Origin of the sequence: Candidatus Sodalis pierantonius str. SOPE, assembly GCF_000517405.1 — a bacterium.
GTDB classification, from domain to species: domain Bacteria; phylum Pseudomonadota; class Gammaproteobacteria; order Enterobacterales; family Enterobacteriaceae; genus Sodalis_C; species Sodalis_C pierantonii.
The window spans coordinates 4,144,653-4,202,323 of sequence record NZ_CP006568.1; the positions used below are offsets into that span (position 1 = coordinate 4,144,653).

The following is a 57,671-nucleotide window of genomic DNA, read 5'->3' on the forward strand; positions in this document are numbered from 1 at the left end:
CGTGTTGCTCAATCGACATCACCTTTAGCGACTTCACAGGATTTTATTCAGAGACGCTTAAGGTGGCGGCAAACTCACGCTGCCCCCCTATTTTGCCGGGATGGGTTATTGGCATCGCTAATGTCTATCCAGACGAGTTGAAAAGACAAAACGGGAAGCGTTAGGGGTTATTCAACCGCCGGCGCCGGCCTGATTTGCCACGACGCCGACAGCTATAGGCGGTCACCGGCACCGATCAGCTATGTTTATGTTTACCCAGCTGCGCGATGCGCTTCTGATCCTCTTCCTCATCGGCATCCGCATCGTGGGCCATATGGCACAACGCCATTACTAGAATGGAAAGGGTGCTTTGTTGAATAAATCCGAAATTTGTGTGACGACTTCCTCCCTATCAGGGCGATTGTTACATGATGCGGACGCTGTTTGGCATTCCTAACAGCGTGATCCGGTTAAGCGCTTTGACCATTGCCATAGCCTCACCTACCTGCGCGTCATAGTCATGCAGACTCAGATGACCACCCAGAAGTGTTTTAAACCGGAACATGGTCGTTTCAGCCAGTGAACGCCGGTGATAACCTACTTTCTTTTTCCAGGTATCGTTATTGCCGCTCAGATGCTGATTTGCCACCGCATGGTTACGCTCATGGTATCGAGCTGGCCAATATTGCGCACCACTTCGCGGTGGGATAAGCGGCTTTATTTTTTTCCTCAGCAGAGCATCATGACAGTAACGCGTATCGTAAGCACTGTCAGCCGACGCTTCCCTGATTTTCCGGTGGGTTTGGTTAATCAGCCCGGGCAGCGCCTGCGCATCTGTCGTACCGCTTAGCGATAAATCGGCACAGATAATTTCATGTGTCGCGCTATCTACTGCCAGATGAAGCTTGCGCCATACTCTGCGCCTCTCAGCCCCATGCTGCCTGACTTTCCATTCGCCTTCGCCGAAGACTTTCAGGTCGGTGCCATCGATGACCAGGTGTGAGATTTCGCCGCGGGTTGGCGTTTTTATGCTGATGTCGACGGTTTTTGCTCGCCGGCTGACCAGAGAGTAATCTGGGCAGCGCAGCGACAGCCCCATCAGTTTAAAAATCGAGTCAACGAAACCCTGTAACGCCCGGAGCGAAAGGTTAAACACGCGCTTTATCATCAGAACCGTGGTAATGGCCATATCGGTGTAGTGAAGCGGCCGGCCACGATGTTCAGGTGGTGTACTCTCAGTCCATGCAGCAATGGCTGACTCATCAAGCCATACTGTCAGGTTCCCCCGCTGCCTGAGCGCATTGTTGTATGCGGGCCAGTTGGTGATTTTAAACTTTTGCTTTGCCATGGGGACCTGATGTTGAAACGAATGTAGTGATCAGAGCCGCCAGTCACCTAAAAGTTCGATTTATTCAACAAAGCCGTACACCACCTGAACATCGTGGCCGGCCGCTTCACTACACCGATATGGCCATTACCACGGTTCTGATGATAAAGCGCGTGTTTAACCTTTCGCTCCGGGCGTTACAGGGTTTCGTTGACTCGATTTTTAAACTGATGGGGCTGTCGCTGCGCTGCCCAGATTACTCTCTGGTCAGCCGGCGAGCAAAAACCGTCGACATCAGCATAAAAACGCCAACCCGCGGCGAAATCTCACACCTGCTCATCGATGGCACCGGCCTGAAAATCTTCGGCGAAGGCGAATGGAAAGTCAGGCAGCATGGGGCTGAGAGGCGCAGAGTATGGCGCAAGCTTCATCTGGCAGTAGATAGCGCGACACATGAAATTATCTGTGCCGATTTATCGCTAAGCGGTACGACAGATGCGCAGGCGCTGCCCGGGCTGATTAACCAAACCCACCGGAAAATCAGGGAAGCGTCGGCTGACAGTGCTTACGATACGCGTTACTGTCATGATGCTCTGCTGAGGAAAAAAATAAAGCCGCTTATCCCACCGCGAAGTGGTGCGCAATATTGGCCAGCTCGATACCATGAGCGTAACCATGCGGTGGCAAATCAGCATCTGAGCGGCAATATGCGACCCTGTACACGATTCTGTGTAAATGCCTTTTCTCAGAAGTGACCGTCCAGGCGGTCACCGAACTCGATAATAAAGCGGCTCATTGCCATGCGCCAGTCCCTCAAAGGCATTGTCCATTTCTATGAGGCCGCCTGTATCGCCAGCCACACCACCTTTTTCACTGCGTCGTCGGTCGGGAACACCTTGCGCTTTTTGATGGCATGCCGGATCACGCTGTTTAACGACTCGATGGCGTTGGTCGTGTAGATCACCTTGCGGATGTCCGTTGGGTAGGCAAAGAACGTGGCCAGATTGGCCCAGTTTGCCTGCCAGCTTCGACTTATTTGCGGGTAGCGGATGTCCCAGGCACTGGAGAACGCTTCCAGCGCCTGAAAGCCGGCTTCTTCCGTAGGGGCCTGATAGATAGCTTTCAGGTCGCGGGTGACGGCCTTGTAGTCCTTCCAGGAGACGAACCGCAGGCTGTTGCGCACCATATGTACGATACACAGCTGGAGCCGCGCCTCCGGATACACCGCGTTAATAGCGTCAGGGAAACCTTTCAGCCCGTCTACGCAGGCGATAAGGATATCGTTCAGGCCGCGGTTTTTCAGCTCTGTCAGCACGTTCAGCCAGAACTTTGCGCCTTCATTTTCGGTCAGCCACATACCTAGCAACTCTTTCTGGCCTTCGATGTTGATGCCCAGCGCCAGGAACACAGATTTGTTGATGATGCGGCTGTCCTGCCGGACTTTTAGAACGATACAGTCAAGATAAACAATGGAATAGACTGCATCTAGAGGCCGGTTTTGCCATTCGACAACCTGCTCCATGACCGCATCGGTGACCTTTGAGACCAGCGCCGGCGAGACAGCGGCGTCATACAGCTCTTTGAACGCGGCGGCGATCTCGCGGGTGGTCATCCCTTTGGCGTACAACGATAAAATCTGGTTATCCATCCCGGTAATCCGGGTCTGGTTCTTCTTCACCAGTTGCGATTCAAAGGAACCGTCACGATCGCGCGGAGTACGCAGCGCCAGCGGGCCATCGCCAGTGGTAACGGTTTTTGTGGAATAGCCGTTGCGGGCGTTGGTCCCCGGTTTAGGCTGATTTTTATCGTAGCCGAGGTGATGGGTCATTTCAGCATTGAGAGCTGCTTCGACGCTGATTTTTTTCAGCAGCCGATCGAAGTGACTGAGATCTTCAGGGGTTTTGAGATTTTTGGCCAGTTCGTTAGCCAGAGCCTGCAACTGTTTTTCGTCCATAAATTAACCTGTTTTTGATGTTGGCTTGAACATATCAAAATCAGGCAAATACACAAATTTCTAAACAGGCTCATGATGTTAGCCAATTTACTAAAGAAACCGTCTTGAGCTGCGCGGCCGATACATCAATATTCAGTGAGTTTTTTGCATTCACAAAGGAGAATTCTACCACAACTCGCTACATCAGCGAGAGGATCTTAAACGACGTTATCCAATATCAAAGTACGCACGCAAAACGCCATCATATCGAATTGTCTGGACCTGCCTCTTCTGCTTTGGAAAGCCGATTTTTGACCACCGCGCGTGTTGATGAGGCCATTGATAAAGACCGGGCAACGCTTGCGAAATCACTTAACGCCGATGAAGACGCCGATCCACCTGCGCAACGCGCAAATATCTTATCAAAGGGCGCCGGGGATATATTAGCGCAGGACCAGCGCGCTGATGAGGGCGCCTCGGCTGCGCCGCCGCAGACGAGCTCATTCTTCACCGAGGTCGTATCTCTGCCAGTGAAGGGCTTTGTTGGGCTTTGTTGAATAAATCGAACTTTTAGGTGACTGGCGGCTATGATCACTACATTCGTTTCAACATCAGGTCCCCATGGCAAAGCAAAAGTTTAAAATTACCAACTGGCCCGCATATAACAATGCGCTCAGGCAGCGGGGGGACCTGACAGTATGGCTTGATGAGTCAGCCATTGCTGCATGGACTGAGAGTACACCACCTGAACATCGTGGCCGGCCGCTTCACTACACCGATATGGCCATTACCACGGTTCTGATGATAAAGCGCGTGTTTAACCTTTCGCTCCGGGCGTTACAGGGTTTCGTTGACTCGATTTTTAAACTGATGGGGCTGTCGCTGCGCTGCCCAGATTACTCTCTGGTCAGCCGGCGAGCAAAAACCGTCGACATCAGCATAAAAACGCCAACCCGCGGCGAAATCTCACACCTGGTCATCGATGGCACCGGCCTGAAAATCTTCGGCGAAGGCGAATGGAAAGTCAGGCAGCATGGGGCTGAGAGGCGCAGAGTATGGCGCAAGCTTCATCTGGCAGTAGATAGCGCGACACATGAAATTATCTGTGCCGATTTATCGCTAAGCGGTACGACAGATGCGCAGGCGCTGCCCGGGCTGATTAACCAAACCCACCGGAAAATCAGGGAAGCGTCGGCTGACAGTGCTTACGATACGCGTTACTGTCATGATGCTCTGCTGAGGAAAAAAATAAAGCCGCTTATCCCACCGCGAAGTGGTGCGCAATATTGGCCAGCTCGATACCATGAGCGTAACCATGCGGTGGCAAATCAGCATCTGAGCGGCAATAACGATACCTGGAAAAAGAAAGTAGGTTATCACCGGCGTTCACTGGCTGAAACGGCCATGTTCCGGTTTAAAATACTTCTGGGTGGTCATCTGAGTCTGCATGACTATGACGCGCAGGTAGGTGAGGCTATGGCAATGGTCAAAGCGCTTAACCGGATCACGTTGTTAGGAATGCCAAACAGCGTCCGCATCATGTAACAATCGCCCTGATAGGGAGGAAGTCGTCAAAAATTTCGGATTTATTCAACAAAGCGGCTTTGTTGAATAAATCGAACTTTTAGGTGACTGGCGGCTCTGATCACTACATTCGTTTCAACATCAGGTCCCCATGGCAAAGCAAAAGTTTAAAATCACCAACTGGCCCGCATACAACAATGCGCTTAGGCAGCGGGGGGACCTGACAGTATGGCTTGATGAGTCAGCCATTGCTGCATGGACTGAGAGTACACCACCTGAACATCGTGGCCGGCCGCTTCACTACACCGATATGGCCATTACCACGGTTCTGATGATAAAGCGCGTGTTTAACCTTTCGCTCCGGGCGTTACAGGGTTTCGTTGACGCGATTTTTAAACTGATGGGGCTGTCGCTGCGCTGCCCAGATTACTCTCTGGTCAGCCGGCGAGCAAAAACCGTCGACATCAGCATAAAAACGCCAACCCGCGGCGAGATCTCACACCTGGTCATCGATGGCACCGGCCTGAAAATCTTCGGCGAAGGCGAATGGAAAGTCAGGCAGCATGAGGCTGAGAGGCGCAGAGTATGGCGCAAGCTTCATCTGGCAGTAGATAGCGCGACACATGAAATTATCTGTGCCGATTTATCGCTAAGCGGTACGACAGATGCGCAGGCGCTGCCCGGGCTGATTAACCAAACCCAGCGGAAAATCAGGGAAGCGTCGGCTGACAGTGCTTACGATACGCGTTACTGTCATGATGCTCTGCTGAGGAAAAAAATAAAGCCGCTTATCCCACCGCGAAGTGGTGCGCAATATTGGCCAGCTCGATACCATGAGAGTAACCATGCGGTGGCAAATCAGCATCTGAGCGGCAATAACGATACCTGGAAAAAGAAAGTAGGTTATCACCGGCGTTCACTGGCTGAAACGGCCATGTTCCGGTTTAAAACACTTCTGGGTGGTCATCTGAGTCTGCATGACTATGACGCGCAGGTAGGTGAGGCTATGGCAATGGTCAAAGCGCTTAACCGGAGCCTGTTTAGAAATTTGTGTATTTGCCTGATTTTGATATGTTCAATCCAACATCAAAAACAGGTTAATTTATGGACGAAAAACAGTTGCAGGCTCTGGCTAACGAACTGGCCAAAAATCTCAAAACCCCTGAAGATCTCAGTCACTTCGATCGGCTGCTGAAAAAAATCAGCGTCGAAGCAGCTCTCAATGGCCGAAATGACCCATCACCTCGGCTACGATAAAAATCAGCCTAAACCGGGGACCAACGCCCGCAACGGCTATTCCACAAAAACCGTTACCACTGGCGATGGCTCGCTGGCGCTGCGTACTCCGCGCGATCGTGACGGTTCCTTTGAACCGCAACTGGTGAAGAAGAACCAGACCCGGATTACCGGGATGGATAACCAGATTTTATCGTTGTACGCCAAAGGGATGACCACTCGCGAGATCGCCGCCGCGTTCAAAGAGCTGTATGACGCCGATGTCTCGCCGGCGCTGGTCTCAAAGGTCACCGATGCGGTCATGGAGCAGGTTGTTGAATGGCAAAACCGGCCTCTGGATGCAGTCTATCCCATTGTTTATCTTGACTGTATCGTTCTAAAAGTCCGGCAAGACAGCCGCATCATCAACAAATCTGTGTTCCTGGCGCTGGGCATCAACATCGAAGGCCAGAAAGAGTTGCTAGGTATGTGGCTGGCCGAAAATGAAGGCGCAAAATTCTGGCTGAACGTGCTGACAGAGCTGAAAAACCGCGGCCTGAACGATATCCTTATCGCCTGCGGAGACGGGCTGAAAGGTTTCCCTGACGCTATTAACGCGGTGTATCCGGAGGCGCGGCTCCAGCTGTGTATCGTGCATATGGTGCGCAACAGCCTGCGGTTCGTCTCCTGGAAGGACTACAAGGCCGTCACCCGCGACCTGAAAGCTATCTATCAGGCCTCTACGGAAGAAGCCGGCTTGCAGGTGCTGGAAGCGTTCTCCAGTGCCTGGGACATCCGCTACCCGCAAATAAGTCGAAGCTGGCAGGCAAACTGGGCCAATCTGGCCACGTTCTTTGCCTACCCAACGGACATCCGCAAGGTGATCTACACGACCAACGCCATCGAGTCGTTAAACAGCGTGATCCGGCATGCCATCAAAAAGCGCAAGGTGTTCCCGACCAACGACGCAGTGAAAAAGGTGGTGTGGCTGGCGATACAGGCGGCCTCACAGAAATGGACAATGCCTTTGAGGAACTGGCGCATGGCAATGAGCCGCTTTATTATCGAGTTCGGTGACCGCCTGGACGGTCACTTCTGAGAAAAGGCATTTACACAGAATCGTGTACAGGGTCCTTAACCGGATCACGCTGTTAGGAATGCCAAACAGCGTCCGCATCATGTAACAATCGCCCTGATAGGGAGGAAGTCGTCACAAATTTCGGATTTATTCAACAAAGCGGCCTCGATCACCAAGCGTTTACGCACGGCGGCGGGCAGGACGCTTGCGCGCCAGGCGGCATCCTGTTTTTCAAAGCGTTCGGTGCAGGGCATGGAAACAACGCGCACCCGTTTCCCCTCTTCGCCAAGCTGTGCGGCGGCATATACGGCCAACTCAATTTCCGAGCCACTCGAAATAATGATAAGTTCAGGCGTTCCCTCACAATCGCGCAATATATAGCCGCCTCGGGCGATACTCTCCAACTGCCGCGCGCTGCGGGGCTGCTATTGCAAAGGTTGCCGCATAAAGATTAACGCGCTAGGGCCGTCTGTTCGCTCAATGGCCTGCTGCCAGGAGACGGCGGCTTCGACCCGGTCGCAGGCGCGCCAGGTTTCCATATTTGGCGTCAGGCGTAAGACGGCAAGCTGCTCGACGGGTTGGTGCGTGGGGCCGTCTTCGCCCAGGCCAATGGAATCATGGGTGTAAATGAAGATGCTGCGGATCTTCATTAACGCGGCCATGCGCACCGCATTGCGGGCGTATTCCATAAACATCAGGAAGGTGCCGCCATAGGGAATAAACCCGCCGTGCAACGCCACCCCGTTCATAATAGCGGACATGCCGAATTCCCGAACGCCGTAGGAAATATAATTGCCTGATGCGTTCGCGGGCGTGATATCACGGGCTTTAGCGTGGCGGGTCAAATTCGAGGGCGAAAGGTCCGCCGAGCCGCTCCGGCAACCACTGAATAAAGTGGTTAAGCGTCTGTTGGCTGGCCTGGCGCGTCGCCAGCGCTGCCGGTTCATCCTGCAGCCCGCGAATATAGTCCTGGCTGTTTTGCCGCCAGTCGTCGGGTAACGCTTTCAGGCTGCGCCGCAGCAGTTCGGCCGCTTCCCTCGGATAGGCCGACCGATATTCGGCAAAAAGTGTCTCCCAGCCGGCCTGGGCGGCGGCACCTTTGGCGCGCGCGTCCCATTGGGCATAGATTTCTGACGGAATGTCGAAGGGGGCATGGGGCCATCCCAACGCTTCCCTGACCAGCGCCACTTCCTCTTGCCCTAACGGGGAGCCATGGCTGTCATGGCTATCCGCTTTATTGGGCAAACCGTAACCGATGGTGGTTTTACAGCAAAGCAGGGTGGGTTTGTTCTGCTGACTGCGGGCGCTGTCCAACGCCGCGGCGACCTGCTTTGCATCCTGGCCACCTATATTATCAATGACGTGCCAGCCATAGGCGCGAAAACGGGCCGGGGTATCATCGGCGAACCAGTCGTCGACGTGTCCATCTATGGAAATATTGTTGTCATCTCACAGCGCAATCAGTTTTCCCAGTTTAAGGGTACCGGCAAGGAAGCAAGCCTCGTGGGAAATCCCCTCCATCAAACAGCCATCACCGAGAAAAGCATAGGTGTAATGAGAGACGACCGGATAACCTTCGCGGTTAAACTCCGCCGCCAGGACTTTCTCCGCCAGCGCCATGCCGACCGCATTGGCGATGCCTTGCCCGAGCGGCCCGGAGGTGGTTTCCACGCCGGGCGTTTTCGAGTGCAGCTGGCGGAAATTCTGTAAATCCTTAATGCTCAGGTCATAACCGGTCAAATGCAGCAAAGCGTACAGCAGCATCGAGCTGTGGCCGTTGGACAATACGAAACGGTCGCGATTGATCCAGTTGGGATCCGCCGGGTTGTGCTGCAAAAAATCCCGCCATAACACGGTCGCCATATCCGCCATGCCCAGCGGAGCGCCGGGGTGGCCGGAGTTGGCCTTTTGCACGGCATCGATACATAAAAAGCGTATGGCGTTAGCGAGCGACTGATGTTTCACGGTGGTCCCCTATTGGCAAAGAGGCGGCTGACGCGTTCGCTGCGTGCTGCCGTCGTTAATCCTCAATCCACTACGCTTGGTAGTGGTATGTACATATTAAATTTGTATAGTCATCTTAAGAATGCACCTAGACGTGACTATACACAAGAGGTAGGATTAGAAAGATGAGCAGACAGCATGGCTGAACCGTAAAGCTGTTAACTAGATCACATTTATGACGCGCATCGCGCCGGTGCGTGGCCACCTTTTCCTCTGTCCAGCAGACAGGCCTTGGCATGAACAACCTGATAACGCGGCGGTAGATAACGAGATGACCGACAATGTAACCGAAAAACAAAAAGAGGTTATCGACTATATCCTCGGGAAAATTAAAGAAAAAAAACTGCAACCCGGCGATAAACTGGACACTGAAATCGCTATCACCAAGGCGCTGAATATTACCCGCGCTACGGTGCGTGAAGCGACGCGTATCTTGATTGATCAACGGCGAATATATCGCATCAAGGGTTCGGGTATCTTCATTGGCTCTATCGGTAAAAATAATCAGTCGGGACGATTCCACACGCTGTCCCCATTTGACTATCAGACCCAGAAAGGGGGCCATCGCGCCGGCCGTAAAGTGATTTCCGCCAGTATTGTGACCGTGCCTGACGCTGCAATGGCGCAGGCCTTAAGGATAAAAAACAGCGATCAGGTGTATAAAATTTTGCGCCTAATGAGTTTCGACGATATTCCCGTTTCTCTAGAATATATTCACTTCCCGGTGTCATTGTTCAAATCCATTGAATTCAAGGAGCTGGAGAATTCAAAATATTCTTATATCGAGCGCATCACCGGCAAGAAGGTCTACAAACGCGATCAGAATTTCCATGCCTTTAACGCCACCGATGCCGAGATGATGAAATATATGAATATCGCTAACAATGCCGCCATGATGGAGCTTTACGAGGTCGTTTATCTCGACGACGGCACGCCGTTTGAAGTGAATATCGCCATTGTTAACACCAACATGCTGCACTTGAGCCAGGTCTCTGTGCGGGAAGAATGACGATGCTTATCATGGGCTCGGCGCCCGAGCGTGCTATCGCTCCGACGCCCGGGCGTGAGAGCACCTTTACCCGATAGCGCGTGGCTGGCCGGCGGACCGGCGGCGTCATTTTTTTCTCTAACGCGTTATTCTCACTGGGCAATGTTTGCCTGCGGGCCCACTGATGAAACCGCCGTTTCCGCCAGCAGGATCGCGGTTAATTCCTCAGGTCTGTCCAGCATGATAGCGTGGCAGCACGCCAGCGCGTGTGCCTTCCATTGCGGATCGTCTTTGACGCGGGCGTAGGTCGATGCCAACCAATCACCGCCGTTGGCGGTGGCAAAGATATAGGTACGCTGGGCCAGCGGCTGCGGTACCGACATGGCATCGACCCAGGGGGCATCAGACGCGTTCACGTTAAATAACGCCGCCGTGTTCATTGGCCTGGTCAAGAAAAGCGTGCGCAATGTCCGCCCCCGTGATGCTAAAAAGAGACTGACCGGCCTGGGGCGCATAAGCGTCAATGTAGCAGAGCGAACGGATCCGCTCGCCGATGGCGTTGGCGACGCCCGTAATGACCGTCCCTCCATAGGAGTGGCCGCACAGTATCGCCTCGGTAATGTTTTCATAGTTGAATACGTTGATGATGTCCTGAATGTGCGTATCCAGATTAATGCCGCAATGGACTAAATGCGCGCGTTCGCCGAGACCGGTTAACGTCGGCGTAAAGACCTCGTGACCGGCCGCGCGCAGTTGACGGGCGACCCGCGCGTATACCCAGGCGCCCTGATAAGCACCGTGGACGAGAACGAAATTTGCCACTTTTTTACTCCTTGATGGATTGATAGGGGTTTTGCCGGCCGGGATGGTGTCGGCGTTAGCGACGACGGCGTAGGCCCGATAGCGGCAGCAAAGGCGACAGGCCGTTACTTGCCCGCGGACGATCGGCGGCGCAAGATCGCTGCCAGCGCAGGCCCCGCCAGGAGAAGGGCTATCCCGGCGGTGACGAGGCAGGCGCTTATCATCTCCCCCGACGTGAGCGTTTGCCCCACCACCAAGACCTCAAGCCCCAGCGTGACGACGGGCATCAACGCGGGCAAGCTCGTTGCCGCTACCGAGCCCAACAGCTCCGCCGAACGGTTAAAGGCATACACCGCGACGGTGGTGACCAGAAAGCCCTGGAAGAAGACCTGCAAAAGAAGATCCGGTAACGACGTCGCCGCGATCTGTTTCGGCAACGCCACGGCGTAAACGGGCAGGTAAAGCACGGCGGAACCCACGGCGACCAGGGCGGTGGCGCTGAGCGCCGGCAGGCGTGTGGCGCGGATAACGGCGGCATATCCCGCCCACATCACCCCGGTCGCCATTAACACCATATGCCCGGCGCTAATGCCCCCTCCCGTCAAGACAAACCCGCTAACGCCGAGGGCGGTCAGCGCGATGCCTGTACGGCGCGCCGGGGTGAGGGGTTGGCGCTCGCTGACTCGGGCAATAATGATCGCGGCTATCGCCATGACGCCCGGGTTGAGGGCGCCCGTGGCGGCGGCGGGGGCCGTCTTGACCGCCAGCGATAACATCAGGACATAGGGCGCACCGAATAATGCGATCAGCACAGGAGCAGGGATCCAGCCGGGAGAATGAACGCTGAAGCCTTGCCGGAGGATGACCGGCAGCAGGATCGCCGCCGCTACCCCGAACCGCAGGGCGGTCAGATCATAGGCCGTCAGCCCGGTGGAGACGCCCAGGCGCAACAGGATAAGTGAGCCAGACCAGATGAAGATTGCCGTGGCGGCCCATAACAGGCCGGGGAAAATGTGTCGCGATGTAGATGCCATAGCCGTGCTTGTCGGTGGTCCATTGGTTGACAAAAGGGTAAGGGGCGATCAAGGATTAGTAAAACGAGATTAAATCGCCTAATGAATCAGGAAAACTCAACGATGGACGACGTCGTACCTATGCGCACCCTGAATCTTGATGTGTTGCGCAGTTTTGTCGCGATTCACGACACCGGCTCATTTCGGCAGGCGGCGGCGAGCGTTCACCTATCGCCCTCGGCGGTCAGCCTGCAAATTGGCAAGCTTGAAGAGCAGTTGAGCCAGAGATTGCTTGAGCGCAATGCGCGGCGGGTGGAACTGACTGAGCAAGGCGATGTGCTGCTGTACCAAGCCCGTAAACTGCTGTCTCTTAACGACGAGACCGTGGCTCTGTTTCGCGGATCCACGCTCACGGGGGGGGGTTGGTGCTGGCGGCAGCCCACGATTTGGGTATCTCACTGGTGCCGGGCCTGTTGCGGCGGCTGGCGGAGCGTTATCCGCGCATCCGCGTCGACGTTCGGCTTGGCGCATCGTCGGACGTCCAGCGAGGTTTTTCGGCGGGGCAGAGCAATGTGTTGCTGTTTAATGATGTGGGCGAACCCGCTTTTCCTTCGCAAAAAATCTGGTCCGAACCGCTGGTGTGGCTGATGGCGCGCGGCGGGCGCGCTTCCTCCCATGATCCCCTGCCGCTAGCCGTGGCGACGACGGGCTGCGCCTGGCGCGAGGTTGCTCTGAAGGCATTAAACGCATCGGGACGGACATACCGCATCGCTTACGGTAGCGATACGCCCATGGGACAGGCCGCCGCGCTGCGCGCCGATCTTGCCGTGGCCGCACTGCCGCTGTCCTTATCGCTGGCGCATAACGAGCTGATCGAGGTGCCGGACACGGCACGGCTGCCCGCGCTGCCGCAGACCCATATCCGCATATCCCATGATCACAGCGAGCTGGCAAGCGCGGTAGTGGCGATGGCGGTGGAGCTCGCGAGGACCCGGCAGTTGCCCGTTACGGATCCCGCCAGCGCGGGATAAACGCTTCGGGGTAATTATCGCGACGCCTGTCGGTTTCCCGAATCGCCGTTGATAAACGCTTTTGGCAACATAAAGTTCCATATAAAAGTTGTTTTGTTAACTGAGTGGCGAGCGTGGCGCCGCGCGTGGCCGGTGATTTACAGCCTTGCATGCCGATTACGGTGCGAAATGACGCTAAAAAGGAGTCGCATTGACAATTAATGGGAATGTGATTATATAACCCGTTATGTAACTACGGGAGACCACGCATTGATATTCTTTCGCAGCATCCTTACGCTTTCCTCGGCAGCCGCCTCAAGCACTTGGCCGAGCAGTTGCAAACCGACGCCAGTCTGCTTGCCGAACAGACCGGTACCTATGTGACGCCCGGGCTTTTTCCCATATTGGCGTTACTTGAAGGTAAATCCCATCTCACCGTGGGGGAGCTGTCGCGGGCAATTAACATTAGCCAACCCGCCATGACCAAAAGCGTCGCCAAACTGGCGGAAGCCGGCCTGGTTTCAATAAGGAAGGATGATGCCGATAAACGGCAATCGCTGATCGGCGACGTGCCCGGATCCTTCATTGATCAGATCGAGGCCTTGGAGCATCGCTTGGCCGAACAGTCGCTGACCGAGCGGGCCGCGCGCCGCCGCGCCCTCGACCTGCGGCCGGCGGCGGAGGCGGATGTATCGGCCGTAGTATCGCTGCTGAACCGGGCCTATCGCGGCCATGGCGCGGAGGCGGGCTGGACAACGGAAGCCGGTCTCATTGACGGCGAGCGGATAAGCGAGGCGACGCTGCGCCAGGAAATACAGGACAAGCCCCATGCGACGCTTCTGGTCTGGCAACCGAAAGATCAGATTGAAGGTTGCGTCTGGCTGGAACCGGGCGCCGAGGATACGTGGTACCTCGGTTCGCTGGCGATCGCGCCACAGCGGCAGAATCAGCAATTCGGCCGCCTACTTTTGGCCGCGGCGGAAGGCTGGATCCTGGTACGCGGCGGCCGTACGGTGAAAATGACGGTCATAGAGGCGCGCGACACCCTGCTCGACTGGTACGAGCGTCGCGGCTATCGTCGCACCGGTGAGACTGAACCTTTTCCCGTCTCCGACACGCGGTTCGGCATTCCGACGCAGCCCGGGCTAACCTTTGCCGTTCTGACAAAAACCCTCGTGCAATGACCGCGCCAACGACCGGGCGGATCAGTACGGCGCGGCGTGACAGGGGAGGTGACGGCAGCGGGCAGATCAGCTTCGATGGCTCATCAGGAGAGAGGCCGCGGTCGCGGGCCGGTTTGCCCGGCGCATTGCAACGCGCCGCGGCCACGCCAGAGAAAATACCCACGCCTGACGATGTGTGGCGACCCGGCGATAGGGTTGTTTGACCTGTTTAGGCTTCTCATCGGTGAAATGCGTTTTCAGGCGTAGGGTGATGGGCTCTAAACGGCTTGACGAAGGTCCGTCTTTGCTGCCGGGGGAACGCCGCCCTGAGCGCCTGGGTGAATCATCTGATTTTGACCGTTTGTTTTCTTGCCGCCGGCACGAGCACATGCATAGGGCGTGACGGGCCGTCATAATCAGGCAGCACTCTGACCAAATTGCCCTTACTGATTTCATCTTTCAGCACGTTCTCCGGGCCAAGCGTGACCCCATACCCGGCGACCGCCGCCTGCATCAGGGCTTTCCAATCGTTCGATCTAAATCGGCCTTCGGGTCTCACTTCCTCTTGCCGGCCCTCTTGGGAAAAAAACCAGCGACAGGGTAGGGATGCCGACCAGAATCCGTAGACCAGACAGTCATGATGATGGAGATCGGCCGGTATTTGGGGAGATCCTCGCCGAGCAAGATAGGCGGGGGAGGCGCAGGCGATGATCTTATACGGCAAAGCGGCCAGGCCACCATGGCGCTGTCCGTCAGCTCGCCTATCCGAATAATGACTTCAACGTTTTCCTCGGCGGGATTGACGATGCGATCGCTTAACGTCAATTCAACCTCAACCTCGGGATAATCGCCGAGATAACGCGTGATGAAAGGCGAAAGCGCATGGGTGCCGAACGTCACGGGCGCATTCACCCGGATAATGCCGGCGGGGGTGGCTTTCATGTCCAGTACAATGGCATCCGCTTCTTCCACCTCGGTGAGGACAATTTGGCAACGACCGTAATACATGCGTCCAAATATCCGTCAGGTGTTGACGACGGGTGGTGCGGTGGATCAAGGGCGTACCGAGGTGGGACTCAAGCGTCGCGACATGGTTGGCGACCATTTGCGGTGAGAGCCCCATGGCCTCGGCCACGGCGGCAAAAGACCCCAGTTGGGCGGCTTTGACAAAAATTCGCATACTAACCAGCCTATCCACTATTCGCTCCTCCCGGTTGTGATTAAAACAATATTATTGCGATTTATCTTTATTTTGGAGTGAATCATAGTAGGTGCTCAAAACGGGTCATGTTAACGAGGTGAAAAATGAATATCGGGATCATCGGTGCAGGATTTGTTGGCCGGGCCATCGCGAAGCTGGCGATCGGCCAGGGGCATCGCGTTATGCTGAGTAATTCACGCGGACCACGGACGCTTTTTAGCCTGCGTGCCATGCTAGGCTGCGACACAGGCACGGTGGAGCAGGCTGCTGGCTTCGGCGATGTCAACGTTATTGCGGTGCCGCTGTCCGCGCTGGGTTCGCTGCCGGTGGCTCACCTTAAAGGAAAATGGATTTTCGACGCAGTCAATTATTATCCCGAACGGGATGGGAAAGTGGCGGCGCTGGAGGACCGGCAGACAACGACCAGCGAGCTTTTGGCCAGCTATTTACCTGAGGCGAAAATCATCAAGGCGTTCAATGCTATTCCCATGACGGATCTCGAAAGCGACGGCCTGCCGACAGGTGCGCCGGCGCTTTGTTGAATAAATCCGAAATTTGTGACGACTTCCTCCCTATCAGGGCGATTGTTACATGATGCGGACGCTGTTTGGCATTCCTAACAGCGTGATCCGGTTAAGCGCTTTGACCATTGCCATAGCCTCACCTACCTGCGCGTCATAGTCATGCAGACTCAGATGACCACCCAGAAGTGTTTTAAACCGGAACATGGCCGTTTCAGCCAGTGAACGCCGGTGATAACCTACTTTCTTTTTCCAGGTATCGTTATTGCCGCTCAGATGCTGATTTGCCATCGCATGGTTACGCTCATGGTATCGAGCTGGCCAATATTGCGCACCACTTCGCGGTGGGATAAGCGGCTTTATTTTTTTCCTCAGCAGAGCATCATGACAGTAACGCGTATCGTAAGCACTGTCAGCCGACGCTTCCCTAATTTTCCGCTGGGTTTGGTTAATCAGCCCGGGCAGCGCCTGTGCATCTATCGTACCGCTTAGCGATAAATCGGCACAGATAATTTCATGTGTCGCGCTATCTACTGCCAGATGAAGCTTGCGCCATACTCTGCGCCTCTCAGCCCCATGCTGCCTGACTTTCCATTCGCCTTCGCCGAAGATTTTCAGGCCGGTGCCATAGATGACCAGGTGTGAGATTTCGCCGCGGGTTGGCGTTTTTATGCTGATGTCGACGGTTTTTGCTCGCCGGCTGACCAGAGAGTAATCTGGGCAGCGCAGCGACAGCCCCATCAGTTTAAAAATCGCGTCAACGAAACCCTGTAACGCCCGGAGCGAAAGGTTAAACACGCGCTTTATCATCAGAACCGTGGTAATGGCCATATCGGTGTAGTGAAGCGGCCGGCCACGATGTTCAGGTGGTGTACTCTCAGTCCATGCAGCAATGGCTGACTCACCAAGCCATACTGTCAGGTCCCCCCGCTGCCTGAGCGCATTGTTGTATGCGGGCCAGTTGGTGATTTTAAACTTTTGCTTTGCCATGGGGACCTGATGTTGAAACGAATGTAGTGATCAGAGCCGCCAGTCACCTAAAAGTTCGATTTATTCAACAAAGCCGTGCGCCGGATCGGCGCGCATTACCCCTGGCAGGGGATGAAGAAGAAGGTAAAAGGCTTGCCGAATCGCTTTACGACGCCTTCGGCTTTGACACCGTTGATGCCGGCCCGCTGTCCGAAGGGTGGCGTTTTGAACGGGGAATGCCGTCGTATTGTGTGCCCTTGACCAAAGAGGCGCTTCAAGCGGCGTTAATGGCGGCCAAAAGGGATGAATGATGTAAATAAATGAGATCAATAATAAATAGGCGCAGTTAAGCTATGCCGACTGAGGTTGTTTCAATAGAAGGACACTATGGTTTTAGTAAGATGCTGGTTCATACGCTGTCCAAAGATGCTCGGAAATTCCATCTGAAGGTGGGGTTTGAACCTTTATCAATTTACTAGGAAATGTGATGGAGACTTTCAACGAGTTGAAAGCGAATTCACTATAAAATCGTTTAACTATCGTCATAAGTAATTTGTAGAGATAGTTTGCCTGTTAACTGTGGTTTTTACTGGCTTTGTTGAATAAATCGAACTTTTAGGTGACTGGCGGCTCTGATCACTACATTCGTTTCAACATCAGGTCCCCATGGCAAAGCAAAAGTTTAAAATCACCAACTGGCCCGCATATAACAATGCGCTCAGGCAGCGGGGGGACCTGACAGTATGGCTTGATGAGTCAGCCATTGCTGCATGGACTGAGAGTACACCACCTGAACATCGTGGCCGGCCGCTTCACTACACCGATATGGCCATTACCACGGTTCTGATGATAAAGCGCGTGTTTAACCTTTCGCTCCGGGCGTTACAGGGTTTCGTTGACTCGATTTTTAAACTGATGGGGCTGTCGCTGCGCTGCCCAGATTACTCTCTGGTCAGCCGGCGAGCAAAAACTGTCGACATCAGCATAAAAACGCCAACCCGCGGCGAAATCTCACACCTGGTCATCGATGGCACCGGCCTGAAAATCTTCGGCGAAGGCGAATGGAAAGTCAGGCAGCATGGGGCTGAGAGGCGCAGAGTATGGCGCAAGCTTCATCTGGCAGTAGATAGCGCGACACATGAAATTATCTGTGCCGATTTATCGCTAAGCGGTACGACAGATGCGCAGGCGCTGCCCGGGCTGATTAACCAAACCCACCGGAAAATCAGGGAAGCGTCGGCTGACAGTGCTTACGATACGCGTTACTGTCATGATGCTCTGCTGAGGAAAAAAATAAAGCCGCTTATCCCACCGCGAAGTGGTGCGCAATATTGGCCAGCTCGATACCATGAGCGTAACCATGCGGTGGCAAATCAGCATCTGAGCGGCAATAACGATACCTGGAAAAAGAAAGTAGGTTATCACCGGCGTTCACTGGCTGAAACGGCCATGTTCCGGTTTAAAATACTTCTGGGTGGTCATCTGAGTCTGCATGACTATGACGCGCAGGTAGGTGAGGCTATGGCAATGGTCAAAGCGCTTAACCGGATCACGTTGTTAGGAATGCCAAACAGCGTCCGCATCATGTAACAATCGCCCTGATAGGGAGGAAGTCGTCAAAAATTTCGGATTTATTCAACAAAGCGGTTTTTACTCTCACATGACGGTAGGAAAGCCCTAATCGAAAATCATTAACGGCAGAGCTTTAACCAAAAAAATGCTACATTAATTAATCGTATCATGATCTGTTACGTGTGCGCGTCTTTGCATATCGTTCAGGGCAGGAAGGAGTAAGCTAATGGCAGTTAACCCATGTCCCAACTGACATAAACTCTCAGGCGTAGATTCGCATATGTCGTTAACTGCTAAGGCAACAAGTGCATCGCCGATAAAATTTAGACAGTAACAAAGTCCGGCACACGTATCGTCGCAGTATTCTGCGACCAACAAAAAATTCGTCATCCACCATGCTTGAGAGATCTAAATGAGCAAGCGCAGCATTCATGGCGGAATAAAGACACTCGCAATCCGGCAGAGATTGGTAATGCGTTCCCGTGTTACTATCTATGTCAGCCATAGCATTAATCTCCTTAATGTTGTGGTCAGAAGTCCGGTTAGTGTTCCTAGCATTGCCGGACTTTGCTTTTTACAGTCGCTTTGTTGAATAAATCCGAAATTTGTGACGACTTCCTCCCTATCAGGGCGATTGTTACATGATACGGACGCTGTTTGGCATTCCTAACAGCGTGATCCGGTTAAGCGCTTTGACGACCCTGTACACGATTCTGTGTAAATGCCTTTTCTCAGAAGTGACCGTCCAGGCGGTCACCGAACTCGATAATAAAGCGGCTCATTGCCATGCGCCAGTCCCTCAAAGGCATTGTCCATTTCTGTGAGGCCGCCTGTATCGCCAGCCACACCACCTTTTTCACTGCGTCGTCGGTCGGGAACACCTTGCGCTTTTTGATGGCATGCCGGATCACGCTGTTTAACGACTCGATGGCGTTGGTCGTGTAGATCACCTTGCGGATGTCCGTTGGGTAGGCAAAGAACGTGGCCAGATTGGCCCAGTTTGCCTGCCAGCTTCGACTTATTTGCGGGTAGCGGATGTCCCAGGCACTGGAGAACGCTTCCAGCGCCTGCAAGCCGGCTTCTTCCGTAGGGGCCTGATAGATAGCTTTCAGGTCGCGGGTGACGGCCTTGTAGTCCTTCCAGGAGACGAACCGCAGGCTGTTGCGCACCATATGCACGATACACAGCTGGAGCCGCGCCTCCGGATACACCGCGTTAATAGCGTCAGGGAAACCTTTCAGCCCGTCTACGCAGGCGATAAGGATATCGTTCAGGCCGCGGTTTTTCAGCTCTGTCAGCACGTTCAGTCAGAACTTTGCGCCTTCATTTTCGGCCAGCCACATACCTAGCAACTCTTTCTGGCCTTCGATGTTGATGCCCAGCGCCAGGAACACAGATTTGTTAATGATGCGGCTGTCCTGCCGGACTTTTAGAACGATACAGTCAAGATAAACAATGGGATAGACTGCATCCAGAGGCCGGTTTTGCCATTCAACAACCTGCTCCATGACCGCATCGGTGACCTTTGAGACCAGCGCCGGCGAGACATCGGCGTCATACAGCTCTTTGAACGCGGCGGCGATCTCGCGGGTGGTCATCCCTTTGGCGTACAACGATAAAATCTGGTTATCCATCCCGGTAATCCGGGTCTGGTTCTTCTTCACCAGTTGCGGTTCAAAGGAACCGTCACGATCGCGCGGAGTACGCAGCGCCAGCGGGCCATCGCCAGTGGTAACGGTTTTTGTGGAATAGCCGTTGCGGGCGTTGGTCCCCGGTTTAGGCTGATTTTTATCGTAGCCGAGGTGATGGGTCATTTCGGCATTGAGAGCTGCTTCGACGCTGATTTTTTTCAGCAGCCGATCGAAGTGACTGAGATCTTCAGGGGTTTTGAGATTTTTGGCCAGTTCGTTAGCCAGAGCCTGCAACTGTTTTTCGTCCATAAATTAACCTGTTTTTGATGTTGGATTGAACATATCAAAATCAGGCAAATACACAAATTTCTAAACAGGCTCGCTTTGACCATTGCCATAGCCTCACCTACCTGCGCGTCATAGTCATGCAGACTCAGATGACCACCCAGAAGTGTTTTAAACCGGAACATGGCCGTTTCAGCCAGTGAACGCCGGTGATAACCTACTTTCTTTTTCCAGGTATCGTTATTGCCGCTCAGATGCTGATTTGCCACCGCATGGTTACGCTCATGGTATCGAGCTGGCCAATATTGCGCACCACTTCGCGGTGGGATAAGCGGCTTTATTTTTTTCCTCAGCAGAGCATCATGACAGTAACGCGTATCGTAAGCACTGTCAGCCGACGCTTCCCTGATTTTCCGGTGGGTTTGGTTAATCAGCCCGGGCAACGCCTGCGCATCTGTCGTACCGCTTAGCGATAAATCGGCACAGATAATTTCATGTGTCGCGCTATCTACTGCCAGATGAAGCTTGCGCCATACTCTGCGCCTCTCAGCCCCATGCTGCCTGACTTTCCATTCGCCTTCGCCGAAGATTTTCAGGCCGGTGCCATCGATGACCAGGTGTGAGATTTCGCCGCGGGTTGGCGTTTTTATGCTGATGTCGACGGTTTTTGCTCGCCGGCTGACCAGAGAGTAATCTGGGCAGCGCAGCGACAGCCCCATCAGTTTAAAAATCGCGTCAACGAAACCCTGTAACGCCCGGAGCGAAAGGTTAAACACGCGCTTTATCATCAGAACCGTGGTAATGGCCATATCGGTGTAGTGAAGCGGCCGGCCACGATGTTCAGGTGGTGTACTCTCAGTCCATGCAGCAATGGCTGACTCATCAAGCCATACTGTCATGTCCCCCCGCTGCCTGAGCGCATTGTTGTATGCGGGCCAGTTGGTGATTTTAAACTTTTGCTTTGCCATGGGGACCTGATGTGGAAACGAATGTAGTGATCAGAGCCGCCAGTCACCTAAAAGTTCGATTTATTCAACAAAGCCTTTTACAGTTGCAAAATGGCATGTAATTGCGATGTAAATACATTCACACCATATGAGGATTTTGGAATTACAATATCAATCACAAAGTTGAAAACAGACCAGTATCAAATACGACTTTCCCACGAGCTGCGAGCGCAGTTAGAAGAACAAGTCCACAAAGACGGTGACAAAACACTGGCTACATGGATAAAACGTGTGCGACGCAAAGAACTTCAGACACGAGGAATTGAGCCTAAAGGTTAGACGGTGATTGGTGTCAGTTAGTTTTGTTGGTTGAAGGTGCTATGTGCAGGGAGGGGCGAAGTTGTTAACAGCTAAAACGAGCCCGTACCGGATTCTGTGTAAATGCCTTTTCTCATAAGTGACCGTCCAGGCGGTCACCGAACTCGATAATAAAGCGGCTCATTGCCATGCGCCAGTCCCTCAAAGGCATTGTCCATTTCTGTGAGGCCGCCTGTATCGCCAGCCACACCACCTTTTTCACTGCGTCGTCGGTCGGGAACACCTTGCGCTTTTTGATGGCATGCCGGATCACGCTGTTTAACGACTCGATGGCGTTGGTCGTGTAGATCACCTTGCGGATGTCCGTTGGGTAGGCAAAGAACGTGGCCAGATTGGCCCAGTTTGCCTGCCAGCTTCGACTTATTTGCGGGTAGCGGATGTCCCAGGCACTGGAGAACGCTTCCAGCGCCTGCAAGCCGGCTTCTTCCGTAGGGGCCTGATAGATAGCTTTCAGGTCGCGGGTGACGGCCTTGTAGTCTTTCCAGGAGACGAACCGCAGGCTGTTGCGCACCATATGCGCGATACACAGCTGGAGCCGCGCCTCCGGATACACCGCGTTAATAGCGTCAGAGAAACCTTTCAGCCCGTCTACGCAGGCGATAAGGATATCGTTCAGGCCGCGGTTTTTCAGCTCTGTCAGCACGTTCAGCCAGAACTTTGCGCCTTCATTTTCGGCCAGCCACATACCTAGCAACTCTTTCTGGCCTTCGATGTTGATGCCCAGCGCCAGGAACACAGATTTGTTGATGATGCGGCTGTCCTGCCGGACTTTTAGAACGATACAGTCAAGATAAACAATGGGATAGACTGCATCCAGAGGCCGGTTTTGCCATTCGACAACCTGCTCCATGACCGCATCGGTGACCTTTGAGACCAGCGCCGGCGAGACATCGGCGTCATACAGCTCTTTGAACGCGGCGGCGATCTCGCGGGTGGTCATCCCTTTAGCGTACAACGATAAAATCTGGTTATCCATCCCGGTAATCCGGGTCTGGTTCTTCTTCATCAGTTGAGGTTCAAAGGAATCGTCACGATCGCGCGGAGTACGCAGCGCCAGCAGGCCATCGCCAGTGGTAACGGTTTTTGTGGAATAGCCGTTGCGGGCGTTGGTCCCCAGTTTAGGCTGATTTTTATCGTAGCCGAGGGTGATGGGTCATTTCGGCATTGAGAGCTGCTTCGACGCTGATTTTTTTCAGTAGCCGATCGAAGTGACTGAGATCTTCAGAGGTTTTGAGATTTTTGGCCAGTTCGTTAGCCAGAGCCTGCAACTGTTTTTCGTCCATAAATTAACCTGTTTTTGATGTTGGATTGAACATATCAAAATCAGGCAAATACACAAATTTCTAAACAGGCTCGCTAAAACATATAACAGACTAATCAATTGTGAAGTTTTCGCTCTTTATAGATAACCCCACATTTAAAAATCTGGTGCCACATCTCCTTAAAAATTGACGTCGAAATAATCTACAAATTACTACATCGTCCTTCACAAAGGCTTCCTTGTATTCGCCCTTTTACATATGCGGTACACATGCCGAAGCGTTCTTAACCGGTGATTATTGGCTCAATGACATCATTTTATACGTAAGGATAAACTCAATACGGTATGCCTTACCAATATTTTATGGCCGTAAGCTTTGGTTTCGTGTCATAAATAAGATATTCAGCGTTTATTGGTTGTGCAATCATTGGCTCGTTGAACGCATGAGCGGCATGCAAAACAAATAGTGATTTGCCGTAAATTCTTTAATCTGTCTCGATCAGGCTCCTGCTGCTGTGACACTGGTAGTGAACAGCCTAGGCATGATGAACCACTGGTATCATCATAAAAGCTGCCTAACGGCAGTGAACTTTGAAATCTTTCGATCCAAACGTTGCCATAATTTCTAAGCTGCCGCGAAGGCAGTCAACTTTATGCCGGCATTTAATGTCCATCATACAGATTTTAGCTGCCGCATAATGAGTGAACGCGAGCCATTGTCGCAGGTTGGATGAGACTAAAGCTCCCTCATCTTCCTGTGTCCATTTAGCCAGGGTGACCAGGGTAGCACTCGTTTTTCTTTGCGACCTGCTGGACTCGGCAGCCGGTCTCCTGCAATTTGAGCGTCCAGCTTTCAGGCAGGTTCTGGTCGGTGATGACGTCCATTTCATCATTCAGACGCGCGACTTTATAGGTAGAGCGCTGGCCAAATTTGCTGGAATCCACCAGCAGGGTGACTTTGGTCGCGCGAGACAGCATTTTTTCGTTAAGACGCGCTTCCTCTTCGTCCTGAGTATAAACACAATTATCCTCGGCAATAGCGCCGGCTCCCATAAACAGCTGCTCGAAGCGCAGGCGGTCAAGGGCGGCCTCCGCCAGGCTACCGACCATGGAAGCGTTTTCCGGCCGCAGCCGGCCGCCTAGCAAGGTAATTTTCAGTTCACCGACATCCATGAGCAACTGGGCAAGCGTCACACAATTGGTGAAAATGGACAACGGCAGAGGATTCAAGCGGATCCGGCGCGCCAATTGCAATACGGTGGTGCCGGCATCCAGGAAAATGGCGCTACCGGGCTTTAGCCGCGCAAAGGCCGCTTCGGCAATATAGCGTTTAGCCGCCAGGTTATGCTGTTCGCGGATGGCGAATGCGACTTCGCCGCCGGCATCTTCAGCTATTTGCGCACCGCCATGGTTACGAGAGATGAACCCCTGCTGTTCCAGCACCAAAAGATCTCGGCGGATGATGGCCGGGGATGCGCTAACCGCGTAGGCGATCTCCTGAATGGTGCTATAGCCGCTTTTGTACAAACGCTGCCGTATGGCAGAAAAGCGATCGTTTTTCACTGTCATGCAAAGGCCTTTACCGGCATCGTGGCGAGCGCGATGTGACTAAAGGCAGTCCATTACCTGATTAATAATGCGTAATTGATCGCGGTTGCCAGATGATTTTACTCATTAATGGACGGCAAACATGCCAGAAAAAAACCAGACTGGCAATCGTATTTGGCTGAGCGCGGGTCGCCGCGGCTCAATTTATCTTTTCCGGCAACACCCGCAAGCCGGAACCGGTTTCAAACAGATGCTCACAATGCGGTTTCGGCATCAGGAACACGGGCTCTCCCGGGCGCAGGTTACGGCGTTCGCGCAGCACCATGCAAAAGGGGGTGTCACTAAGTTCTTTGGCGCTTAGCATCACGATGGTTTCCGACCCGGTGGGCTCAACCACGGTCACCTGTGCTTCGATACCGGTATCGGCCGGCATGAGATGCTCGGGACGGATGCCAAACATCACCGGCCCCCCGTCGCGCTGGGGATAGCGACGAGAAAGCGGCACAACCGCACCGTCGCCAAAACGGATCTCACCTCCATCGTTTTGCAGTATACCGGACAGGAAATTCATTGCCGGCGAGCCGAGAAAGCCGGCAACAAACTGATTGGCGGGAAAGTCATACAGCGATAGGGGATCGCCCGCCTGCTCGATGACGCCGTCGCGCATTACCACCACCAGGTCGCCCATGGCCACGCGTTGGCGCTGGCCGCCGGAAAGCTGGCGCGGGTAGCGCGACAACAGCGACGATAACCCCAGACTTTGGGCGACCTGCTCGACGCGCTGGTTGATTTCCGCCGCCCGGACATTGCGCAGCTTAAGAGAGAAAGCCATGTTATCCCGCACCGTCATGTGGGGGTAGAGCGCATAGTTTTGAAACACCATAGCAATATCGCGCTCTTTGGGCGGTAAATCGTTTACCACCTGTTCGTTGATGGCGATGTGGCCGCTGCTGATCTCTTCCAGCCCGGCAATCATGCGCAATAACGTCGATTTGCTGCAGCCGGAAGGGCCGACCAATACCGCAAACTGGCCGTCCTCGATGTCCAGATCGATCCCCCGCAGTACCTGCGCGGCGCCGTAGGTTTTTTGCAGTTCGCGAATTTTCACTGTCGACATGCCGGATCCGCTGCTTAGTTGAAGGTGGGTAACTGGGTGCCGTGGGCGGCGATCATCTCATCCACCAGCGCCACAATCTGATCCGGCGACAGCTCAGCCGCCGTGTGGGGGTCGACCATGGCGGATTGGTAAATATAATGCTTTTTGCCGGTAAGTGCCGCCAGTACGGTGAGTTCCTGCACGTTGATGCTCATGCGTATCACTGCGGCCAGCTCGGCCGGGATCTTGCCCACGGCGATGGGTTGAACACAGTTACGGTCCACGTGACAGGGTACTTCGACGACGCAGTTGTCGGGCAGGTTTTTTATCAGGCCGTTATTGCGTACATTGCCATAAATGACTCTGGACTGGCCGGTCACCATCGAGTGCAGAATGCCGGCTGCATATTCATCATTCCGACAGACTTCAATGGGCGTGTCGTCTTCTAATTGCTTACGCAGGCTGTACCAGCCTGCCATCCGCGTTTCGCAGCGGCGCGGGTATTCATCCTGCGGGATATTGAGTTCGCTGAGCAACTGCGGGTGACCGCTTTTAATGTATCACGGGACATATTCGGAGAAGTGTTCGCTGGATTCGGTAACGAAGTAACCGAAGCGTTGCAACATATCAAAGCGTACGCGATCGTCTTCGGGCACCCGACCGCTGGCGGCCAGGGCCTGCAAGCGCGGGTAGAGGTCTTCCCGATCGCCATTGGCCCGGCGTTTGGCATACTTCAGAAAGAAGGCGACGTGATTGATGCCGGCGGAGAGATAGTCAATATCTTCTATCTTTTCTTCCAGGCAATCCGCCAAATGCTGCGCGGTATGCTACATGCTGTGGCACAGGCCGACCATATTGATTTGTGGCGCCAGCGCGCTGATGGCCCAGCAGTTTATCGCCATGGGGTTGACATAATTAAGCAACAGCGCGTCGGGACAGAGCTCCGCCATGTCGTCGCAAATGGATTTGATTACCGGGATGGTCCGCAGCGCACGGAAAATACCGTCGATCCCCAGCGTGTCGCCAATGGTTTGGCGCAGGCCGAATCGGGTGGGTATTTCAAAGTTGATAACGGTGGAGGGGCGATAACCGCCCACCTGCATCATCAGAAACACAAAATGCGCGCCTTTAAGCGCGGCGCGCCGGTCCAGGGTAGCCTCCACTTTGACGTCAGGCAGTGAAAGCGCTTCGCAAATACGGCGCGTCACGATCTCCGATGTGCGCAACCGGTCGCTGTCGATATCCTGCAAGTTGATGGTGCAGTAACCGAACTTGGGGTTGCTTAGGATATTCTGTGCGAAGCCGGTACTGCCGGCGCCGATAAGGGTAATCTTGCTCAAGATCTTTCTCCTCTAAAAGCGATGATTATTACTTGCCCGCACCGGCCATCAGCCCGCGCATCAGGTAACGGTTGAGGAATATCACCACCGCGGCGGGGAGGATCATCGCTAATACCCCCGCGGCGTTGATAAGCCCATAATCGATATAGTTCTTGGTGGCGAATTCGGGGATAAGGACGGTCAGGGGTTTGGTATCGATGGTCGGCGCAAACACCAACGGCACCGAGAATTGCCCCCAGGCGCCGAGAAAAGTGAGGATCGCGGTGGCGATAAGCCCCGGCGCCGCGAGGGGCAGCACAATGCGGACCAGGGTATACAGACGGCCCGCGCCATCGATCCAGGCGGCCTCTTCGACGGAAACCGGCAGCGACTCATATACGCTGCGCATCAGCCACATGGCCAGCGGCAGAAATGCCGAGACGTAAATCAGAATGATACCGGTATAGGTGTCCACCAGACCCAGGCTCACCATCAGCCGGTACAGCGGGATAAGCACCGTATAGCCGGGCACCGCCATGGTGGATATTATGAGGATAAACACTAGGTTGCGCCCTGGGAAGCGCAGACGTACCGCCGCATAGGCGGAGAACGCCTCGGCGGCCACGGTAATTAAGGTCGCCCCCAGCGCCAGGACCGCACTATTGACCATCGAGCGGGAAAAATCGCGCCAGATATCGTTATCGATCACGCCGAACAGGCCGCCGAGCAATTTTTTATAATGTTCCAGGGTCAGCACGGGCGGCACCAGACTTATCGGACTGGTGGCAAGATCGGTCGGCTGCATCAGGCTGGTGGCTAGGGACCAGTAGAGAGGACCCAGCGTCCAGACCATCAATACACACAGGCCCAGCCAAAAGGCTAACCGGCGTGGAAAAGAGAGGTTCATTAGTCATACCTCGTGGCGCGATACACACGACGCACATACACCGCCGAGACGATAATCGATACCAGCATCACGGTGATCGACATCGCCATCGCCATCCCGTAGGAGAAATTAAGATTCTGAAATGCCGTCATATAGATCTGCGACTGTATCGGGTGGGTGGCCGCGCTGGAGCCGGTCAGGATCCACGCTTCGTCGAACAGGTTAAAAGCGGTGATCGTCGACTGCGTTAGCGCGATACTGAAGGCGCCGCCTATCAGGGGCAGGGTGATCATGCGAAAAGTGCGCAGCGGGCTGGCGCCGTCGACTTTTGCCGCCTCGTACAGCTCGTTGGGGATGGTTTGCAGCGCGGCCAGGATGATCACCGCATTGAGCGGCATCATGCGCCAAACGTGCACCAGCACGATAAGAAACAGCGCGGTGGCGCGATCGTTAAGCCAGACGTGACTCTGCTCGATAAGCCCCGTTTTCAGCAATAGCCCATTGAGCAAACCGTAATGCGGATTGTAAATCCACGACCAGATAATGGCGTTGACCACCGGCGGTAACGCCCAGGGCAGGATCACTGCGGCCAGCAGCCAGCGCCGACCGGTTTTGACCTTGTTCAACAGCAGCGCGGCACCCAGCCCGCCAAGGATTTCAATCACCACCGCCAAAATGACGTAAATCCAGGTGTTGATCCACGCCGAATGCACTTGGCCGTCTTTGAACATCTGAACGTAATTTTTGATGCCCACAAACGGGGTGCCCGGTAGCATGGGATTGACCCGGTGAAAGCTTTCCCATAAGGTCACGACAAAGGGGACGAACACCAGCGCCAGCATCAGCACCACGACCGGCGACGATAGCGCCAGGCCCAGCGCCGCCTCACCCCCCCAATAATCGGCGGAGTTGGCTTTTTCGGGACGGCTTTGCCGCAACGTTCGCTTCGATACTCATCGCCATTGCGTATCCTCCGCCCGAAAATTAATTGCCCGACATCGCGTTTTGCGCGGCTTCAGCGATGGTCTTGTTCGCCTCATCGACGCTTATCTGGCCTTTAGCCAGGGCATTGATGGCGGAGGCGGCGCCGTTACTGAAGGCGGGATACCAGGGCGGCGTGCCGCCGGCGAACAGCGGACCGATACCGCTTATTTGGGCGAGAATCGCTTCTCCGCTGAGCAGCTTGCCTTCTTTATTTAGCGCGGCCAGCGCCGGTGTGCTGGTAGGCAAAGTCCTCGCCTCGGTGTAAATCAGGCTTTGGTGCTGTGGGTCCATCATCCAGTTGATGAACGCCTGGGCCGCCGGTTGCTGTTTTGCCGCTTTGGGGATCGCCAGCGCCTCCGGCAGGCCATAGGTCCGGCTCTTGCCGGTAATATTCGGCACCACCGCCGCCAACGCGTCGCCGGCCACTTTCGATTGAGTTTTGTCGTTATAGGTGGCCAGCGGACCCGGCCCGTCGGACAAGATAATGCTGCTATCGCCGGCCTTGAACATAGTGCGGACTTCTTCATTGCAGTAATTGGCGGCGGCGGGGTCGATAAGCCCTGCGTCCATGGCTTGCTTGATAAAAGCCAACGCCTGATAGCCGCCGGAATGCTTATCGGTAAACGCCGGCTTCATATCTGCGGTGAACAGATCGCCAATGTGCATCATGGTTAACAAAAACCAGGCGGTGGACGTCGCCTCGCCTACGCTCAACGGCAGGCCGAAGGGGTATTTCACACCCGCCTTTTCTTTTAGCGCCTTGCCGTCGGCCAGCGATTGATCGAGGGTCGCGGGCGGCTCGGTAATTCCCGCTTTGGCAAACTGCGCTTTGTTGTACACCATCATTTTGAAATCGTTATTGTACGGCGCGCCCAGCAGTTTTCCCTGGTATTGGAAAATAGGCGTGATAGCAATATTTTTCAGCCGCGCGGCGTCAAGCTTACCGTCGAGAGGCGCCAGCCAGGCGGCGGCGCCGAACTGGCCCACCCACGACCAGTCCAGTTCGATAACATCCGCCGGCGCTGTGCCGGCAACCAGCGCGGTAACGATGCGGGTGCGCAACTGATCCCAGGCCAGGGTTTGCTGATCGACATGGATACCGGTTTCCTGTTCAAAACGTTTGATTTGATCCGGCGGATATCCCGGGCTTGGCAGCAAGACGGTGATGGTTTTACCGCTCAGCGCACCGCTGTCGGCAGCGCTGGCGGCGGACAGCCCGCCTGGGGACGTTGCCATCAAGGCCAGCAATGCCGTTGCGAGGAGCGATTTCATGACTCTGGTTTTTATGCGCTTCATCGAACACTCCAAAAAATAATGGCCGTTATTCATCGCCCGCATATGCTTTGCTGGGCAATGCCGACGAAACATTTTTAATGAGTGACGTAATGCGTTTTCATCCTTGCGGCAATATTAATCATAGTCAATATTATTTTTGATTTTTTGTGATTATTTGCAGAGAGAAATGAACAACAATGTTGATTTTTTCCAGCGGGCGCGCGCTTTTGTCCACCGTGAAAAGAGCCATATGAAATAGTTATTGTTGTTGATTAAGCTGCCGGGCAAGCCGATCGATCCAGCCGTCATCCACTTGCCAACCTGCCTGAAGCGCGGCGGCGCGGGCGGCCGACCAACGCTCTCACTGACGGCGTTGCGCATTAGCGGACTGTTAAATACCCCGCCGGCGTAGCTCCAGCGCGGAGGACCGGGCAAATCAAGCCGCCCCCAGGCCGCCAGCAGAGCTGCTTCGCCAGCTGAGCGGCGGCTTGGTGCAGTAGCGTTTGCGCTGCGACGTCCCCCGCTTCGGCCAGCGCCGCCACCGGGCGCGCCAGGCTGGTAACGCGCTCGCGTCGTTGCATGCCGAGACCAAAAAACCAGGTAATCAGTTGATCTGGAACGATGTCGAAATGCTGACAGAGGGTCTGGCAAAGGGCGGGGGCGTCAGTCCGCCCGTCCAGATGCCGGCATACTGCGGTAATGGCCTGTAGGCCAATCCAATAAGCGCTACCTTCATCGCCAATGTCCTCACCCCATCCCCCTACGCGGAAATGGGGATCCCGGGGACGGTTACGGCTACTCCAGGCCATCGAGCCAGTGCCGGCGAGGATCAGCACGCCGGCTTCGCCTCCCAAGGCGCCGTCGAAGGCGATGCGTACGTCATTATCAACCTGCGCCGGCACGCTGATTAACCGCGTGATGACCTGTTCCTGCCGTCGGGAGTCCTCTTCCATTTCGTCGTGGCGCGGCAGACCGAACGAGGCCGCCGCCAGCCGGGGCAGCAGGGGGGCTGCCTGTCGGAGCAGATGGGCAAGGGCCGTGTCCCAATGGGGATCCGCGGCCGGGTCGAGGGTTTTTCCTTGCCAATACCCTGCCAGGTCGCCCTGCCTATCCGCCAGCGCCAATAAGGTTTTGGTGCCGCCGATGTCCACGCCCATTACCAAATTCATTGGAAACTCCCGCCTAACGCTGTGAGGTCGCAGGCATTGCGGAGCCCTGCGCGCGAAGATGACTAATTGAGGCCATAGTGTCATAAAAAATGCAATATCTGATTTATTTTGGAAAGCTTTATAGCGTCCGTCTCAATGGGGCCAATGCGGATTTATCTCGATTTATGCCTGTTTATTCCAAACAAATGTGGGCTGTAGTTTAGATATTTAGATATATTGCAAATTAGATCAAAAAAATGATTGATATAAGTTTTTATTGCGGGGTAGATTGCGTTTATCTGATTAACGATGGCGCTTGTGCCGCGGCGTTGAGTTTTGCAAGAGAGAACCTAAACCATGCAAGCGTTGCTAAATCTGATTAAAAGGCATAAAGCCGGCGAGTCGGTCGGTGTGTTTTCCGTTTGCTCCGCGCATTCCTGGGTGCTCGACGCCGTCATGCGGCGACAGCGCAAACGACGGTGTTGATCGAGGCCACCTCAAATCAGGTGAACCAATTCGGCGGTTACACCGGGCTGCGACCGACGGATTTTCGCGATCGGGTTTGGCAGATGGCCGCCAACAACGGCTTGCCGCGCGAGAACGTCTGTCTGGGCGGCGATCATCTGGGTCCCAACGCCTGGCAGGATCGACCCGCGGAGGAAGCCATGATCCTGGCGGAACGACCCTGTACACGATTCTGTGTAAATGCCTTTTCTCAGAAGTGACCGTCCAGGCGGTCACCGAACTCGATAATAAAGCGGCTCATTGCCATGCGCCAGTCCCTCAAAGGCATTGTCCATTTCTGTGAGGCCGCCTGTATCGCCAGCCCCACCACCTTTTTCACTGCGTCGTCGGTCGGGAACACCTTGCGCTTTTTGATGGCATGCCGGATCACGCTGTTTAACGACTCGATGGCGTTGGTCGTGTAGATCACCTTGCGGATGTCCGTTGGGTAGGCAAAGAACGTGGCCAGATTGGCCCAGTTTGCCTGCCAGCTTCGACTTATTTGCGGGTAGCGGACGTCCCAGGCACTGGAGAACGCTTCCAGCGCCTGCAAGCCGGCTTCTTCCGTAGGGGCCTGATACGATAGCTTTCAGGTCGCGGGTGACGGCCTTGTAGTCCTTCCAGGAGACGAACCGCAGGCTGTTGCGCACCATATGCACGATACACAGCTGGAGCCGCGCCTCCGGATACACCGCGTTAATAGCGTCAGGGAAACCTTTCAGCCCGTCTATGCAGGCGATAAGGATATCGTTCAGGCCGCGGTTTTTCAGCTCTGTCAGCACGTTCAGCCAGAACTTTGCGCCTTCATTTTCGGCCAGCCACATACCTAGCAACTCTTTCTGGCCTTCGATGTTGATGCCCAGCGCCAGGAACACAGATTTGTTGATGATGCGGCTGTCCTGCCGGACTTTTAGAACGATACAGTCAAGATAAACAATGGGATAGACTGCATCCAGAGGCCGGTTTTGCCATTCAACAACCTGCTCCATGACCGCACCGGTGACCTTTGAGACCAGCGCCGGCGAGACATCGGCGTCATACAGCTCTTTGAATGCGGCCGCGATCTCGCGGGTGGTCATCCCTTTAGCGTACAACGATAAAATCTGGTTATCCATCCCGGTAATCCGGGTCTGGTTCTTCTTCACCAGTTGCGGTTCAAAGGAACCGTCACGATCGCGCGGAGTACGCAGCGCCAGCGGGCCATCGCCAGTGGTAACGGTTTTTGTGGAATAGCCGTTGCGGGCGTTGGTCCCCGGTTTAGGCTGATTTTTATCGTAGCCGAGGTGATGGGTCATTTCGGCATTGAGAGCTGCTTCGACGCTGATTTTTTTCAGCAGCCGATCGAAGTGACTGAGATCTTCAGGGGTTTTGAGATTTTTGGCCAGTTCGTTAGCCAGAGCCTGCAACTGTTTTTCGTCCATAAATTAACCTGTTTTTGATGTTGGATTGAACATATCAAAATCAGGCAAATACACAAATTTCTAAACAGGCTCGGCGGAACAGATGATTGCCGAGTATATGCAGGCCGGCTTTCGCAAAATCCATCTTGATTGCTCGATGTCCTGTGCTGACGATCCCAACCCGCTGGGGGATGACGAGGTCGCGCGCCGGGCGGCAAGGCTCTGTGCGATTGCCGAAGCGGCCTGGCAGACGGCGGGCGGGGAAGCGCCGGTCTATGTGATTGGTACTGAAGTCCCGGTGCCGGGCGGGGCGCTGGAGACGTTGCACTATGTGTCGCCCACGACGACGCAGGCGGCCACCACCACCCTGGAGGCGCATCGCGACGCTTGGCGCCAAGCCGGGCTGGATACCGTCTGGGCCAGGGTTATTGCGCTGGTGATACAACCGGGGGTGAAATTCGATCATCAAAGCGTGGTGCATTATCGTGCGGCGTCGGCTGCGCCGTTTGCTGGTTCCGGTCACATCCGATCACTGATTCCGGTTGCCCGATCAGCGATTCCGATTCTGTCCGATCGCTCATCTTCTGTTCCGCCATACTCTGGAGACTTTTAGCTTCCGGGGGCATGGCATGGCACGTAAAAAGAAGAAAGCGAGAACGGAAATGTGCATCTATATTAATGTGTTACGTATGAAATTCGAGCAGCGTCGCTCGAATCGCACTATCGCAGCAGCGCTCGGCATAGGCTGTACTACCGTGCACGATATCCTCGGCCGATTCACGGTAGCTAACCTGGTCTGGCCATTGCCGGCGGAACTGTCCCCCGTCGATCTCGACCGCCTGCTCTATCCCGGCAAATCCGGAAAAGTTATCAATACCTTACCCAGCTGGCTTGATATCGATACCGAGTTAAGCCGCAAGGGCATGACCAAGTAGCTGCTCTGGATGGAATATCAGTCCGCCGTGGGCGGTGATGCCCTCGGTTACTCACAGTTTTGTGCACTGTTCCGTGACTGGAAAAAGAAGCAGCGGCGTTCCATGCGCATGGAGCACAAGGCTGGCGAAAAGCTCTTCATCGACTTCTGTGGCCCCACCGTACCTATCGTCAACCCTGCGACCGGTAGCGTACGCCAGGTCGCTATCTTCGTCGCTGCCATGGGCGTGTCAGGCTATGCGTATATCGAAGCCTGCGAAGGCCAGGACATGGCATCGTGGCTCAACGCCAATAGCCGCTGCCTGCACTTCATGGGTGGGGTTCCGGAGCTGATGATACCTGATAATCTGCGCAGCGCTGTCAGCACCCCTGACCGCTATGAGCCGATCATAAACCAGAGCTACCAGGCGCTGGCAAATCACTATGAGACAGTGGTGCTACCGGCGCGCCCGAGAAAACCGAAAGACAAGACGAAGGCAGAATCAACTGTGCAGCTGGTAGAACGCTGGGTTTTGGCCCGGTTGCGTAAACGTAGGTTCTACTCGCTGGCCGAACTCAACCAGGTGATACGAGAACTCAATCATGAGTTGAATTTGCGCCCGATGCGTCATTACGGCGGACAAAGTCGCCTTGAACGCTTCGAGCAGCTGGACAAACCGGCTCTTGGGCCTCTACCGCCCACACAATGGGAATACAGTAAGTATCTCGTTGCCCGAGTGGGACCTGATTACCACATAGACTACGGCAAAAACTGGTACTCGGTGCCGCATCCGCTGGTTGGCGAGCGCGTTGACGTCATCGCCAACCAACGGCTGGTGCAAATCCACCATAAGGGCGTCTGCGTGGCTACGCACCCTCGCAGCGATAACGCCTATAGGCACACGACTCAGGCGGCGCACATGCCGGCTAACCACTAAGGGGCAGAGTCAGTGGACGCCGGAAAGGCTGTGCAGTTGGGCGCTGTCGGTGGGTGTGTGCACACTGAAAGTGGTCGAGTCCATCCAAAAGAGCAAAGCCCATCCGGAGCAGGCTTACCGCTCCGTGCTGGGGCTACTCAATCTGCAACGGCGCTATGAGACGATGCGACTGGAGAAGGCCTGCGCGCTGGCGTTGGAGAAAGGGTGCATTAACCGCTCTTTCATAGCCAACGTATTGAAACACGGTCGTGAAAGTGAGGTCACCCAGGACGGAGCCGGCGTATCAATGCTGGTTCACGAAAACCTCCGAGGTCCGGACAGTTATCACTAAGGAGAATAAATATGGATACACTGTTAATGGCTCTGCGAGAGCTGAAGTTGTCGGCAATGGTCCAGGCGTTGGAGACGCAACGCGAACTCCCGGGGAGTTATGGGGAGCTGGGGTTCGAGGAGCGGTTGTAGCTGATGGTAGAAGCGGAAAATTTACATAGAAAAGACAACCACATATGCCGTCTGCGACGGCAATCGCAAATGCGCTTGCAGGCAAAACCGGAAGATATCCGCTATATCCCTAGCCGAGGAGTGACACCGGAACAGATGCGAGATCTGCTAGGGGGACAATATCTGAAATATCAGAAAAGCATACTCATCACGGGGCCAACAGGTACGGGCAAAACCTGGCTCAGTTGTGCGCTTGGTGAGCAGGCATGCCGGCAGCAATATAGCGTGCGTTACTGGCGAGTGGGTCGGTTGCTGGCCCATCTTCACCAGTGTCAGGTAGACGGGACCTATCTAAAACAGCTTAAGCAGTTAGAAAAAATAGAGTTACTGATCTTGGACGACGTGGGCCTAGAATCAATAAGTCCGATGCAGGCAACGATGCTGTTGGAGGTGATGGAAGATCGCTACGACAAAAGCAGCAGCATTCTGATCAGTCAACTGCCGGTGAAAAAATGGTATGGACTGATAGAAAACCCCACGACAGCTGACGCGTTACTCGATCGGTTAGTACACCCCAGCTATAGACTGGAACTTAAAGGCGAATCACTACGCAAAGAGCAAGGAGTAGCCAGCACAGGAAAAATAGACTAAACCCGAGTCAGAAGATGAGCGAACACGTGAACGAATATCACTGGAATGGGTGATCGGAAAATATCGGAATAACTGATCGGATGTCGCCGGAACAGCTGATCGGATACGTCGGAATCTGCACCGTTAAGCCGGTACATTGAACATCAGCCCGGTTTGGTGTTTGAGGCGCACTCTACCGATTATCAAACTGCGGATGCGCTGCGGCAATTGGTGCGGGATCATTTCTCCATCCTCAAAGTTGGCCCCGTGCTGACCTTTGCCTTGCGCGAGGCGTTGTTCGCGCTGGCGCATATCGAGATGGCGTGGACCGACGAGCCAGCCCGCTCCGGGTTGATGGCGCGACTGGACGATGTCATGTGCCGACAGCCGGCAATGTGGCAACGTTATTATCATGGCAACGCGCGGCAGCGGCAGCTGTTGCGTCAATACAGTTTGAGCGATCGGGTGCGTTATTACTGGCCGCAGCACGAGATTGAACAGGCGGTTGACCGACTGATAGCCAACCTGCGTCATCGTCCGGCTCCGTTGGGTTTACTGAGCCAGTATCTGCCGGAGCAGGCGCGTTTGTGCCTGGCCGGCGCGCTGTCGTCCGACCCGCAAGAGTGGGTCTATCACTCTATCGATAGGGTTCTGTGTGATTACGCTCAAGCCTGCCGGTCGGAGCACTAAGGAGTAAACCGATGGATAATTTTCTCGATTATGATGACAACTGGTTAACGCAGCACAAGGCCAGATTTACGGCGATGGAGATTTGGCAGCAGCCGGATTTGTGGGAGGCTTTGGGTGATGAACTGGCCCTGGCGCGAGCCTGTTTAGAAATTTGTGTATTTGCCTGATTTTGATATGTTCAATCTAACATCAAAAACAGGTTAATTTATGGACGAAAAACAGTTGCAGGCTCTGGCTAACGAACTGGCCAAAAATCTCAAAACCTCTGAAGATCTCAGTCACTTCGATCGGCTGCTGAAAAAAATCAGCGTTGAAGCAGCTCTCAATGCCGAAATGACCCATCACCTCGGCTACGATAAAAATCAGCCTAAACCGGGGACCAACGCCCGCAACGGCTATTCCACAAAAACCGTTACCACTGGCGATGGCCCGCTGGCGCTGCGTACTCCGCGCGATCGTGACGGTTCCTTTGAACCGCAACTGGTGAAGAAGAACCAGACCCGGATTACCGGGATGGATAACCAGATTTTATCGTTGTACGCCAAAGGGATGACCACCCGCGAGATCGCCGCCGCGTTCAAAGAGCTGTATGACGCCGATGTCTCGCCGGCGCTGGTCTCAAAGGTCACCGATGCGGTCATGGAGCAGGTTGTTGAATGGCAAAACCGGCCTCTGGATGCAGTCTATCCCATTGTTTATCTTGACTGTATCGTTCTAAAAGTCCGGCAGGACAGCCGCATCATCAACAAATCTGTGTTCCTGGCGCTGGGCATCAACATCGAAGGCCAGAAAGAGTTGCTAGGTATGTGGCTGGCCGAAAATGAAGGCGCAAAGTTCTGGCTGAACGTGCTGACAGAGCTGAAAAACCGCGGCTTGAACGATATCCTTATCGCCTGCGTAGACGGGCTGAAAGGTTTCCCTGACGCTATTAACGCGGTGTATCCGGAGGCGCGGCTCCAGCTGTGTATCGTGCATATGGTGCGCAACAGCCTGCGGTTCGTCTCCTGGAAGGACTACAAGGCCGTCACCCGCGACCTGAAAGCTATCTATCAGGCCCCTACGGAAGAAGCCGGCTTGCAGGCGCTGGAAGCGTTCTCCAGTGCCTGGGACATCCGCTCCCCGCAAATAAGTCGAAGCTGGCAGGCAAACTGGGCCAATCTGGCCACGTTCTTTGCCTACCCAACGGACATCCGCAAGGTGATCTACACGACCAACGCCATCGAGTCGTTAAACAGCGTGATCCGGCCATGCCATCAAAAAGCGCAAGGTGTTCCCGACCGACGACGCAGTGAAAAAGGTGGTGTGGCTGGCGATACAGGCGGCCTCACAGAAATGGACAATGCCTTTGAGGGACTGGCGCATGGCAATGAGCCGCTTTATTATCGAGTTCGGTGACCGCCTGGACGGTCACTTCTGAGAAAAGGCATTTACACAGAATCGTGTACAGGGTCGGGATTCAATCCCCTGCTCTACCGACTGAGCTATCCGGGCAACGGGGCGCATTAAACCGTATTGACCGCATGGCGTCAACGCCTAATTTGCCCGCGCGGCGCGTTTGCTGCCTTTTCAGGCAGCCGAGAGCGCATCTGTGGCGCGCGAGTGCCTGCCGGGCCGGCGCGCCGGCGACGTGCCCGCTGGGCATTAAGTTATTTCATAATTTAACTGTTTATTATTAATTATAATGATATTAATCAAACAAACAATTATACCACCGTGATGTTTTTTGCTTGAACCCGATGGGAAAACATGCAATTATTGCGCAAATTTTTAATCACTTCTTATTACGCAGAAGATCACAGGAGACCACCGCTATGCATCCAGCACTGTCGCCGCGTCTGGTCACGGGGCAGCCTTGTCCGGTAATGCGGATATCCTGCCCGCATTTTCTCTTTCGCACGTATTCGTTCGCTATCACCATGCGGTGAGGGCACGCCGGCTCACTATTAGGCATTAGTAAAATCAGACGTTCGGCTCTGCTTTTACTGATGTCTATTGGCTGCTGCTGATTCCCAGGCTTTCTATTATGTTGCGCTTTCCCATGCGGGGAAAGAATGGCCGGCATCGGGTGCAGGAGGCGTTTGCTCTCCCATTGTGTGCTCTGGCACATCGACTCATCCTTACCTCAGGGCATCGGTGATATGACTTTATTGAAAATAGCCGCCAGCACGGTGCTGGCCCACCGTCTGCACACCGAGCGCGCGCTTGTGCTGCTGGATCAGACTGATTTTTCAGATGTCGCCGCGCTGGTGATTTCCGTAGAGGATGCCCGTTCGGGCATGCTGGCCGTGCTGCGCCATACCGGTTTTGCCATTCCGGCCTTCGTCGGCGTTGACGCCGCATGCCGGGAGGACGCCGTCGCGTTGCCGGCGGTCGCCGACGTGCTGTGGCTCGATGACACGGCGCCCCATGCTGCGGCCGCACAATTGGAAGCCGCGGCGGAGAGTTACCAACAGGCGCTGCTGCCGCCGTTTTTTGATACGCTGACGCGCTATGTCGCCATGGGCAACAGCACCTTTGCCTGTCCGGGGCATCAGGGCGGCCAGTTCTTTCGCAAGCACCCCGCCGGCCGGGCGTTTTTTGATTTCTTCGGCGAGAATGTATTCCGGGCGGATATGTGCAATGCCGACGTTAAACTCGGCGATCTGCTCATCCATGAGGGCTCGGCGAAAGAAGCGCAAAAATTTGCTGCCAAGGTGTTCAACGCCGATAAAACCTACTTTGTGCTTAACGGAACCTCTTCGGCTAATAAAGTCGTGACCAATGCCTTGCTGACCCGCGGCGATTTGGTGCTTTTCGACCGTAATAATCACAAGTCGGTGCATCATGGCGCGCTGCTACAGGCAGGGGCAACGCCGGTGTATCTGGAAACGGCGCGCAATCCCTTCGGTTTGATTGGCGGTATCGATGCCCGCTGTTTTGATGACGCCTACCTGCGCCAGCGGGTGGCAGAGGTCGCGCCGCAGCGGGCGGTCGACGAAAGGCCGTTCCGATTGGCGGTTATTCAACTAGGCACCTATGACGGCACTATTTATAACGCCCGGCAAGTGGTGGATAAAATCGGCCATCTGTGCGATTACATCCTGTTCGACTCTGCCTGGGTGGGGTATGAGCAGTTTATCCCCATGATGGAGCAATGTTCGCCGCTGCTGCTGGATTTGAATGAAAACGATCCGGGGATCTTCGTCACCCAATCAATACACAAACAGCAGGCGGGTTTTTCGCAAACCTCGCAAATTCACAAAAAAGACACCCACATTAAAGGGCAAAAGCGGTTTTGCAATCATAAGCGTTTCAATAATGCCTATGTGCTGCATGCCTCCACCAGTCCGTTTTATCCGTTATTCGCGGCCCTTGAGATCAACGCCAAAATCCACGAAGGGTCCAGCGGCCGCTGGATGTGGATGGACTGCGTCAAACTGGGTATTGAAACCCGCAAGCTTTTGCTGGCGGAGTGCCGCCTCATCAGGCCGTTTGTGCCGGACCGTGTGGATGGCCGGCCTTGGCAGGATCATGCCACCGAGGACATGGCCCATGAGAAGCGTTTTTTCAATTTCGTGCCCGGCGAGCGCTGGCATGGCTTCGACGGTTATACCCGCGATCAGTACTTTGTCGACCCTTGTAAACTGCTGCTAACCACGCCGGGAATCGATGCCGTCAGCGGCCGCTATACTGCGTTCGGTATTCCGGCCACGATTTTGGCGACCTATTTGCGTGAGAACGGCATTGTGCCGGAGAAATGCGATCTCAATTCCATCCTGTTCCTGCTCACCCCCGCCGAGGATGCGGTGAAGATGCGCCGGCTGGTGGACGCGCTGGTGCAGTTTGAGCGCTACATCGAGGAAGACGCGCCGCTGGAAACGGTCTTGCCCAGTATTTGCGAGAAATATTTCGAGCGCTATCAAGGCTACACCCTGCGCCGGTTGTGTCAGGAAATGCATGACTTGTATGTCAGTTTTGACGCCAAGCAATTGCAGCGTGAGATGTTCCGCCAGTGTTATTTGCCGCGTATGGCGATGAATCCGCAGGAGGCCAATATGGCCTTTGTGCGCGGCGAGATAGAACTGCTTCCCCTGTCCCAGGCGGAGGGGCGTATCGCCGCCGAAGGCGCGTTGCCTTATCCGCCAGGGGTGCTGTGCGTGGTGCCTGGCGAGGTGTGGGGCGGGCCGGCGTGGCGTTATTTCTTGGCGCTGGAGGAGGGACTGAACCAATTGCCGGGCTTCCAGCCGGAGTTGCAGGGGGTCTATATCCAGCAAGACGCATGCGGCACCCGGCGGCTGTATGGCCATGTAGTCTGCCGCTGAGGGCGCTGGTTTCTCTACCGTAATTGGCTGAGGCAACGGTGCGCGCGATTGCCGCAACGCTCGCGGCCCTGGCCACGGATCTCTCCTACGCGTTGATCCTTATGGCGTTGAGATGGCGACATCAGCGCGCCGCGCGCCGATGCCGTCCACCGCCGTCAGCGCCGGTAGTTTTTCTGCAGATTATTCACTTTATACAGGTAGCGGCGCGATTCCGCCGACGGATGCTGCGTGGACAACGTTTGATAAACCTCGTCCGGCTGCATGCCGTTGATTATCTGGAACGCCCGGTTCTGGTCGCGTGAGAAAACCCGCAGCACACTGCCGGCGCCGCTGTTATAGGCGGTGATCACCGCATAGCGCCGCGCCGTTGGATTGACAATACCGCCCAAATAGCTGTTTTGTAGCATCGCCAAATAGGCGGTGCCGGTATCGATATTGTTTTCCGGATCGAACAGATAGCTGCGGCTCGGCTGGCCCCATTTATCCTTCATTTTGAACACGTCGCGTCCCGCGCTGTGCTGCACCACCTGCATGAGGCCCAAGGCGTCGGCGTGGCTCACCGCATAAGGGTTGAAGCTCGATTCCGTCTGCATAATCGCCAGGATCAGCGACTGATCGACGCCATATTGCTGCGAGGCTTTGCGCACCATGCCCAGGTATTTATGGGCGCGTTTGTCCACATGGTTCGGCACCAGTTGAATAGTGATGGACCATATTTGCCGTAGGCCGGTGGTGCGGGTTTGCAAACGGGTCTGCAGCAGATAATCGGCGAAATGAGCGGCGCGCCACTTCCAGCGAATCGGTTCGCCGTTATTATCCAGCACCTGCCCATAGAGGAAAGGCTCTTTGCTGATGGGAATATCGTCCGCATCCGAATAAAGATCGATATTGCCGGGATCGTTACCCATCAACAGGGTGCTGATAATCGCCTGACGCAGATGCGCGCTCGGATTATCGCCCGCGATGGTTTCGACGGTAATGGTACCGGCATCAAAGTTGATATGGCTGCGGGTTTCGTACTGATCGGTGTATTTGACGTAGTCTTTCGGCCCGGCAATCAGAACTTCATTCAGCCCCCAGAGATTTTCAATGTTATGGGCAAACTGGCCCATCAAAATATCGAAACCGTTGGTGTCTTTTATATAGGCTTCATTTTCGGCATTGTTTTTACTGCTGGAGCAGGAGATCAATAACGGGGCAATGATCACTAAAGGTAATATTTTCTTCATGTTACGGGCCGTGTCAGGACTGGAGATTTCCGGGGCGCAGGCACCCCGAAAAGGCGTTATTCGCTCGGTGGGGTATACCCCTGGATATGCACATCCTGACCTTCAAACAGGAAATTGATCATCTCCTGCTCCAACACTTTACGATCGGCGACGTTCATCATGCTGAGTTTCTTTTCGTTAATCAGCATCGTTTGCTTGGTCTGCCACTGCGACCAGGCTTCTTTAGAAATCGAGTCATAAATGCGCTTACCCAGTTCACCCGGATAAATTTGATAATCCTGCCCTTCGGCTTCACGCTTGAGAAAAGTACAGTAAATCGTTCTGCTCATCATTGTTCTTCTTTGTTAGCAGCCGCGGGCAATAAGGTAGCCTGTCGAGGCTGGCTCAATTGCAATAGCAAGCGCTCGACCGGCGCCGCCAGTCCGACCGCCGGCGGCTGGGCTAAGTTATACCAGAGTCCGCTGCCTTCATCCATGCAGCGTTGAATCGTGCCAACCTTTTGCCACATCGGTACGATATCCAAATGGAAATGGCTGAAGGTATGACGGAACGCCGTCAGTTGTTCACATTGGCCGTTAGGCAAACCGCGCTGGGTCAGCCAGAGCGACAATGCCTGCGAGTCGGCAAACTGCGGAAAACAAAACAGCCCGCCCCACAGGCCCACCGCCGGGCGCTGCTCAAGCCACACGCGGTTGCCGTCCTGTAGCAGCAGAAACCAGGCGGTTTTTTTCGGCAAAGTCTGCTTCGGTTTTTTGCCGGGATAGCTGGCCCAGCTATGGGAGGCGTAGGCCTGGCAACCCCGGTGCAGCGGGCAGAGTTCGCATTTCGGCCGCGAGCGGGTGCACACCATCGCGCCCAAATCCATCATGGCCTGATTGAATTGCGCCACGTCCCGCGCCGGCGTGACCTGTTCGCTGTGCCGCCACAGCCGCTGCTCCACCTCTTTTTTCCCGGGCCAGCCGGCAACGGCGTAGTAGCGGGCGAGTACCCGTTTCACGTTGCCGTCAAGAATAGGATAGTGCCTGTCGAGCGCCAGCGACAATATGGCACCCGCCGTGGAGCGGCTAATGCCGGGCAGGGCACAGATGGTGTCAAAGTCTTCAGGAAATTCGCCGCCGTGGCGCTCGCTAATGAGCTGGGCCGCTTTATGCAAATTGCGCGCGCGGGCGTAATAGCCGAGGCCGGTCCATAAATGCAACACCTCATCCAACGGCGCCGCAGCGAGTTGGCCGACGGTAGGGAATTTGGCCATGAAGCGTTGAAAATAGGGGATGACGGTCATCACCTGCGTTTGTTGCAGCATGACTTCCGATAACCAGACTTTGTACGGCGTTTTTTCCAACTGCCAGGGCAGCGTTTTGCGGCCGAACCGCTGGTACCAGTCCAGCACGAGTTGCGCGAACGGTGGCACTTGCGTCATTGGGAAACCATTACCTGTGGGCGAAGATCCGCGTCGTTATCCTAATGCGCGATTGCAGCATAGTGCGCACAGGCTGTAAACAGGAACTTTCCTCTGTTGCGCGCTTGCTAAACAGCGCTATCTTTGCATAATGCGCGTTTGCCAACCCTTTTCACATTGCGGAATTTTATGAGCAACAATGTCATCTCCCCCGAATTCGACGAACAGGGACGCGCGCTGCGGCGGATCCACAGTTTCGTCCGGCGCCAGGGCCGGCTGACCAAGGGGCAGCAGCATGCGCTGGATACGCTATGGCCGGCGATGGGAACCGACTATCAGGCGCAGCCGCTCGATCTTGATGCGTTGTTCGGCCGCGCGGCGCCGGTGACGCTGGAGATCGGTTTTGGCATGGGGGCGTCCTTGGTGACCATGGCGGCGGCGCATCCCGAGCAGAATTTCATCGGTATTGAGGTCCACATGCCGGGCGTCGGCGCCTGCCTTGCCAGCGCGCAGGAAGCCGGCGTCAGTAATTTGCGCGTGATGTGTCATGATGCCGTGGAAGTGCTGGAGCAGATGATCCCGGAGGCGTCTTTGGCGCTGGTGCAGCTGTTTTTCCCTGATCCCTGGCATAAAGCGCGACACAATAAACGCCGTATTATACAGGCGCCGTTTGTCGAGCTGGTCGAGCGCAAACTCGCCGCCGGCGGGGTTTTCCATATGGCGACCGACTGGCAACCTTATGCCGAACTTATGCTGGCGGTCATGTCGGCTGCCGACGCTTTCCGTAACCTTTCCTCCGCCGGAGACTATGTGCCGCGGCCGGCGAGCCGCCCGTTGACCAAGTTTGAACAGCGCGGTCAGCGGTTGGGTCACGGCGTTTGGGATTTAATGTTTGAAAAAGGGGTCTGAGCAACAGGCAGGAGCGATTCTGGTTTTCTTCACGCAGGTCAATATCAGGAGAAGGTATGTTGCGCAAAGCAATGCTCGGATTATTACTGATGACCGCCTGGCAGGCGCAGGCGGATTATCAATGCTGCTGGTTCCGGTCACATCCGATCACTGATTCCGATTTCACCCGATCACTAATTCTGATTTCATCCGATCACTGATTCCGGTCGCCCGATCAGCGATTCCGATTCTGTCCGATCGCTCATCTTCTGTTCCGCCATACTCTGGAGACTTTTAGCTTCCGGGGGCATGGCATGGCACGTAAAAAGAAGAAAGCGAGAACTGAAATGTGCATATATATTAATGTGTTACGTATGAAATTCAAGCAGCGTCGCTCGAATCGCACTATCGCAGCAGCGCTCGGCATAGGCTGTACTACCGTGCACGATATCCTCGGCCGATTCACGGTAGCTAACCTGGTCTGGCCATTGCCGGCGGAACTGTCCCCCGTCGACCTCGACCACCTGCTCTATCCCGGCAAATCCGGAAAAGTTATCAATACCTTACCCAGCTGGCTTGATATCGATACCGAGTTAAGCCGCAAGGGCATGACCAAGCAGCTGCTCTGGATGGAATATCAGTCCGCCGTGGGCGGTGATGCCCTCGGTTACTCACAGTTTTGTGCACTGTTCCGTGACTGGAAAAAGAAGCAGCGGCGTTCCATGCGCATGGAGCACAAGGCTGGCGAAAAGCTCTTCATCGACTTCTGTGGCCCCACCGTACCTATCGTCAACCCTGCGACCGGTAGCGTACGCCAGGTCGCTATCTTCGTCGCTGCCATGGGCGTGTCAGGCTATGCGTATATCGAAGCCTGCGAAGGCCAGGACATGGCATAGTGGCTCAACGCCAATAGCCGCTGCCTGCACTTCATGGGTGGGGTTCCGGAGCTGATGATACCTGATAATCTGCGCAGCGCTGTCAGCACCCCTGACCGCTATGAGCCGGTCATAAACCAGAGCTACCAGGCGCTGGCAAATCACTATGAGACAGTGGTGCTACCGGCGCGCCCGAGAAAACCAAAAGACAAGGCGAAGGCAGAATCAACTGTGCAGCTGGTAGAACGCTGGGTTTTGGCCCGGTTGCGTAAACGTAGGTTCTACTCGCTGGCCGAACTCAACCAGGTGATACGAGAACTCAATCATGAGTTGAATTTGCGCCCGATGCGTCATTACGGCGGACAAAGTCGCCTTGAACGCTTCGAGCAGCTGGACAAACCGGCTCTTGGGCCTCTACCGCCCACACAATGGGAATACAGTGAGTATCTCGTTGCCCGAGTGGGACCTGATTACCACATAGACTACGGCAAAAACTGGTACTCGGTGCCGCATCCGCTGGTTGGCGAGCGCGTTGACGTCATCGCCACCCAACGGTTGGTGCAAATCCACCATAAGGGCGTCTGCGTGGCTACGCACCCTCGCAGCGATAACGCCTATAGGCACACGACTCAGGCGGCGCACATGCCGGCTAACCATAAGGGGCAGAGTCAGTGGACGCCGGAAAGGCTGTGCAGTTGGGCGCTGTCGGTGGGTGTGTGCACACTGAAAGTGGTCGAGTCCATCCAAAAGAGCAAAGCCCATCCGGAGCAGGCTTACCGCTCCGTGCTGGGGCTACTCAATCTGCAACGGCGCTATGAGACGACGCGACTGGAGAAAGCCTGCGCGCTGGCGTTGGAGAAAGGGTGCATTAACCGCTCTTTCATAGCCAACGTATTGAAACACGGTCGTGAAAGTGAGGTCACCCAGGACGGAGCCGGCGTATCAATGCTGGTCACGAAAACCTCCGAGGTCCGGACAGTTATCACTAAGGAGAATAAATATGGATACACTGTTAATGGCTCTGCGAGAGCTGAAGTTGTCGGCAATGGTCCAGGCGTTGGAGACGCAACGCGAACTCCCGGGGAGTTATGGGGAGCTGGGGTTCGAGGAGCGGTTGTCGCTGATGGTAGAAGCGGAAAATTTACATAGAAAAAACAACCACATATGCCGTCTGCGACGGCAATCGCAAATGCGCTTGCAGGCAAAACCGGAAGATATCCGCTATATCCCTAGCCGAGGAGTGACACCGGAACAGATGCGAGATCTGCTAGGGGGACAATATCTGAAATATCAGAAAAGCATACTCATCACGGGGCCAACAGGTACGGGCAAAACCTGGCTCAGTTGTGCGCTTGGTGAGCAGGCATGTCGGCAGCAATATAGCGTGCGTTACTGGCGAGTGGGTCGGTTGCTGGCCCATCTTCACCAGTGTCAGGTAGACGGGACCTATCTAAAACAGCTTAAGCAGTTAGAAAAAATAGAGTTACTGATCTTGGACGACGTGGGCCTAGAATCAATAAGTCCGATGCAGGCAACGATGCTGTTGGAGGTGATGGAAGATCGCTACGACAAAAGCAGCAGCATCCTGATCAGTCAACTGCCGGTGAAAAAATGGTATGGACTGATAGAAAACCCCACGACAGCTGACACGTTACTCGATCGGTTAGTACACCCCAGCTATAGACTGGAACTTAAAGGCGAATCACTACGCAAAGAGCAAGGAGTAGCCAGCACAGGAAAAATAGACTAAACCCGAGTCAGAATATGAGCGAACACGTGAACGAATATCACTGGAATGGGTGATCAGAAAATATCGGAATAACTGATCGGATGTCGCCGGAACAGCTGATCGGATACGTCGGAATCTGCAAATGCCCGGTCAAACCCCAGGACGATATCATTATTGCCCCACAGACGGTACAGGTGATAGGCCAAAACGGCACGTTGACCATCACCCCGGCGAGGGAGGTGCAGCGTAACGGTACGCCGGTGCCTCTTGACGCCGGGCAGCGCCAGCAGGCCCAGGCTTATCAAAGCGCTCTGCGGCGGGATTTACCCTGGATTGACGAGGGCGCCAGGCGCTGGATAAGATTATCGTGCAGCAGCTCGGCCGCGATAGTAACGTGCGCAATCGGCTCACCACGTTGGATGGCCTGCTGAAACAGCAGATGAACCGCATTATCGAACACCGCAGCGACGGGCTCACTTTCCATCATCAGGCCATTAGTCAGGTCGAGCAGGACGGCCGGCAAATCGTGGAACAGAGCATGGGCGGCGTGGTGCAGGACAGCCTTAATGAGCTGGACGTGCGCCAGGCGGTTAACGGCAGTAATCCATTGCAGTCGGTGATGGGCGGCCTGCAGCAGGCGCTACAGACCGAATGGAATAATCAAGAGCAGGATTTCCAACAGTTCGGACGGCAAGTGTACCAGCGGGTAACCGACCTTGAGCAGCAGCGCTAGACGCTGGTGAAGGCGCTGCCCTGATTTGAGCCGATTCAGCGGTAAAGGTGAACCTTGCCGCAGCGCGGCCAACGCCCCAGGCGCTGCTGCGACGCGAGGGCGACGTCCAGGGACAGCACAAACGGTTTGCCCGAGCGCGCGTCGTACGGCGCCGGGCGCGATAGTGACTGTTAACGCCTTCACCAGCGTCGCGATCTTACATAAACAGCTCGAGCAGGGAGTTGAGAAACAGCTTTCCTTTGTCCGTGACCTGCCAATGACTATCGCTTTCGCTGATATACCCGACGGCCAGCGCCTGATCCAGCGCGGGGCGCACCGTGGTTTCCGCCAGCCCGGTAAAGGCGATGAATTCCGCGCGCGGCGCCGCTTCCAACAGTCGGAAACGGTTCATGAAATATTCAAACGGCAAATCAGCCGGCGCGACCGGATAGCGTTTTGCCAGATAATTGCCCTGCATATAACCGCGCGGATGGCGGGTTTTCACCGTGCGCAAAACCGTGCCGTCCGGCTGGGTCAGCTTGCCGTGGGCGCCGCAGCCGATGAACAGGGTATTGCCGGCGCGGCCCGACGTCAGCGGTAGGTCATGACTCAAATCCGCCAGCAGGTGATCGACATAGTCTTGGTGCGGTACTTCACCCTTCAGCGCATGGGAATTGAAATCGCAATAAGGGCATTTTTGCACGCACCAGGGAATATGCAGATACAGGCTGAGCGGCGGTAAATTAGGCATGGCGCATGGCGTCCAGCAGGCAGGCCAGCGCCTGACCGCGGTGGGAGAGCGCCTGCTTTTCTTCCGCGTTAAGGTCGGCGGCGGTGCGGCCTTGCTCAGTCAGCAGGAAAACGGGATCGTAGCCGAAACCGCCGGCGCCGGACGGTTGGCGCGCAATCTCGCCGGACCAACTGCCGTGACACACCAGCGGTGTTGGATCGTCGGCATGGCGCAGATAAACCAGGACGCAGTGAAATTGGGCGCCACGCTGACTGTCCGGCACCGAGGCCAGCGCCGCCAGCAACTTATCCACATTCTGCCGGTCGCTGGCGTCTTCGCCGGCATAACGAGCCGAATAGATGCCCGGCGCGCCGGCGAGCGCATCCACCGCTAAGCCTGAATCGTCGGCGATGGTCGGCAGACCGGTGACCCGAGCCGCGTGCCGGGCCTTGATCAGCGCGTTCTCAATAAACGTCAGGCCGGTTTCCTCCACCGACGCCACGCCCAGCGCGCTCTGCGCCACTATCTCCATACCGAAATCCGCCAGCGCGCCGGCAAGCTCGCGCACTTTACCGGCGTTGCCGGTGGCCAATACTACTTTTTGCATAGGTTTATCCGCAATTATCGCGCGCCGCGCCGCGAGCCGCGGGCAATGATTAAGGGGGCTCAGGCAGCGTCCAATAGACGTGCGATGGGCTCGGAAATTTGCCGGGGCTGGTCGATTCGGATCTGTTTATGGCGCCCCAGTTCCCCTTTTTCCAGGATGACGCGGCTTTTCGCCACGCCAAATTCTTTCGCCAGAAAACGAATCAAATGGCTGTTCGCCTGGCCGTCCACCGGCGGCGCCGTGATGGCGACCTTGATTTCATCGCCGTGGACGCCGGCAATATGGTCGCGGCAGGCCCTGGAGCTGGATATAGAGCCGCAGCACCAGCGTATCGCCCTCGTGCCAAACGCCGATCATAGGCGTTACCAAATTCCCGGGAACAGACTCATACCAAGATAATTCAAGGCATAAAGGATGAGGATCACCACCATTGCCGAAAAATCGATGCCGCCCATAGCCGGCAGAATGCGGCGAATCGGATACATTAGCGGTTCAGTTAATTGATAAAGCACCACATCCATCGGGCTGCGGCCTTGGCTGACCCAACTGAGCAAGGAACGAATAATCACCACCCAGAACACCAGTTCATCGGCTGCTTTCAGTAGCGCCAGCAGGCCGACCAGCAAAAAAATGGGATCGAGGATCAGAACGTGCACCTCGATGAGCATCAGCAGCGGGAATTTGATCATCGCCAAAATTAACGCCAGCAACAGCGAGGCGCTGTCCAGCGGCCCGAGGGCGGGAATAACTCGGCGCAGCGGCCCGATCACCGGCTGGGTGATTTTGACAATCAGTTGCGAAAACGGATTATAGAAATCGCAGCGCGTCCACTGCATCCAAATGCGCAGCAGCAGCACCATAATATAAAGATCGATTAGCGTTTTGAACAAAGCCGTCGGCATAAGAGGTAAATGTCCTTAATCAGGTTAACAAGCGCCGCGTCGGCGACAATCATCAGAATAATTTTTCCATCTCTTCAGCGCGCGCGACCGCCGCCTGCATCGCGCTGGCGACGGTGCGGGGCAGCTCCTGTTGCGCAAAGACCTGAAGCGCCGCGGCGGTGGTGCCCCCTTTCGAGGTCACGTTTTGCCGCAGGGTGGCGAAAGGGGTATCGCCCGCGTCCGCGGCCAGCGCGGCGGCGCCGGCCGCGGCCTGCAGCACCAGGGTACGGGCAGTGGTTTCATCGAAACCCAGCGCCTGCGCCTGCTGCTGCATGGCTTCCATAAACAGGAAAAAATAGGCCGGCGCGCTGCCGGCGGCGGCGATAACGCCGTTAATATCGCTTTCCTGCTCCAGCCAGCACAGTTTTCCCACCGCGCCCATTAATTGGGCGCTGAATGCCCTGTCCTCCTCGCGAGTCTGCGGGCGCGCGTACAGGCCGCTCATCCCTTTGCCCACTAGACAGGGCGTATTGGGCATCACCCGCACAATGGCGATATCTTCGCCCAGCAGCGCATAAAACCGGCTCACGGTAACACCTGCGGCAATGGAAAGCACCAGTTTGCCGGAAAAATCTACCTCTGTGCGCAGCGATTCGCAGACCTGGGCGATAAGCTGCGGCTTCACCGCCAGTACCACCACATCCGCCTCGCGCGCGCCGCGCAGATTATCGCCGCTGCTTTGTACGCCGTAACGCTCGGCCAACGCGTTGCGGTGCGTGGCGGAGGGAGCGCAAACCGTGATCAAATGCGCGGGATAGCCGTTATCCACCAGACCGGCGATGATGGCCTGCGCCATATTACCGGCGCCGATAAAGGTGATTTTACGCTGTTGCATGCAGTTCCTCGTTAAGCTGTTTAGGGGGATGCGTAACCCTAGTCTCTGGCGCCGAAAATCGCGGTGCCGATACGCACCAGCGTACTGCCGGCGGCGATAGCCGCAGGCATATCATCCGTCATGCCCAGCGACAGCGTGTCGACGCCGGGGTGGACGCGTTGTAAGGCTTCATACAAGTCATACATGCGCTTAAACACCGCCAATTGCCACTGGAAGTCGCTTTCCGGCGCCGGGATCGCCATCAAACCGCGCAACCGCAGACGTGGACACTCCGCGATGAGCGCCGCAAGGGACAACATGTCCTCGGGCGCGATACCGGCTTTCGTCGGTTCGTCACTGATGTTGATTTGGATTAGCACATTGAGCGGCGCGCGTTGCGCCGGCCGATGATCGTTTAGCCGCCTGGCCAGCTGCGGGCGATCCAGGGTATGGCACCAATCGAAATTTTCCGCTACCAGACGACTTTTATTGGACTGTAGCGGACCGATAAAGTGCCAAATCAGCCCCGTGCCCTCAGACCGTTCCCGGAACCAGCCTATTTTTTCCACGCCCTCTTGCACATAATTTTCCCCAAAGGCCCGCTGACCGGCTGCGATGGCGGCTTCGATCGCCGTCACAGGTTTGGTTTTACTGACGGCGAGCAAGATTATCTGCCGGGGATCGCGGCCGCAATCCTGCGCAGCCGTGCGGATTTGCTGATAAACGCGCTGTAGATTCTGCTCGATAGTGCTCATGGTTTCAGGAGGTCATATGGAATTGGATAAACTGGTGGGCCATAGTGTAAAGCATAATACCTCCGATCTGCACCTTTGTCCCGGTCAGCCGCCGATAATTCGCGTGGATGGCCTGCTGCGGCCGCTGGAGGCGCCGGCCTTGGCAGAGAGCGACATCGCCGGCTGCGCCCGGCGCTATCTTGACGCGCGCCAGCAAGACCTGCTGGCGCGCGGCGGTCAGGGGGACGCGGCCCTGACGCTAACCGGCGGCCAGCGGGTGCGCGCCCACTTCTTTTTGCAGCAGGGCGGCCTGGCACTAAGCCTGCGTCTTATTCCCACCCGGCCGCCGCGTATGGCGGAGCTGGGGCTGCCGGCGGCGGAGCTGCTGGCGCAGCCGCGGGGGCTGGTGCTGGTGACCGGGCCGGCGGGCAGCGGGAAATCGAGTTCGCTGGCGGCGATGGTCAATGAGCTCAACGACAGCCGGGCGCTGCACATCATTACCCTTGAGGATCCCATCGAGCATCTGCATGCCTCAAGGCATTGTCTTATCCACCAGCGGGAAATAGGGCGCCACTGCAACGGGTTCCACGCGGGGCTGCGCGCCTCCCTGCGCGAGGATCCCGACGTTATCCTGCTCGGCGAGCTACGCGATTGCGCCACTATTGCCCTGGCGCTTACCGCCGCGGAAACCGGCCATCTTCTGCTGTGTACGCTGCACGCCCGCAGCGCCAGCCAGGCGGTCGACAGGCTGGTGGACGCCTTTCCCGCCGCGCAGCAGAGTTTCGCCCGCGCGCTGCTCGCCGGCAGCCTGCTGGGGGTGATGGCGCAGCAATTGGTCAGGCGCCCCGCGGGCGGGCGGATGGGGCTCTTTGAACTGCTGACCATGACGCCCGCGGTGCGTCACCTCATCCGCGAAAGGAAAACCCATCTGCTGCCGGGGCTACAGATGGGCTGTCGGCGTTCGGGAAGCCGGCATTCGCCCGCTGCGTCCTGAAAAAAACGCGGCATTGCAGCATCCGTACAGCTTTTCTTGCGCCCTCGCTGGCATGACACAATACCCTTGCGGACATGACGCAATGCACTCCCGGCGCCGTGACGTTGGGCACCGGGCAGCGATTTATTGCTACGTGAACATCACTTTGGCCACGGATTGTTTTGTCTCTTGTCATGCCGTCTCGTATGCTGCTGCTGTTCCCCGGCGCTGACCAGCGCCGAAGGAGCGGGCGGCGGTATCGTGCTTCACTACAAGGAAAGACAACTAGATGAAAATCAAGCAAATGCTTATAGCCGCGGCGTGTTTGGTGGCGCCGTTCGCCGGCGTTGCCGGCCAGGCCCATGTTTGCCATTCAACCACCGTAAAAATCGATTTAAGCAAAGGCCCCGGCAGTCATGAATTATCCGACAGCACGGTGTTTAATTGCCCTGACATTGGCAGCAAAACCATTCCTGCACTGGCACAGGACGGCTGGAAAATGGTCTCGGTGACCGAGCAGGGCGGACCTGATGACGATCCGGACGTCACCAATCTGTATTTTGAACTGTTAATCTAAAAGGATTAAACGTTCTCGACCGGCGGCGGCCATTCAGGTTAGCCGCCGCAATCCACGCCCGCCATGATGTTATCCGTTTGTGACCGCGCTCACTATCAGGTTGCTGATATTGCCACGCTAACAAAAAAGATGGCAATGATCCGAAGGCGTTACGCCCAGCAAGATCCCTACACTGACCTCCGCGTTTGTTGACCGTATTCCTCCATCACCGCTTCCTCGCAGTTCGACGCCGGCGGCGATCTCACTTTGCAGACAGGAGCTTGTCCATGGGTAGTTCTATCGTGCTGGGGATTTTCTGGCATTTCATCGGCGCCGCCAGCGCCGCCTGTTTTAATGCCCCGTTCAAAAAAGTTCGTCACTGGAGCTGGGAAACCATGTGGTCCCTTGGCGGTTTCTTCTCCTGGGTCATTCTGCCCTGGGTCATCAGTTGGATGCTGCTGCCGGACTTCTGGGCCTACTACCGCAGTTTTCCCTGGGGTACGCTGCTGCCGGTCTTCCTGTTCGGTGCGATATGGGGCGTCGGCAATATTAACTACGGCTTGACGATGCGCTACCTGGGGATGTCGATGGGAATTGGTATTGCCATCGGTATTACGCTTATTGTCGGCACATTATTAACGCCTCTCCTTCAGGGGAAATTCGGCGTCCTGCTCAACACCACCGGCGGCCGGATTACCCTGGTCGGGGTGTTGGTGGCGGTCGTCGGCGTGGGTATTGTCAGCTATGCCGGCCTGTTAAAAGAACGGGCCCAGGGGGGCCGGGCGGAAGAATTCAACCTTAAGAAAGGGTTATTGCTGGCGATCGTTTGCGGCTTCTTCTCGGCGGGCATGTCGTTTGCTATGGACGCGGCGGTACCGATGCATGAAGCGGCGAAAAACGCCGGAATTAGCCCGCTTTACGTTGCGCAGCCCAGCTATGTGGTGATTATGGGCGGCGACGCTATTGTCAATCTGGGCTACTGCTTTATCCGGCTCGCTACGTGCCGGGAAATATCCCTGAAGGCCGATCTCTCGGTCGGGAAATCGCTGCTGATAGCCAATGCGCTGTTTTCAATTCTCGCCGGCGTCATGTGGTATCTGCAATTCTTTTTCTACGCCTGGGGTCATGCCAATATTCCATCCCAGTACGCGTTCGTTAGCTGGATGCTGCATATGAGCAGCTATGTGCTGTGCGGCTGCATCGTCGGACTGGTGCTGAAAGAGTGGCTGGGCGTTGGCAAAAAACCCGTAAGCTGGTTATGTATCGGCGCGCAGGTGATTATCCTGGCCGCCAATATCGTAGGCTTGGGTATGGCTTCCTGAGCTCCGCGTGGTAAACGGCGGTCGAGTGACGGTTACGGAATTAACCGGCGTGGCGCGTTACAGGCCTCGGGTGCCGCCGGCGCAAGCGCGCCATAGGTGCGGCCTAGCGGCGTGATCAACCGTCAACCGGGGCTGAGGACCTTCTGAAAGCGCTGGCGGTATTGGCGCGGCGACAGCCCGTAAGCCTGGTTGAACACCACTGAAAAGTAGTTGCTGTCGTCGAAGCCGCACAGCGAGGCGACATCGCCTATCGCCTGCTGACCGTGGCGCAGCAGGTCCATCGCCTTGCACAGGCGTAACTGACGCAAATAATGATGAATACCCATACCGGTATGGTTTTTGAACATCACCCGCAACGTGCGGGCGTTAAGGCCGTACTGGCGGCAAAAATCATCCAGGCGGAAAGGCGCGCTGATATTGACGCGCAGCGCCATCAGCAGCAGATCCAGCTGTTCGGCGTCGGAGATAAATGGGCTGTCCGGGGCATGACGGAAACGTTTAGTCCTCAGCGCCAACTGCAAAAACAGAGTTTCACTCAGCAGCAGCGATAGCGCATCGGATTTCATGCACTCCTGCGCCAGCGCATCGACGCTCTGGCGCAAAATGGCCATGCCGGGCGTGCTTAAACGCCAATACTGTCGCGCCTCCGTCCCCGAAGCATGGCCGGGAAGCAGATCCTGCCAGTTAACGTTGAGGGTAAGCAGTTCGCGCCGGTATAAAACGTTATCCAGCTCTAAATCGTTGACCGATTCATAACCGTGGCGGTCGCGGGCGTTGATATAAAAAAGATCGCCACAGGTGATGGGATAGGGCACTTCATTAAGAATATGCAGGCCATTGCCGCGCCAGACAAAGACGATTTCGTCAAACTCATGACTATGCTGTGGAAAGGCGGGCTGTGGTCGACGATCGGCAACGGTGACCGCGTTTTTGTCGGTCAGGAAATAGTCGGAAACCTGCAGCTTAAGGCCATTCATGCCGTCATCCCCTAAGCTAAAAAGCAATAGAGAATAATGACATAATTTTGTGGTTAATTATCTGATTATCGTTGCAAAACACATTTTTTGTCGCGTCGGAAGGAGGGGCGGTGATGGCCGGGTAACCGCCCGTCGCGTGCGGCACCTACAACAGGTCGGGATAGCCCTGGCGCAGCATTTTCGGCGAATGAGAGAACTCACGCCGGAACTGGGTGGAGAAATGATTGCTATCGCTAAAACCACAGGCGTGGGCAATTTCCGTGATCGTTTTATCGGACTGTTTTAGCTGCTTGCGCGCCTCCAGCAGGCGTAACCGGTTCAAATATCGCTGAGGCGTCATCCCGGTTTGCTGCTTTAGCTGGCGATGTAGCGTGCGCAGCGGTAACTGAAATTGATCGGCGAGGGTCAGCCAGTCGACATTGTCGCTGAAATTATGCTGAAGCCAGCGTAACAGATCTTGCAGACGCTGCTCGCGGTTGCCGTCGCTGTGGGCCTGGAAACACCCCTGGCGCAGCACGATAAGCAATTGCAGAAATTGCCCTTCGCTGGCGGCAATATTCTCCGACGACAGATCACCGCTCAGCGCGTCGAGAGTGTGAATCAATTGCTTGGCCTGCTGCAGCGCCGCGTGATTGACTTGCCAGTGAACCTGTCGTTCGCCCGGCAGAAACGGAGCGATATTCTGCAAAAAACGAAATCCGTTGGGGGCGCGGTACAGCACGTTGATCATATTCAGCCGATCCACGCTTTCAAACAGATGGTGGTCATCGGCCCGGACAAAACAGACGGTGCCGCTACACAGCATGTGAGGTTGATCGTTGAAGACATGTATGCCCGATCCGTTTTCCACCAGCACTATCTCCCAGAAATCGTGATAATGCTCGGGAAAATCCCACTGCGGCGGGCGGGGTACGATGGCAACCGTAGCGTCTGGGGAAACAAAAAAATCATCACCGTACAGTAACGTCATTTCAGGCACCTCAGCATGATACAGGGACCTTATCTTATGCCGCGATAATGCGGTACGCCTTCAATTCCCGACCGTCAAACGCCGCATTGCGGTTTTTTTTCAAGTTTTGCGGCCCCCGTGATGGATTTTGCGGCGAAGATCACAGGTGGCCGGAGGGGGGCGCGGCGACAAACGGAGGCGATATTGCTTTTGTGATCGGATTCACATTCACCTTGACGATTTTGCCAGCCCGCTAGCGCCGGTGGCAGCCACCGGAAGGTGGCGTCGCCTGTTCCTGCTTACACTGCCAACCAGAGCAGCAACGAGGACAAGGACTATGGCGATGCGAAATATCATAGCGGTCGATCTGGGCGCCACCAGCGGCCGAGTGATGCTGGCGACCTGGGACGGCGCCGCGCAGCAGATAAGCCTGCGGGAAGTTCACCGCTTCGCTAACGGCTTCGTTAAGCAGCAGGGGGCGGATTGTTGGGACTTGGACCGCCTCGAGCAGGAAATCCTTACCGGCATCGGTCAGTTGGATCGCGACGGCACAATTCTAGACAGCATCGGTATTGATACCTGGGGCGTGGATTATGTGTTACTTGACCAGGCGGGCGCGCGCGTCGCGCCGGCGGTCAGTTACCGCTACCATCGCACCGATGGCGTCATGGCGCAGGTGAGCGCCGATCTGGGCCGGGAGGACATCTACCGGCGTACCGGGATCCAATTTCTGCCGTTTAACACCCTTTATCAGTTGCAAGCCTGGCGTCAGCGGCAGCCGGAGGCTGCGGCAAACGACGTCGCGCATCTGCTGCTGATCCCCGATTACTTTCATTACCGGCTGACCGGCGCGCTTAACTGGGAATATACCAACGCCAGTACCACGCAACTGCTTAATCTGGCGACGAATGATTGGGATCACGCCCTGTTGGACTATCTGGGGGTCCCCCGCCATTGGTTCGGTACCCCTCGCCCACCGGGCAATACGCCCGGTTATTGGATTAGCCCGTCAGGACAACGGGTGGCGGTTATCGCCGTGGCGACTCATGATACCGCCAGCGCGGTGGTCGCCTCGCCCCTGCAAGACGAAAGCTGCGCCTACCTGAGCTCCGGCACCTGGTCGTTAATGGGCGTGGAAAGCCACAATCCGTTTTGCGACGGCCGCGCCCTGGCGCTGAATATTACCAATGAAGGCGGCGTGAACGGCCGCTACCGGGTGCTTAAAAATATTATGGGCCTGTGGTTACTGAACCGCATCACCCAGGAGCTGGGGATTGAGAGTCTGCCGGCGCTGCTGCATATCGTCGGCGGCGGCAGCCAAAACCGCTGGCTTAACCAGCTCACCGCCGATTGCTGCCAACTGT

38 protein-coding genes and 23 pseudogenes (1 of these 61 only partly in view) are annotated in these 57,671 nt (G+C 55.5%); 29 read left to right on the top strand and 32 right to left on the bottom strand.

All coding sequences use genetic code 11. The annotated features are described in order from the left end of the window. Positions 1-403: 403 nt before the first annotated feature. Positions 404-1,327, bottom strand: a complete 924-nt coding sequence (locus SOPEG_RS20555) for an IS5 family transposase (protein WP_025246742.1) — start codon at positions 1,325-1,327, stop codon at positions 404-406. Between the two features lie 77 nt (positions 1,328-1,404). Here SOPEG_RS20555 and SOPEG_RS20560 point away from each other — a divergent pair. Next, positions 1,405-2,013: pseudogene (locus SOPEG_RS20560) on the top strand (IS5-like element ISSoEn1 family transposase); the annotation flags it as partial. A gap of 38 nt (positions 2,014-2,051) precedes the next feature. Here SOPEG_RS20560 and SOPEG_RS20565 read toward each other — a convergent pair. Continuing rightward, positions 2,052-3,260 (bottom strand): annotated as a pseudogene (locus SOPEG_RS20565) (IS256 family transposase). A 104-nt stretch (positions 3,261-3,364) separates the two neighbouring features. Here SOPEG_RS20565 and SOPEG_RS28045 point away from each other — a divergent pair. The 4 genes and pseudogenes from SOPEG_RS28045 (at position 3,365) to SOPEG_RS20585 (ending at position 7,077) form a co-directional block, all read left to right on the top strand. Next, complete coding sequence (locus SOPEG_RS28045; protein ID WP_148297152.1) at positions 3,365-3,796, top strand: hypothetical protein; 432 nt, start codon at positions 3,365-3,367, stop codon at positions 3,794-3,796. 64 nt (positions 3,797-3,860) lie between these two features. Continuing rightward, positions 3,861-4,784 (top strand): IS5-like element ISSoEn1 family transposase, encoded by a 924-nt coding sequence (locus SOPEG_RS20575; protein WP_025243834.1) that lies wholly within the window; start codon positions 3,861-3,863, stop codon positions 4,782-4,784. Between the two features lie 130 nt (positions 4,785-4,914). Then, positions 4,915-5,796, top strand: a pseudogene (locus SOPEG_RS20580) (IS5-like element ISSoEn1 family transposase); the annotation flags it as partial. Positions 5,797-5,867: 71 nt separating this feature from the next. Next, positions 5,868-7,077, top strand: a pseudogene (locus SOPEG_RS20585) (IS256 family transposase). 134 nt (positions 7,078-7,211) lie between these two features. Here the strand turns inward: SOPEG_RS20585 and tkt are convergent. Next, positions 7,212-9,021 (bottom strand): annotated as a pseudogene (tkt, locus tag SOPEG_RS20590) (transketolase); the annotation flags it as partial. Positions 9,022-9,331: 310 nt separating this feature from the next. Between tkt and SOPEG_RS20595 the strand changes: the two are divergent. Beyond that, entirely contained in the window at positions 9,332-10,069 is a 738-nt protein-coding gene (locus tag SOPEG_RS20595) for a GntR family transcriptional regulator (protein WP_025246752.1), read from the top strand. 131 nt (positions 10,070-10,200) lie between these two features. Here the strand turns inward: SOPEG_RS20595 and SOPEG_RS28950 are convergent, their stop codons facing one another. From SOPEG_RS28950 to SOPEG_RS20610, 3 genes are all read right to left on the bottom strand, one after another. Beyond that, positions 10,201-10,464: a hypothetical protein gene (locus SOPEG_RS28950; RefSeq protein WP_200867839.1), complete on the bottom strand. Its 264-nt coding sequence runs from the start codon at positions 10,462-10,464 to the stop codon at positions 10,201-10,203. Between the two features lies 1 nt (position 10,465). Continuing rightward, on the bottom strand, positions 10,466-10,870 hold the full coding sequence (locus SOPEG_RS28955) for an alpha/beta fold hydrolase (protein ID WP_200867840.1): 405 nt from the start codon (positions 10,868-10,870) through the stop codon (positions 10,466-10,468). Between the two features lie 104 nt (positions 10,871-10,974). Beyond that, complete coding sequence (locus tag SOPEG_RS20610) at positions 10,975-11,883, bottom strand: DMT family transporter (RefSeq protein ID WP_025246753.1); 909 nt, start codon at positions 11,881-11,883, stop codon at positions 10,975-10,977. Positions 11,884-12,003: 120 nt separating this feature from the next. On the opposite strand from SOPEG_RS20610, the pseudogene SOPEG_RS31060 reads away from it, so the two are divergent. The 3 genes and pseudogenes from SOPEG_RS31060 to SOPEG_RS20620 form a co-directional block, all read left to right on the top strand. After that, a pseudogene (locus tag SOPEG_RS31060) lies at positions 12,004-12,183 on the top strand (helix-turn-helix domain-containing protein); the annotation flags it as partial. Positions 12,184-12,287: 104 nt separating this feature from the next. After that, the gene (locus tag SOPEG_RS28960) at positions 12,288-12,893 is read left to right on the top strand and encodes a LysR substrate-binding domain-containing protein (RefSeq protein WP_236851852.1); all 606 of its coding nucleotides are present in this window, start codon (positions 12,288-12,290) and stop codon (positions 12,891-12,893) included. Between the two features lie 302 nt (positions 12,894-13,195). After that, positions 13,196-14,056 carry a bifunctional helix-turn-helix transcriptional regulator/GNAT family N-acetyltransferase gene (locus SOPEG_RS20620; RefSeq protein ID WP_200867841.1) on the top strand — a complete coding sequence of 287 codons (861 nt, stop codon included), beginning with the start codon at positions 13,196-13,198 and terminating at the stop codon, positions 14,054-14,056. Between the two features lie 322 nt (positions 14,057-14,378). Here the strand turns inward: SOPEG_RS20620 and SOPEG_RS20625 are convergent. Next, positions 14,379-15,233: pseudogene (locus SOPEG_RS20625) on the bottom strand (LysR family transcriptional regulator). Between the two features lie 107 nt (positions 15,234-15,340). Between SOPEG_RS20625 and SOPEG_RS20630 the strand changes: the two are divergent. After that, a pseudogene (locus SOPEG_RS20630) lies at positions 15,341-15,763 on the top strand (NADPH-dependent F420 reductase); the annotation flags it as partial. A gap of 60 nt (positions 15,764-15,823) precedes the next feature. On the opposite strand, the gene SOPEG_RS20635 reads toward SOPEG_RS20630, so the two are convergent. Continuing rightward, positions 15,824-16,747: an IS5 family transposase gene (locus SOPEG_RS20635; RefSeq protein ID WP_025246756.1), complete on the bottom strand. Its 924-nt coding sequence runs from the start codon at positions 16,745-16,747 to the stop codon at positions 15,824-15,826. An 83-nt stretch (positions 16,748-16,830) separates the two neighbouring features. Here SOPEG_RS20635 and SOPEG_RS20640 point away from each other — a divergent pair. Next, a pseudogene (locus SOPEG_RS20640) lies at positions 16,831-17,037 on the top strand (NADP oxidoreductase); the annotation flags it as partial. A gap of 355 nt (positions 17,038-17,392) precedes the next feature. Then, on the top strand, positions 17,393-18,316 hold the full coding sequence (locus SOPEG_RS20645; RefSeq protein ID WP_025243834.1) for an IS5-like element ISSoEn1 family transposase: 924 nt from the start codon (positions 17,393-17,395) through the stop codon (positions 18,314-18,316). A 713-nt stretch (positions 18,317-19,029) separates the two neighbouring features. Here SOPEG_RS20645 and SOPEG_RS23545 read toward each other — a convergent pair. The 12 genes and pseudogenes from SOPEG_RS23545 to SOPEG_RS20700 form a co-directional block, all read right to left on the bottom strand. Continuing rightward, a pseudogene (locus SOPEG_RS23545) lies at positions 19,030-20,238 on the bottom strand (IS256-like element ISSoEn2 family transposase). Between the two features lie 71 nt (positions 20,239-20,309). Further along, positions 20,310-21,182: pseudogene (locus SOPEG_RS20660) on the bottom strand (IS5-like element ISSoEn1 family transposase); the annotation flags it as partial. A gap of 430 nt (positions 21,183-21,612) precedes the next feature. Further along, positions 21,613-22,822 (bottom strand): annotated as a pseudogene (locus tag SOPEG_RS23550) (IS256 family transposase). A 743-nt stretch (positions 22,823-23,565) separates the two neighbouring features. Next, the gene (locus tag SOPEG_RS20670; protein WP_038469162.1) at positions 23,566-24,369 is read right to left on the bottom strand and encodes a DeoR/GlpR family DNA-binding transcription regulator; all 804 of its coding nucleotides are present in this window, start codon (positions 24,367-24,369) and stop codon (positions 23,566-23,568) included. A 178-nt stretch (positions 24,370-24,547) separates the two neighbouring features. Next, positions 24,548-25,465 (bottom strand): ABC transporter ATP-binding protein, encoded by a 918-nt coding sequence (locus SOPEG_RS20675; protein WP_025246762.1) that lies wholly within the window; start codon positions 25,463-25,465, stop codon positions 24,548-24,550. 14 nt (positions 25,466-25,479) lie between these two features. After that, positions 25,480-26,256 (bottom strand): annotated as a pseudogene (locus SOPEG_RS30110) (family 4 glycosyl hydrolase). 15 nt (positions 26,257-26,271) lie between these two features. Beyond that, positions 26,272-26,784 (bottom strand): family 4 glycosyl hydrolase, encoded by a 513-nt coding sequence (locus SOPEG_RS30115; protein ID WP_236851579.1) that lies wholly within the window; start codon positions 26,782-26,784, stop codon positions 26,272-26,274. A gap of 28 nt (positions 26,785-26,812) precedes the next feature. Further along, positions 26,813-27,568 carry a carbohydrate ABC transporter permease gene (locus tag SOPEG_RS20685; RefSeq protein WP_200867842.1) on the bottom strand — a complete coding sequence of 252 codons (756 nt, stop codon included), beginning with the start codon at positions 27,566-27,568 and terminating at the stop codon, positions 26,813-26,815. A gap of 101 nt (positions 27,569-27,669) precedes the next feature. Next, positions 27,670-28,491, bottom strand: a complete 822-nt coding sequence (locus SOPEG_RS20690) for a carbohydrate ABC transporter permease (protein WP_081743133.1) — start codon at positions 28,489-28,491, stop codon at positions 27,670-27,672. A gap of 142 nt (positions 28,492-28,633) precedes the next feature. Beyond that, positions 28,634-29,962: an ABC transporter substrate-binding protein gene (locus SOPEG_RS20695; protein WP_025246765.1), complete on the bottom strand. Its 1,329-nt coding sequence runs from the start codon at positions 29,960-29,962 to the stop codon at positions 28,634-28,636. A 117-nt stretch (positions 29,963-30,079) separates the two neighbouring features. Next, entirely contained in the window at positions 30,080-30,289 is a 210-nt protein-coding gene (locus SOPEG_RS28050; protein WP_148297153.1) for a hypothetical protein, read from the bottom strand. Further along, positions 30,289-31,077 (bottom strand): BadF/BadG/BcrA/BcrD ATPase family protein, encoded by a 789-nt coding sequence (locus SOPEG_RS20700; RefSeq protein WP_025246766.1) that lies wholly within the window; start codon positions 31,075-31,077, stop codon positions 30,289-30,291. Before SOPEG_RS20700 ends, SOPEG_RS28050 begins: the two co-directional genes overlap by 1 nt. Positions 31,078-31,413: 336 nt before the next feature. Between SOPEG_RS20700 and SOPEG_RS20705 the strand changes: the two are divergent. Next, positions 31,414-31,736 (top strand): annotated as a pseudogene (locus SOPEG_RS20705) (class II D-tagatose-bisphosphate aldolase non-catalytic subunit); the annotation flags it as partial. Between the two features lie 35 nt (positions 31,737-31,771). Here the strand turns inward: SOPEG_RS20705 and SOPEG_RS20710 are convergent. After that, positions 31,772-32,981: pseudogene (locus SOPEG_RS20710) on the bottom strand (IS256-like element ISSoEn2 family transposase). A gap of 73 nt (positions 32,982-33,054) precedes the next feature. Here SOPEG_RS20710 and SOPEG_RS20715 point away from each other — a divergent pair. The 7 genes and pseudogenes from SOPEG_RS20715 to SOPEG_RS20740 form a co-directional block, all read left to right on the top strand. Then, a pseudogene (locus tag SOPEG_RS20715) lies at positions 33,055-33,459 on the top strand (class II D-tagatose-bisphosphate aldolase non-catalytic subunit); the annotation flags it as partial. Between the two features lie 130 nt (positions 33,460-33,589). Further along, positions 33,590-35,141: pseudogene (gene istA, locus SOPEG_RS25595) on the top strand (IS21 family transposase). A gap of 11 nt (positions 35,142-35,152) precedes the next feature. Next, positions 35,153-35,902, top strand: a pseudogene (istB, locus tag SOPEG_RS20725) (IS21-like element ISSoEn3 family helper ATPase IstB). 114 nt (positions 35,903-36,016) lie between these two features. Further along, positions 36,017-36,571, top strand: a pseudogene (locus SOPEG_RS20730) (class II D-tagatose-bisphosphate aldolase non-catalytic subunit); the annotation flags it as partial. A gap of 11 nt (positions 36,572-36,582) precedes the next feature. Further along, complete coding sequence (locus SOPEG_RS28455) at positions 36,583-36,738, top strand: hypothetical protein (protein ID WP_158382505.1); 156 nt, start codon at positions 36,583-36,585, stop codon at positions 36,736-36,738. Positions 36,739-36,778: 40 nt separating this feature from the next. Further along, positions 36,779-37,988: pseudogene (locus tag SOPEG_RS20735) on the top strand (IS256-like element ISSoEn2 family transposase). A 721-nt stretch (positions 37,989-38,709) separates the two neighbouring features. Next, positions 38,710-40,872, top strand: a complete 2,163-nt coding sequence (locus SOPEG_RS20740; protein WP_025246771.1) for an ornithine decarboxylase — start codon at positions 38,710-38,712, stop codon at positions 40,870-40,872. Positions 40,873-41,027: 155 nt separating this feature from the next. Here SOPEG_RS20740 and mltC read toward each other — a convergent pair whose 3' ends face one another. The 3 genes from mltC to mutY are packed head-to-tail and all read right to left on the bottom strand — an operon-like array spanning position 41,028 to position 43,521. Continuing rightward, complete coding sequence (mltC, locus tag SOPEG_RS20745; protein ID WP_025246772.1) at positions 41,028-42,101, bottom strand: membrane-bound lytic murein transglycosylase MltC; 1,074 nt, start codon at positions 42,099-42,101, stop codon at positions 41,028-41,030. A gap of 56 nt (positions 42,102-42,157) precedes the next feature. Then, entirely contained in the window at positions 42,158-42,430 is a 273-nt protein-coding gene (locus SOPEG_RS20750) for an oxidative damage protection protein (protein WP_025246773.1), read from the bottom strand. After that, entirely contained in the window at positions 42,430-43,521 is a 1,092-nt protein-coding gene (gene mutY / locus SOPEG_RS20755) for an A/G-specific adenine glycosylase (RefSeq protein WP_025246774.1), read from the bottom strand. The genes SOPEG_RS20750 and mutY overlap by 1 nt, the downstream gene beginning before the upstream one ends. Positions 43,522-43,689: 168 nt before the next feature. On the opposite strand from mutY, the gene trmB reads away from it, so the two are divergent. The 4 genes and pseudogenes from trmB to SOPEG_RS20775 all read left to right on the top strand — a co-directional run. After that, complete coding sequence (trmB, locus tag SOPEG_RS20760) at positions 43,690-44,409, top strand: tRNA (guanosine(46)-N7)-methyltransferase TrmB (RefSeq protein WP_025246775.1); 720 nt, start codon at positions 43,690-43,692, stop codon at positions 44,407-44,409. A gap of 293 nt (positions 44,410-44,702) precedes the next feature. After that, a pseudogene (gene istA, locus SOPEG_RS25600) lies at positions 44,703-46,252 on the top strand (IS21-like element ISSoEn3 family transposase). Positions 46,253-46,263: 11 nt separating this feature from the next. Continuing rightward, a complete protein-coding gene (istB, locus tag SOPEG_RS20770) occupies positions 46,264-47,013 on the top strand; it encodes an IS21-like element ISSoEn3 family helper ATPase IstB (RefSeq protein ID WP_051419958.1) in 750 nt (249 codons plus the stop codon). Between the two features lie 119 nt (positions 47,014-47,132). Next, positions 47,133-47,725, top strand: a pseudogene (locus SOPEG_RS20775) (DUF2884 family protein); the annotation flags it as partial. 196 nt (positions 47,726-47,921) lie between these two features. Here SOPEG_RS20775 and SOPEG_RS20780 read toward each other — a convergent pair. The 6 genes and pseudogenes from SOPEG_RS20780 to SOPEG_RS20805 form a co-directional block, all read right to left on the bottom strand. Continuing rightward, complete coding sequence (locus tag SOPEG_RS20780; RefSeq protein ID WP_025246777.1) at positions 47,922-48,455, bottom strand: hypothetical protein; 534 nt, start codon at positions 48,453-48,455, stop codon at positions 47,922-47,924. Continuing rightward, positions 48,448-49,041, bottom strand: a complete 594-nt coding sequence (gene rdgB, locus SOPEG_RS20785; protein WP_025246778.1) for an RdgB/HAM1 family non-canonical purine NTP pyrophosphatase — start codon at positions 49,039-49,041, stop codon at positions 48,448-48,450. Before rdgB ends, SOPEG_RS20780 begins: the two co-directional genes overlap by 8 nt. A gap of 59 nt (positions 49,042-49,100) precedes the next feature. Then, positions 49,101-49,398: pseudogene (yggU, locus tag SOPEG_RS20790) on the bottom strand (DUF167 family protein YggU). Between the two features lie 5 nt (positions 49,399-49,403). After that, entirely contained in the window at positions 49,404-49,943 is a 540-nt protein-coding gene (locus SOPEG_RS20795; protein WP_038469172.1) for a YggT family protein, read from the bottom strand. A 52-nt stretch (positions 49,944-49,995) separates the two neighbouring features. Further along, positions 49,996-50,817, bottom strand: coding sequence for a pyrroline-5-carboxylate reductase (gene proC / locus SOPEG_RS20800; RefSeq protein ID WP_025246779.1), 822 nt, complete (start codon positions 50,815-50,817; stop codon positions 49,996-49,998). A gap of 38 nt (positions 50,818-50,855) precedes the next feature. Further along, positions 50,856-51,551, bottom strand: coding sequence for a YggS family pyridoxal phosphate-dependent enzyme (locus SOPEG_RS20805; RefSeq protein WP_038469175.1), 696 nt, complete (start codon positions 51,549-51,551; stop codon positions 50,856-50,858). Between the two features lie 16 nt (positions 51,552-51,567). Here SOPEG_RS20805 and SOPEG_RS20810 point away from each other — a divergent pair, with 16 nt between their 5' ends. The 4 genes from SOPEG_RS20810 (at position 51,568) to SOPEG_RS31065 (ending at position 54,477) form a co-directional block, all read left to right on the top strand. Then, entirely contained in the window at positions 51,568-52,524 is a 957-nt protein-coding gene (locus SOPEG_RS20810) for a type IV pilus twitching motility protein PilT (RefSeq protein ID WP_025246780.1), read from the top strand. 268 nt (positions 52,525-52,792) lie between these two features. Then, positions 52,793-53,080: a hypothetical protein gene (locus SOPEG_RS20815; RefSeq protein ID WP_081743085.1), complete on the top strand. Its 288-nt coding sequence runs from the start codon at positions 52,793-52,795 to the stop codon at positions 53,078-53,080. A gap of 266 nt (positions 53,081-53,346) precedes the next feature. After that, positions 53,347-54,381, top strand: a complete 1,035-nt coding sequence (gene rhaT, locus SOPEG_RS20820; protein ID WP_025246781.1) for an L-rhamnose/proton symporter RhaT — start codon at positions 53,347-53,349, stop codon at positions 54,379-54,381. Positions 54,382-54,420: 39 nt separating this feature from the next. After that, complete coding sequence (locus SOPEG_RS31065; protein WP_081743134.1) at positions 54,421-54,477, top strand: twin-arginine translocation signal domain-containing protein; 57 nt, start codon at positions 54,421-54,423, stop codon at positions 54,475-54,477. A gap of 26 nt (positions 54,478-54,503) precedes the next feature. Here the strand turns inward: SOPEG_RS31065 and SOPEG_RS20825 are convergent, their stop codons facing one another. Together SOPEG_RS20825 and rhaS are read right to left on the bottom strand one after the other, a co-directional pair. Continuing rightward, positions 54,504-55,358, bottom strand: a complete 855-nt coding sequence (locus SOPEG_RS20825) for a helix-turn-helix domain-containing protein (protein ID WP_025246782.1) — start codon at positions 55,356-55,358, stop codon at positions 54,504-54,506. Between the two features lie 145 nt (positions 55,359-55,503). Continuing rightward, entirely contained in the window at positions 55,504-56,328 is an 825-nt protein-coding gene (rhaS, locus tag SOPEG_RS20830; RefSeq protein ID WP_025246783.1) for an HTH-type transcriptional activator RhaS, read from the bottom strand. 316 nt (positions 56,329-56,644) lie between these two features. Here rhaS and SOPEG_RS20835 point away from each other — a divergent pair, with 316 nt between their 5' ends. Further along, on the top strand, positions 56,645-57,671 hold the 5' portion of the coding sequence (locus tag SOPEG_RS20835) for an FGGY family carbohydrate kinase (protein ID WP_038469178.1). It continues 215 nt past the right edge of the window; only the first 1,027 of its 1,242 coding nucleotides appear in the window; the start codon lies at positions 56,645-56,647; the stop codon falls past the right edge of the window.

What these genes read in the sequence shown, in the direction of transcription:
- SOPEG_RS20555 (WP_025246742.1), bottom strand. Translation starts at nt 1,327, where the DNA reads ATGGCAAAGCAAAAGTTTAAAATCACCAACTGGCCCGCATACAACAAT.
- SOPEG_RS20575 (WP_025243834.1), top strand. Translation starts at nt 3,861, where the DNA reads ATGGCAAAGCAAAAGTTTAAAATTACCAACTGGCCCGCATATAACAAT.
- SOPEG_RS20595 (WP_025246752.1), top strand. Translation starts at nt 9,332, where the DNA reads ATGACCGACAATGTAACCGAAAAACAAAAAGAGGTTATCGACTATATC.
- SOPEG_RS20610 (WP_025246753.1), bottom strand. Translation starts at nt 11,883, where the DNA reads ATGGCATCTACATCGCGACACATTTTCCCCGGCCTGTTATGGGCCGCC.
- SOPEG_RS20635 (WP_025246756.1), bottom strand. Translation starts at nt 16,747, where the DNA reads ATGGCAAAGCAAAAGTTTAAAATCACCAACTGGCCCGCATACAACAAT.
- SOPEG_RS20645 (WP_025243834.1), top strand. Translation starts at nt 17,393, where the DNA reads ATGGCAAAGCAAAAGTTTAAAATCACCAACTGGCCCGCATATAACAAT.
- SOPEG_RS20670 (WP_038469162.1), bottom strand. Translation starts at nt 24,369, where the DNA reads ATGACAGTGAAAAACGATCGCTTTTCTGCCATACGGCAGCGTTTGTAC.
- SOPEG_RS20675 (WP_025246762.1), bottom strand. Translation starts at nt 25,465, where the DNA reads ATGTCGACAGTGAAAATTCGCGAACTGCAAAAAACCTACGGCGCCGCG.
- SOPEG_RS20685 (WP_200867842.1), bottom strand. Translation starts at nt 27,568, where the DNA reads ATGCAGCCGACCGATCTTGCCACCAGTCCGATAAGTCTGGTGCCGCCC.
- SOPEG_RS20690 (WP_081743133.1), bottom strand. Translation starts at nt 28,491, where the DNA reads ATGCTGGCGCTGGTGTTCGTCCCCTTTGTCGTGACCTTATGGGAAAGC.
- SOPEG_RS20695 (WP_025246765.1), bottom strand. Translation starts at nt 29,962, where the DNA reads ATGAATAACGGCCATTATTTTTTGGAGTGTTCGATGAAGCGCATAAAA.
- SOPEG_RS28050 (WP_148297153.1), bottom strand. Translation starts at nt 30,289, where the DNA reads ATGCGCAACGCCGTCAGTGAGAGCGTTGGTCGGCCGCCCGCGCCGCCG.
- SOPEG_RS20700 (WP_025246766.1), bottom strand. Translation starts at nt 31,077, where the DNA reads ATGAATTTGGTAATGGGCGTGGACATCGGCGGCACCAAAACCTTATTG.
- SOPEG_RS28455 (WP_158382505.1), top strand. Translation starts at nt 36,583, where the DNA reads ATGGATAATTTTCTCGATTATGATGACAACTGGTTAACGCAGCACAAG.
- SOPEG_RS20740 (WP_025246771.1), top strand. Translation starts at nt 38,710, where the DNA reads ATGACTTTATTGAAAATAGCCGCCAGCACGGTGCTGGCCCACCGTCTG.
- mltC (WP_025246772.1), bottom strand. Translation starts at nt 42,101, where the DNA reads ATGAAGAAAATATTACCTTTAGTGATCATTGCCCCGTTATTGATCTCC.
- SOPEG_RS20750 (WP_025246773.1), bottom strand. Translation starts at nt 42,430, where the DNA reads ATGAGCAGAACGATTTACTGTACTTTTCTCAAGCGTGAAGCCGAAGGG.
- mutY (WP_025246774.1), bottom strand. Translation starts at nt 43,521, where the DNA reads ATGACGCAAGTGCCACCGTTCGCGCAACTCGTGCTGGACTGGTACCAG.
- trmB (WP_025246775.1), top strand. Translation starts at nt 43,690, where the DNA reads ATGAGCAACAATGTCATCTCCCCCGAATTCGACGAACAGGGACGCGCG.
- istB (WP_051419958.1), top strand. Translation starts at nt 46,264, where the DNA reads ATGGATACACTGTTAATGGCTCTGCGAGAGCTGAAGTTGTCGGCAATG.
- SOPEG_RS20780 (WP_025246777.1), bottom strand. Translation starts at nt 48,455, where the DNA reads ATGCCTAATTTACCGCCGCTCAGCCTGTATCTGCATATTCCCTGGTGC.
- rdgB (WP_025246778.1), bottom strand. Translation starts at nt 49,041, where the DNA reads ATGCAAAAAGTAGTATTGGCCACCGGCAACGCCGGTAAAGTGCGCGAG.
- SOPEG_RS20795 (WP_038469172.1), bottom strand. Translation starts at nt 49,943, where the DNA reads ATGCCGACGGCTTTGTTCAAAACGCTAATCGATCTTTATATTATGGTG.
- proC (WP_025246779.1), bottom strand. Translation starts at nt 50,817, where the DNA reads ATGCAACAGCGTAAAATCACCTTTATCGGCGCCGGTAATATGGCGCAG.
- SOPEG_RS20805 (WP_038469175.1), bottom strand. Translation starts at nt 51,551, where the DNA reads ATGAGCACTATCGAGCAGAATCTACAGCGCGTTTATCAGCAAATCCGC.
- SOPEG_RS20810 (WP_025246780.1), top strand. Translation starts at nt 51,568, where the DNA reads ATGGAATTGGATAAACTGGTGGGCCATAGTGTAAAGCATAATACCTCC.
- SOPEG_RS20815 (WP_081743085.1), top strand. Translation starts at nt 52,793, where the DNA reads ATGAAAATCAAGCAAATGCTTATAGCCGCGGCGTGTTTGGTGGCGCCG.
- rhaT (WP_025246781.1), top strand. Translation starts at nt 53,347, where the DNA reads ATGGGTAGTTCTATCGTGCTGGGGATTTTCTGGCATTTCATCGGCGCC.
- SOPEG_RS20825 (WP_025246782.1), bottom strand. Translation starts at nt 55,358, where the DNA reads ATGAATGGCCTTAAGCTGCAGGTTTCCGACTATTTCCTGACCGACAAA.
- rhaS (WP_025246783.1), bottom strand. Translation starts at nt 56,328, where the DNA reads ATGACGTTACTGTACGGTGATGATTTTTTTGTTTCCCCAGACGCTACG.